The 40,911-nt window shown below is 65.2% G+C and carries 39 protein-coding genes; 23 read left to right on the top strand and 16 right to left on the bottom strand.

Annotated features, from left to right (window positions below; all coding sequences use genetic code 11):
• Window positions 1–987, top strand: a 987-nt coding sequence (locus tag B3T59_RS04030; protein ID WP_287001551.1) for a glycosyltransferase family 2 protein, incomplete at its 5' end; no start/stop codon positions are given.
• A gap of 38 nt (window positions 988–1,025) precedes the next feature.
• Window positions 1,026–1,955, top strand: coding sequence for an STAS domain-containing protein (locus B3T59_RS04025; protein ID WP_251721792.1), 930 nt, complete (start codon window positions 1,026–1,028; stop codon window positions 1,953–1,955).
• On the opposite strand, the gene B3T59_RS04020 is transcribed toward B3T59_RS04025, so the two are convergent.
• Window positions 1,891–2,880 carry a glycoside hydrolase family 26 protein gene (locus B3T59_RS04020; protein WP_251721793.1) on the bottom strand — a complete coding sequence of 330 codons (990 nt, stop codon included), beginning with the start codon at window positions 2,878–2,880 and terminating at the stop codon, window positions 1,891–1,893. The genes B3T59_RS04025 and B3T59_RS04020 overlap by 65 nt on opposite strands.
• A gap of 49 nt (window positions 2,881–2,929) precedes the next feature.
• Here B3T59_RS04020 and B3T59_RS04015 point away from each other — a divergent pair, with 49 nt between their 5' ends.
• On the top strand, window positions 2,930–4,189 hold the full coding sequence (locus tag B3T59_RS04015; RefSeq protein WP_231894922.1) for a glycoside hydrolase family 26 protein: 1,260 nt from the start codon (window positions 2,930–2,932) through the stop codon (window positions 4,187–4,189).
• Between the two features lie 34 nt (window positions 4,190–4,223).
• Here the strand turns inward: B3T59_RS04015 and B3T59_RS04010 are convergent, their stop codons facing one another.
• Complete coding sequence (locus tag B3T59_RS04010; protein WP_064861595.1) at window positions 4,224–5,618, bottom strand: WS/DGAT/MGAT family O-acyltransferase; 1,395 nt, start codon at window positions 5,616–5,618, stop codon at window positions 4,224–4,226.
• A 217-nt stretch (window positions 5,619–5,835) separates the two neighbouring features.
• On the opposite strand from B3T59_RS04010, the gene B3T59_RS04005 reads away from it, so the two are divergent.
• Window positions 5,836–6,408 (top strand): SanA/YdcF family protein, encoded by a 573-nt coding sequence (locus B3T59_RS04005; protein WP_251722795.1) that lies wholly within the window; start codon window positions 5,836–5,838, stop codon window positions 6,406–6,408.
• Window positions 6,409–6,515: 107 nt separating this feature from the next.
• On the opposite strand, the gene B3T59_RS04000 is transcribed toward B3T59_RS04005, so the two are convergent.
• The gene (locus tag B3T59_RS04000) at window positions 6,516–7,757 is read right to left on the bottom strand and encodes an acyltransferase (protein ID WP_287001550.1); all 1,242 of its coding nucleotides are present in this window, start codon (window positions 7,755–7,757) and stop codon (window positions 6,516–6,518) included.
• Between the two features lie 234 nt (window positions 7,758–7,991).
• Window positions 7,992–10,160, bottom strand: coding sequence for an acyltransferase family protein (locus B3T59_RS03995; protein ID WP_287001549.1), 2,169 nt, complete (start codon window positions 10,158–10,160; stop codon window positions 7,992–7,994).
• Window positions 10,161–10,310: 150 nt separating this feature from the next.
• On the opposite strand from B3T59_RS03995, the gene B3T59_RS03990 reads away from it, so the two are divergent.
• Together B3T59_RS03990 and B3T59_RS03985 are read left to right on the top strand one after the other, a co-directional pair.
• Window positions 10,311–11,681 carry a styrene monooxygenase/indole monooxygenase family protein gene (locus tag B3T59_RS03990; RefSeq protein WP_251722682.1) on the top strand — a complete coding sequence of 457 codons (1,371 nt, stop codon included), beginning with the start codon at window positions 10,311–10,313 and terminating at the stop codon, window positions 11,679–11,681.
• Between the two features lie 84 nt (window positions 11,682–11,765).
• Window positions 11,766–12,812, top strand: coding sequence for an iron-containing redox enzyme family protein (locus tag B3T59_RS03985; protein ID WP_287001548.1), 1,047 nt, complete (start codon window positions 11,766–11,768; stop codon window positions 12,810–12,812).
• Window positions 12,813–12,832: 20 nt separating this feature from the next.
• Here B3T59_RS03985 and B3T59_RS03980 read toward each other — a convergent pair whose 3' ends face one another.
• Entirely contained in the window at window positions 12,833–13,054 is a 222-nt protein-coding gene (locus B3T59_RS03980) for a CDGSH iron-sulfur domain-containing protein (protein ID WP_287001546.1), read from the bottom strand.
• Window positions 13,051–13,827, bottom strand: a complete 777-nt coding sequence (locus B3T59_RS03975; RefSeq protein WP_287001545.1) for a methyltransferase — start codon at window positions 13,825–13,827, stop codon at window positions 13,051–13,053. Before B3T59_RS03975 ends, B3T59_RS03980 begins: the two co-directional genes overlap by 4 nt.
• A 255-nt stretch (window positions 13,828–14,082) precedes the next feature.
• On the opposite strand from B3T59_RS03975, the gene B3T59_RS03970 reads away from it, so the two are divergent.
• The gene (locus tag B3T59_RS03970) at window positions 14,083–14,574 is read left to right on the top strand and encodes an anti-sigma factor (protein ID WP_287001544.1); all 492 of its coding nucleotides are present in this window, start codon (window positions 14,083–14,085) and stop codon (window positions 14,572–14,574) included.
• 68 nt (window positions 14,575–14,642) lie between these two features.
• On the opposite strand, the gene B3T59_RS03965 is transcribed toward B3T59_RS03970, so the two are convergent.
• Window positions 14,643–15,071, bottom strand: coding sequence for an STAS domain-containing protein (locus B3T59_RS03965; protein WP_287001543.1), 429 nt, complete (start codon window positions 15,069–15,071; stop codon window positions 14,643–14,645).
• 237 nt (window positions 15,072–15,308) lie between these two features.
• On the opposite strand from B3T59_RS03965, the gene B3T59_RS03960 reads away from it, so the two are divergent.
• Window positions 15,309–16,031: a SigB/SigF/SigG family RNA polymerase sigma factor gene (locus B3T59_RS03960; RefSeq protein WP_285897599.1), complete on the top strand. Its 723-nt coding sequence runs from the start codon at window positions 15,309–15,311 to the stop codon at window positions 16,029–16,031.
• A 51-nt stretch (window positions 16,032–16,082) separates the two neighbouring features.
• Here the strand turns inward: B3T59_RS03960 and B3T59_RS03955 are convergent, their stop codons facing one another.
• The 3 genes from B3T59_RS03955 to B3T59_RS03945 all read right to left on the bottom strand — a co-directional run bounded on the left by B3T59_RS03955 (window position 16,083) and on the right by B3T59_RS03945 (window position 19,167).
• On the bottom strand, window positions 16,083–17,261 hold the full coding sequence (locus tag B3T59_RS03955; RefSeq protein ID WP_251722689.1) for a zinc-dependent alcohol dehydrogenase: 1,179 nt from the start codon (window positions 17,259–17,261) through the stop codon (window positions 16,083–16,085).
• A 79-nt stretch (window positions 17,262–17,340) separates the two neighbouring features.
• Window positions 17,341–18,000 (bottom strand): PAS and ANTAR domain-containing protein, encoded by a 660-nt coding sequence (locus B3T59_RS03950; protein ID WP_287001542.1) that lies wholly within the window; start codon window positions 17,998–18,000, stop codon window positions 17,341–17,343.
• A gap of 138 nt (window positions 18,001–18,138) precedes the next feature.
• Window positions 18,139–19,167, bottom strand: coding sequence for an alpha/beta hydrolase family protein (locus B3T59_RS03945; protein WP_287001541.1), 1,029 nt, complete (start codon window positions 19,165–19,167; stop codon window positions 18,139–18,141).
• Window positions 19,168–19,336: 169 nt separating this feature from the next.
• Here B3T59_RS03945 and B3T59_RS03940 point away from each other — a divergent pair, with 169 nt between their 5' ends.
• On the top strand, window positions 19,337–20,329 hold the full coding sequence (locus B3T59_RS03940; RefSeq protein ID WP_287001540.1) for an oxidoreductase: 993 nt from the start codon (window positions 19,337–19,339) through the stop codon (window positions 20,327–20,329).
• Here B3T59_RS03940 and B3T59_RS03935 read toward each other — a convergent pair.
• Together B3T59_RS03935 and B3T59_RS03930 are read right to left on the bottom strand one after the other, a co-directional pair.
• A complete protein-coding gene (locus B3T59_RS03935) occupies window positions 20,305–21,123 on the bottom strand; it encodes an esterase/lipase family protein (protein WP_251722693.1) in 819 nt (272 codons plus the stop codon). The two genes, B3T59_RS03940 and B3T59_RS03935, sit on opposite strands and share 25 nt — an antisense overlap.
• 218 nt (window positions 21,124–21,341) lie before the next feature.
• Window positions 21,342–22,808, bottom strand: a complete 1,467-nt coding sequence (locus B3T59_RS03930; RefSeq protein WP_251722694.1) for an amidase — start codon at window positions 22,806–22,808, stop codon at window positions 21,342–21,344.
• 529 nt (window positions 22,809–23,337) lie between these two features.
• On the opposite strand from B3T59_RS03930, the gene B3T59_RS03925 reads away from it, so the two are divergent.
• The 3 genes from B3T59_RS03925 to B3T59_RS03915 all read left to right on the top strand — a co-directional run bounded on the left by B3T59_RS03925 (window position 23,338) and on the right by B3T59_RS03915 (window position 27,230).
• Window positions 23,338–24,792 (top strand): APC family permease, encoded by a 1,455-nt coding sequence (locus B3T59_RS03925; protein ID WP_251722695.1) that lies wholly within the window; start codon window positions 23,338–23,340, stop codon window positions 24,790–24,792.
• Window positions 24,793–24,797: 5 nt separating this feature from the next.
• Complete coding sequence (locus B3T59_RS03920; RefSeq protein WP_251722696.1) at window positions 24,798–25,529, top strand: IclR family transcriptional regulator; 732 nt, start codon at window positions 24,798–24,800, stop codon at window positions 25,527–25,529.
• A 180-nt stretch (window positions 25,530–25,709) separates the two neighbouring features.
• Window positions 25,710–27,230: a catalase gene (locus B3T59_RS03915; protein ID WP_251722697.1), complete on the top strand. Its 1,521-nt coding sequence runs from the start codon at window positions 25,710–25,712 to the stop codon at window positions 27,228–27,230.
• Window positions 27,231–27,355: 125 nt separating this feature from the next.
• Here B3T59_RS03915 and B3T59_RS03910 read toward each other — a convergent pair whose 3' ends face one another.
• The gene (locus tag B3T59_RS03910; RefSeq protein WP_287001539.1) at window positions 27,356–28,402 is read right to left on the bottom strand and encodes a lipase family protein; all 1,047 of its coding nucleotides are present in this window, start codon (window positions 28,400–28,402) and stop codon (window positions 27,356–27,358) included.
• A 185-nt stretch (window positions 28,403–28,587) separates the two neighbouring features.
• Between B3T59_RS03910 and B3T59_RS03905 the strand changes: the two genes are divergently transcribed.
• Genes B3T59_RS03905 through B3T59_RS03895 form a run of 3 tightly spaced genes read left to right on the top strand, consistent with a single transcriptional unit; the run spans window position 28,588 to window position 30,106 of the window.
• A complete protein-coding gene (locus B3T59_RS03905; protein WP_251722796.1) occupies window positions 28,588–29,244 on the top strand; it encodes a nitroreductase family protein in 657 nt (218 codons plus the stop codon).
• 29 nt (window positions 29,245–29,273) lie between these two features.
• A complete protein-coding gene (locus B3T59_RS03900; RefSeq protein ID WP_251722699.1) occupies window positions 29,274–29,654 on the top strand; it encodes a DUF427 domain-containing protein in 381 nt (126 codons plus the stop codon).
• A gap of 17 nt (window positions 29,655–29,671) precedes the next feature.
• A complete protein-coding gene (locus tag B3T59_RS03895; RefSeq protein WP_251722700.1) occupies window positions 29,672–30,106 on the top strand; it encodes a nuclear transport factor 2 family protein in 435 nt (144 codons plus the stop codon).
• A 45-nt stretch (window positions 30,107–30,151) separates the two neighbouring features.
• Here the strand turns inward: B3T59_RS03895 and B3T59_RS03890 are convergent, their stop codons facing one another.
• Window positions 30,152–31,930: a glycoside hydrolase family 15 protein gene (locus B3T59_RS03890; protein WP_287001538.1), complete on the bottom strand. Its 1,779-nt coding sequence runs from the start codon at window positions 31,928–31,930 to the stop codon at window positions 30,152–30,154.
• Window positions 31,931–32,035: 105 nt separating this feature from the next.
• Between B3T59_RS03890 and B3T59_RS03885 the strand changes: the two genes are divergently transcribed.
• From B3T59_RS03885 to B3T59_RS03875, 3 genes are all read left to right on the top strand, one after another.
• Window positions 32,036–33,454, top strand: a complete 1,419-nt coding sequence (locus B3T59_RS03885) for a glucose-6-phosphate dehydrogenase (RefSeq protein ID WP_287001537.1) — start codon at window positions 32,036–32,038, stop codon at window positions 33,452–33,454.
• A 43-nt stretch (window positions 33,455–33,497) separates the two neighbouring features.
• A complete protein-coding gene (locus B3T59_RS03880; protein WP_251722797.1) occupies window positions 33,498–33,881 on the top strand; it encodes a nuclear transport factor 2 family protein in 384 nt (127 codons plus the stop codon).
• Between the two features lie 64 nt (window positions 33,882–33,945).
• Window positions 33,946–34,449 carry an SRPBCC family protein gene (locus B3T59_RS03875; protein ID WP_287001536.1) on the top strand — a complete coding sequence of 168 codons (504 nt, stop codon included), beginning with the start codon at window positions 33,946–33,948 and terminating at the stop codon, window positions 34,447–34,449.
• On the opposite strand, the gene B3T59_RS03870 is transcribed toward B3T59_RS03875, so the two are convergent.
• On the bottom strand, window positions 34,437–34,979 hold the full coding sequence (locus tag B3T59_RS03870) for a hypothetical protein (RefSeq protein ID WP_287001535.1): 543 nt from the start codon (window positions 34,977–34,979) through the stop codon (window positions 34,437–34,439). The genes B3T59_RS03875 and B3T59_RS03870 overlap by 13 nt on opposite strands.
• Before the next feature lie 141 nt (window positions 34,980–35,120).
• Between B3T59_RS03870 and B3T59_RS03865 the strand changes: the two genes are divergently transcribed.
• Together B3T59_RS03865 and B3T59_RS03860 are read left to right on the top strand one after the other, a co-directional pair.
• The gene (locus B3T59_RS03865; protein ID WP_287001534.1) at window positions 35,121–36,605 is read left to right on the top strand and encodes an MFS transporter; all 1,485 of its coding nucleotides are present in this window, start codon (window positions 35,121–35,123) and stop codon (window positions 36,603–36,605) included.
• A 208-nt stretch (window positions 36,606–36,813) separates the two neighbouring features.
• Window positions 36,814–37,644: a hypothetical protein gene (locus B3T59_RS03860; RefSeq protein WP_287001533.1), complete on the top strand. Its 831-nt coding sequence runs from the start codon at window positions 36,814–36,816 to the stop codon at window positions 37,642–37,644.
• 43 nt (window positions 37,645–37,687) lie between these two features.
• Here B3T59_RS03860 and B3T59_RS03855 read toward each other — a convergent pair whose 3' ends face one another.
• A complete protein-coding gene (locus tag B3T59_RS03855) occupies window positions 37,688–38,035 on the bottom strand; it encodes a DoxX family protein (protein WP_287001532.1) in 348 nt (115 codons plus the stop codon).
• A 104-nt stretch (window positions 38,036–38,139) separates the two neighbouring features.
• On the opposite strand from B3T59_RS03855, the gene B3T59_RS03850 reads away from it, so the two are divergent.
• From B3T59_RS03850 to B3T59_RS03840, 3 genes are all read left to right on the top strand, one after another.
• Window positions 38,140–38,625, top strand: a complete 486-nt coding sequence (locus tag B3T59_RS03850; RefSeq protein ID WP_287001531.1) for a MarR family winged helix-turn-helix transcriptional regulator — start codon at window positions 38,140–38,142, stop codon at window positions 38,623–38,625.
• Window positions 38,626–38,694: 69 nt separating this feature from the next.
• Entirely contained in the window at window positions 38,695–39,525 is an 831-nt protein-coding gene (locus B3T59_RS03845; RefSeq protein ID WP_064861577.1) for an SDR family NAD(P)-dependent oxidoreductase, read from the top strand.
• A 654-nt stretch (window positions 39,526–40,179) separates the two neighbouring features.
• On the top strand, window positions 40,180–40,911 hold a 732-nt coding region (locus B3T59_RS03840; RefSeq protein ID WP_287001530.1), incomplete at its 3' end, for a DUF222 domain-containing protein.

The following is a 40,911-nucleotide window of genomic DNA, read 5'->3' as shown; positions in this document are numbered from 1 at the left end:
CGCAGTTTGCGGCGTGGCGCCCCGGTCGGCGAGGTCGCCTTCGAGCTGCGTGCCGGTATTCACGACATCCTTGATTCACCCCCGTGGGTACCGGAAGAGGTCGTCGACGAACTGCACAAGACAATGTACTCGGTGGAAGTGTCCCGAATCGACCAGGCATTGGCGATCCAGCCGATCAACACCGCCACGGTGACCGAGGACATGGCGACCGCGATGCACCTGCACGCCATGGGCTGGGAGAGCGTCTACCACCACGAGGTCTTGGTGGAAGGTCTCGCACCCGACGACCTCGCGACAATGCTCGGCCAGCGTCAGCGATGGGCCACCGGGTCGATGCAGGTCTTCTTCGCCGACAACCCACTCTTCCAATCCGGGCTGACGCTCGCGCAGCGGTTGATGTACCTGGCCACCATGACCTCGTACCTCAACGGTTTTGCGGCGGTGGTCTACATCGCCGCGCCGATCATTTACTTCACGCTCGGTGTGTTCCCCATGAACGCCTACCCCTTGGACTTCTTCGCCAGGTTCATCCCCTTCTTCGTCTGCTGTCAGTTGCTGTTCCAAGTGGCCGGGTACCGGTCCGGTGGCCTGTGGCGTGGGCAGCAGATGTCGTTCGCACTGTTCCCGATCTGGATATCGGCCACCCTCTCGGCCGCCGCGGCGGTCTTCTTCCGACGCCACATCTCCTTCTCGGTGACCTCGAAGGAGCAGGTCGACGCCCGGATCGACTACCGACCGATCATCCCGCAGGTCGTCGCCATGTGTGCACTCGTCGCGTCGTCTGTCGTCGGCATCCTGCGCTGGAGCCACGGCGACGCCGAGACATTCCCGACCTTCCTGTCGCTCGGATGGGTCGGACTGGATCTCCTCCTACTTTCGTCCGTGGTCCGTGCCGCCCACTATCGCCCGACGCCCACCGACCCGATCGACCAGTGTGTCGATGGTTCTGTGTTGACCAAAAGCCCTGCGTCACAACGTTCCACCTGACTGACGGCCTCCCAGCCCCCTGAATCCTGGAGAAAAACATGTCACTGGCCCACGAAGCATTCGCAGAGTTCGCCGATCAAACCGCCGATGTCCGGGTGTCTGGCCGGCTCGACGTGAAGTCGCGTCTGGGTGACGACGTTGCCCGCGCATGTGCGGGCGGCGCCCGTCTGGTGCTGGTCGACGTCGGCAAGGTCACCACGGTGACACCGTCCGGGATGGCCGAACTCATGCACGCTGTACGTTGGGCACGGTCGCGACAGGCCGATTTGCGTATCTACGGAACATCGGTGGCGATACTGGATGCACTCGACGCACTCGATCTCAATAGGGTCATGGTCCTCTACACCGACCGTGCCGCAGCGGCTGACCGCGATCAGGGGCGAATCCAAACAGTGACGCGCAGTGCGCGATTCGCACGTCGTAGGCGCCTCTTCTCGGCCACTCGCGAGGTGCAGGATGCGTCGGAATCGACCAACAGCGGTCTGGAGGCAACGCTCCCTGAGTCATTTGAGATGGTGACGAACAACGGCGCGGATGACGCGGCTCGGTCCGATCAGTCCGCCGGGGTGGATGCCACGACGGGTTCATCCGACATCGCCGATGTCGCCGTGATCGTTGTGTGGGACGTGTCCTCGAGCGTCCACAACGATGTGGGCCAGCTGTGTGCGGACGGTGTCACGCTGGTGCTCGTCGACGTCAGCGGTGTCTCCCGTGTGACGCCGTCGGGTATGGCTGATCTCATGAATGCGGTTCGGTCGGCACGGAGGCACCGCGCGGATCTGCGGATCTTCGGGCATTCGCCCGCTGTCGCCGACGCGCTCGACGCACTCGGGTTGGGCGAAATACTAGTGCTCTACCCGGATAGAAACGCGGCGCTGATCCGTGAACGGCGCGTACTCGACGCTAGGTCGCGGGGACCGCGTCCAATGCGGACCGAAATGCGTCCTCGCTCTGTGGGGTCGAATTGAAGCGCCAGTCTCGCTCCTTGTTCGCCTGGAACCATACGAAGCCGTCGACGTTTGGCTCGCGACTGACGAGCGAGACAAAATCGTGGATCCATGTGGCTTTTCGTGCTGGATCTGTGTCTTCGGCGGATGCCACCTCGGTGACCAGGATGGGCTTGGCGCCGAGTCGGCGGAGGCTGACAAATGCATCCGAGAAGATGAATTCCGGTGAGGCCCAACCGTGTTTTCCATCGTTGCCCCAGTTGTAGCCATCGATCCCCAGGTAGTCGACCTCGCCGTCGCCGGGGTAGACGGCGTCGAACCCAGGGATGCCCGAAATCGCAGCCATCGGCGCCCAAACCATCGAGATATTGTGCGGATCAATCGAAGTCAGGATCGATCGGACGTGACGCCAGGCGTCGATGTAGGACTGTGGAGTGTTGCCGTTCACGTGCATACCCCACGGGTACCAGTCGCCGTTCATTTCGTGGGCGAACCGGACGATCACCGGCCGACCGAAATCCTTCAGGCCCCTCGCCCACCGTCGAAGGTCGGAATCGAACGCGCCGTTGGCAATCCGCGACAGTCGGTAGTTCGATTGGTTGACACCGCCCGACGGGTTCCACGGTTCGATGCTCACGATCGGAACAGCACCTGTCTCGGCGATTCTAGCCAGATCCGCGTTCGGTACGGGCTCGCTGAGTCCGCTGAAGGTGAGGATCAGATCCAGTGGACGATCGGCACGGGTCGTCACCCCGACCACCCCGGCGTCGGAGTCGACGTCGCTCCCCTTCAAGTCGGGAAGATAAGCGCCCCAACGAATGTGGTGCGGAGCTGTGGAGTCGCCACCGTTGCTGCAAGCACCGAGCGCGAGCACCAGGATGAATGCGACGAGCGGCATGGCGATACGCGCGACGTCGACATTCTCTGTCCGTGTACGTGGTCTCACAACAGGTCCGTTCCGTTCGGTAGCACTGGTGAGGAAAGTGTGGCATGACATGACCAGCCCGCCAATCGATAGCGAGACAACGCCTCCAGATGGCCTGGCGGAGCAGGGCTTCGCGGAGCGGTGGTCGCGGCGCCGTCGGCGACGCCCATCCGCACTGATCCCGATCATCGCCATGGTGATCGGTGTCGGGGCCGCGGGTGCCCTGTTCACGCACTACCTGCCCAAGCCGACACCGCCCTGCGCTGTCACTGACTTCCATCGGGCGGTCCCGGCCTCGGGAGTCCTGTTCGGCGTCAATCTCGACTGGCAGTCCGAAAGCCTCCGAGAACATCAAGACAACCTTGGACACGCCCCCGCGGTGGCTGTGCAGTTTTCCGACATCCCGTACAACAACGAGACCTGGTCACATACTGTCGCCGCCGCCGCGCAGGTGCGTGACGAACGCGGCATCATGGTGCTGACCCTGGAGCCTCATGCCGGATTGGCGGCGATCACTGAGGGTGTCGTCGGTCGTCTGGGTGACGACTTGCGCAAGCTGAACGATTCGGGTGTTCCCGTCGTACTTCGATTCGCACACGAGATGAACGGTTCCTGGTACGCGTGGGGTCAGCAACCCAGGGCATACGTCGAGACATTCCGTCGGGTGGCCGAGATGGTCCATCGCAAAGCGCCGGGGACGGCGATGATGTGGGCGCCGAATTACGGTGGCGGGTATCCATTCGAAGGCGGAAAGTACATGGCGCGCATCGGAACAGACAGCTTCCGGTTGACCGACACCAATCGTGACGGGAAACTCACCGCATCCGACGATGCATATGCGCCGTACTATCCGGGCGACGACGCGGTCGACTGGGTGGGGATTTCGTTGTACCACTGGGGAAATCGCCGTCCGTGGGGCAACAATGACGTAAGCGAACCCGGAAAGTTCGCCGCCATGCTGGAGGGTCGCTACAACGGAAGCGCGGGTCACGACCTCACCGTGCCGAACTTCTATCGGATCTACGGCACGGAGCATCACAAGCCGGTGGCGATTGTCGAGACCGCCGCGATCTACACCCCGTCGCGTGCGGCTCGGGGTGCCTCGGAGCTCGCGGTGAAGTCGACGTGGTGGCGGCAGGTCTTCGCCGCCGACATACCGTCGCGTTATCCGATGCTCAAGATGATCAACTGGTTCGAGTGGCGCAAGTACGAGATCGAGATCAAAGATGTCGTTGACTGGCGTGCTGCCGGTTCACCCGACACCAGGAGCGCATTCGTCAGCAGCCTGCCGACGTGGCTCGACTATGCCGACTCGGTGCACCCGTGCTGAAACACGTTGCACTGCAATCAATCCGATGTCGGGATCATGCGCCCACGTCCGCGACCTTCTCCAACTCCTCCAACGAGGTGTCGAGGTGGGTGAGCAGCCGCTGCAGGCTGGGCACCTCCTTGCGGGCGCCGGTCAGCCCGAAGTTGATGTGGTCGGCGGTGGTGGCGACGGTGATGTTGATCGCCTGCCCGCCCAGCGGAATCGATGCCGGATAGACACCGTCGAGTTTGGCCCCGTTCCAATACATATCGGTCTTCGGGCCGGGAACGTTGCTGATGATCAGGTTGAACTGCGGAGGCGTGTACCGCACGAATCCCGGCACGGTGGCGAGAGCCAGTGGCGCAAAGTTGGCCGCGCCCAACGCCATTGACTGCACAGGAGACAGGCTCCGCACCACTTCCTTGCTCTTGCGGGTCGACGCGATGATCGTGGCCAGGCGTCGTTCCGGATCCGGCTGGTCGGTAGCGAGATTCACCATGATCGCGGTGATGTTGTTGCCGTCGGCGTCGTTGTCGGTGTGCAGTGAGACCGGCATCGCAGCGATGAGTGGTGCGTCGGGAAGGGCGTCCTGGTCGATCAGGTAGGCGCGCATCGCGCCCGAGCACATCGCGACCATGACGTCATTGATGGTGATGTCCATTTCGTCGGCGATCGCGCGCAGACGGGTGAGCTCCCACCGCTGTGCGGCGAACCGCCGGGCACTGCCGATGGGGACGTCGAGAATTGTCTTCGGTGCGGCATGCAGTGGCGGGACGAAGGCGTCATCGGTGAATGCGGTGTATGCGACCTTTGCCGCGGCCGCGCCCAGTCCGACGACTTCACCCGCGAGTCCCGTTGCGGTGCCTGCGATGTCGCCGATTCGCGACAGCAATCCCTTGGCGGGCGCCGTCGGTTTGGGGCGTCGTCGCATCAAGGACGGATTCCACGGCGCGGTACCCGACCGGTCGTCGGGGTCTTCGCTCAGTGTTCGTTCCAGTAGCCGCAGAGCCGATACGCCGTCGACGATCGAATGGTGGATCCTGGTGTACAGCGCGACGCGACCGTCTTCAAGACCGTCGATGACGTGGACCTCCCACATCGGACGGTTCCGGTCGAGCAGTGTGCCGTGATGGAGCGAGACATAGCGGAACAGTTCGCGGATGCGCCCGGGACGGGGCAGGACGGCACGGCGGACGTGATAGTCGAAGTCGATCTCGTCGTCGAACGACCACATCAACGACCCGACGAGGCTGACAGGTTGCGCCGGCCGCTTGCGGAACAGCGGATGCACGTCGGTGCAGGAGTAGAACGTCTCGAAGATCTCCTCGGCCAGTTCGGTGGACGACTGGCCCTCGCGAGGAATGAACAGTTGCAGTCCGCCGACGTGGATCGGTTGATCGCGGGTCTCTGCCAGCAGAAACATCGACGCGGTAACGGGCATGTATGACATGAGGCCCCCTGGGTTCTGTTCGACGACGACGGTGGTCACAACGATTGATGATGGTCACAACGATTGATGATGGTCACAACGACCAGAGCATCAGTGGTTGATCACACCAGTATCCACCGTGCCGCATGGACCACACGTCAGATCTCCCCGATCGCCGTTGATTAGCGTGTGAGCGGTGAACACCGGATCGCGGATCAGCAGCGTTGCGGGTCGATTGTTGCTTGTGCTCCTCGTGGTCGGCGAACTCGTCGTTACGATAGCTGCGACCTGGGTGTTCGTGGCGTCGTCGGGCCGAATCGTCGACGCGCAGCGCATCCCGAACCGGTCGACCCTGCTCGTCCTCGGCTCCCTGGTCTCCGACGGCGAGCCGGGTTCGTATGTGCGGGGACGCCTCGACACGGCGCTCGAGCTGTACCGGACGGGCGCCGTCGCGCGCGTCGTCGTCTCCGGCAACGGCGATGCGGATGCCGGCGACGAGCCTGCCGTGATGCGCGACTACCTCGAGGCGCACGGCGTGCCCGCGTCAGTGATCGTCGACGACCCCGCCGGGTACGACACCGAACGCAGTTGCAGACGGCTACCCGAGGTGATCGGCGAGGCGGCGTCGAATGCGGTGGTGATCGTCACGCAGGACTTTCACGTCTCGCGCGCCATCGCATTGTGTCGTGCACGTGGGATCGACGCGCTCGGCGTCGAGGCGCAGTGCCCGTGCTCGTGGTGGACGTTGGCGCGCAACCACATTCGGGAGACGTTCCTCGCTCGACCCCGAGCGTTGCTCAGTGTTCTCTGACGCCCGCGCCTGCCCGCCAAACGCCGCCCGATTCGGCAGACGCGTCTGGTGTACCGACCGCGTTCACCAGAACGAGCCGCGTCTACGAAACCCCTACGACGACGCCCCTACGACGACGCCCCTACGACGGCAGGTGCACTCGGCGCGGAGTCGGCGCGCGGGCTACGGAACGGAATCCGCGGGCGGCCGGTCAGGTACAGCGCGCCGGGGAGTCGGCGCAGAATCTCGACGAGCAGCAGCGACCCGGCCAGTGTGCCCAGGTAGACGACGATGGTCGACCACGGCTGACCCATGGCGTCACGCACCCACGACGTGCCGTTGCGCTGCGGGTACATGATCATCGTCAGCACCAGCACATGGACGAGGAACACCGGGAACGAGCGATTGGACGCGTACTTCACGGCCCGCGCGAACCGCGGGGTGAACTCACGTCGGTTCTCGGCCCAGTGCAGGGCAACCGCGTACAGGCAGGTCATCGCGACGACCAGGAACGGAACCAAGGCGGGGTAGAACGCGGAGTTGTTGTCGTGCACCGGTTTGCCCGCGAACCAGACGCCCCCGATGTACGAGCCGACGGCGATCGCCGCGGTCACGAGCAGCGCGCCGAACAACCACCAGCCCTTGCCCTGCAGCCATGCGCCGATCTGCTTGCGGTGCACCGCGGCGACAGCGCCGTACAGGATGAAGAACTGATAGGGGACGAACGTGGCGTAGTTGTGCCACCAGTGGGCCGCGACGGTCGCGGGCGGATTCCAATGCGTGATGGTCGCGGCGACGACGAACTGCAGCACCAGGCTGACACCCAGTAGCGCCAGGTGATGCCCGGTGGTTGCGCGCAGCAGCCAGACCACCAGCGGGAAGATCAGATAGACCTGCAGCATCACGAACAGGAAGTACATCTGGAACCCGGAGAGGCCCCAACTGAGCTGGTAGAAGAAGTTGGTCAGGCTCGTCGGGATCTCGGTGAGCTTGCCCGCCAGCCACATGTTGACCACCCAGTAGACGGCCGACCAGATCACGTACGGATAGATCACCAGCTTGATTCGACGCTTCCAGAACGTCGGTGCACTGAAGTCTTGCTTGTCGAAGTTCTGGTACATCAGCACAAAGCCGGTGAGTGCGAAGAACGTGTTGCGCGTGAAGTGCAGCAGCAGCGACGTGGTGTTGACCGGCATGCTGGTGAACTCGTTGGTGGTCTGCGTGAGGCAGTGCACGAAGATGACCAGTGAGAACGTCACCGTTCGGATCAGGTCGACCTGGTGCAGATAGGGGCGGCGAGTCGGTCGCGTAACCGAGGCGTCGGCGACGGCCGTCGACTCGTTTGCACGCGAAACCAACGTCGTCGACATACTCAGACTCAGCCCCTGACAGTTCTCGTGGACGGTGTTCGTGGCCGGATCTCGTCAGTCGACCGGGTACCCGAGCCTCGATGCCCGCCCCTTGCGTCAACGTTGCGGCACCATCGCGTTGATGGGCCGTGATCCTCCCGTTATCGACTATGAGCTTATCAGTGCAGTCTGGACGCTCCCTGAGACGTAGCTGTCAGCGAGTCTCACCGCCGATGCTGATCGAGCCTGTCGAGATCACCACCACCGCAGCGCACGGCCCAGATCGGCGTCGACCGCGGGGATAAGGCTGCGCACGAACGTCGCCGACAGGTGGTGGTAGTCGTGCCAGACCAGGATGTTGCCGACGACGGCCGGGCAGTAGGTCGGGCTGCACATCGCGTCGGTGTAGTCGAGAAATGACATGTTCGGATACTGCGATGCGATGGCCTGCGCGGGGTCTGCCTCCGCCATCGCCACATCCCGGTCGACGCCGCAGACCTGCGGTTTCTTGCCCTGTGCGAGGCATTCCGGCGGCTTGAGTTTGCCGTGCGCCCAGGGGTTGTCGCGCACCGCGACGACCCGCTGTCCCCGGTCACGGAACTGCGTGAAGATGTCGGTGTAGTCCTTGGGAACGGTGTCGCCGGGACCGTTCTCGACGGGCCGTGTGCTGTTGGTGAACACGACGTCGGGTTTGTCGACGGCCAACCGGCCCATCACACGTCGTGACCAGTCGTTGCACTGGTAGTACTTCTGCCCGAACCAGGTGAAGACGTGGGAGGTGGTCAACGCGCAGCCGACCTTCAGGTAGGTGGTGACCCGGAATCCGCGCTGCTTGCCGACGGCGTCGAGCGCGGTGATCCACTGTTCCGCGTGCGATCCGCCGACCAGCGCGACGGTGCGTGTGGCGGCGGGATCGCCGTAGACGCCGACCTTGATCGTCGGGTCCTTCCAGCCGCTGATCATCGAGTCGTACGAGGTGATCGGCCAGTCCTTGTCGACGACCTCCGGGGTGGGCTGCGGGTCGACGCGGGGCGTCGGCGCGCCGTCGAGGTACGCGCGCGCACCGGGGTAGAGCCGGGGGTCGAGGTTGTCGGTGTTGACCGTCGCGTTCGCTGCGTTCCGCTGCCAGACGACGGCCGTCGTGCCTGCGATGATCGTCGCGATTACGAGCAGGGCGGTGAGCGCGACACGATACGAGCGGCCGAAACCGGTGTTCCGTCCGGATCGCAGCGGAGCCTCGATGTACCGGGTCGTCAGCCACGCGAGCAGCAGCGATACGGCGAGAATCGCAGTGCCCTCGTACCAGCTCACGTCGTCCTGGAAGCGCCACGCGAGGTAGAAGATGAGCAGCGGCCAATGCCACAGGTAGAGCGCGTAGGCCACCGAACCGAGCCACACCAGACGCGGGTGCGCGAGCGCTCGGCTGATCAGTCCTGCGTCGTTCGACGCCGCGTCGCGGGCGGCGGGTGAACCCGTCCAGATCAGCGCGAGCGTTGCGCCGACGGGAATCCACGTCCAGACGCCCGGATACTCCGACACCCCGCTGATCCACCAGCCGCAGCTCACGATGAGCGCGAGGGCCCCAACACCGACGACGTCGCGCAGCCAACCGGGCACCGCCAGTCGGTTGCGATGTACCTGCGTGAGTCGTTGAGGGATGGCGACGGCCAACAGCCCGCCTGCGAGCGGCTCCCACAGCCTCGCGACCGTGTCGTAGTAGTTGAACGGCTGATTGACGCCGTGGCGGTACACCGCCCAGGCGAACGAGACGACTGCGACGGCCAGCAATGCGACGCCGACGATGCCACGAATGACGCGGGCCTCGCCGAACACCGAGGTGCGACGCGCGAGCAACTTCAGGACGCCGCCGAGCGCGAGCATGCACACGAGCGTGAGCACGAAGAACTGGCCCTGCATCGACATCGACCACAGATGCTGCATCGGACTGTTCGCCGAATCCGCGGCGGCGTAGTCCTGTGAGTCGAACGCGAGGTGCCAGTTCTGGTAATAGAGCGCACTCGCCTGGATTTCCGAACCCAAAGGGCCCCAACGGGTTCTGGGCATGATCAGTGCGATCAGGGCGGTGATGACAGCCAGTACGACGAGCAGCGCGGGCAAGAGGCGACGTACCAGCCGCCAGAAGCGGGGCCACGGATTCACCGCCCGTCGCCACGACACGTTCGGCGGGTTGGTCGCGATGACGTGCTTGAGCAATGAGGCGATGAAGAAGTAGCCGGACAGGGTGAGGAACACGTCGACGCCGCCGGACACCCGTCCGAACCACACGTGGAAGATCGCGACCAGCGCGATCGCGATACCCCGCAGACCATCGAGGTCGAGGCGGTACCCCGAGGTGTTGCCGGTCGCGGCGTCCTCGTTCGGGGTGCCGGCGGCGATCCCGGCGTCGGAAAGCGTGGAACTCACAGGCAGCGATGGTAGCGCGGCGAACGACCCGGTCTGCGGACCCCGTCGGCGCGGGAGGTTTGCGCCTTCATGCTTCTAAGTCTTTTCCCGCCACAGTGCATCGCGCACGCTGTGTCCATCGTCGAAAAGTCCAGACCCAAAGGAGCACACATGGCAGACCAGAAACGTCGATCCGTTGCGATCGTCGGCGCGGGAGTAACCGGCACGAGCGCTGCGCTCGGCTTCCTCGACGCGGGATTCGACGTCACTCTCTACAGCGACCGCGATCGAGAGTCGTTGCGAGACAAGGTCCCACCGACCGGCGTCGGCGTGCTGTTCGGCAGCTCACGCGACTGGGACGCACAGATCATCGACGACCTCTACGAGGTGGGCAACACCACCGGCATCAGCGTTCGGCTCTCCTCGGGCGAGGGCACCGACCGCGTCGACGTCCTCGAATTCAACCCCGACTACGGATACGTCGCGCAGGCCGTCGACCTGCGCTTACGCGCCGATGACCGGCTCGGTCGTTTCCTCGAGCGCGGCGGCCGCTTCGAGGTCGAGGCCGTCGACCCCGACCGTCTCGACGAGATCGCGGCCGACAACGACCTGACCCTCGTCGCCACGGGCAAGGGCGGGCTCGCCTCGTTCTTCCCCGTCGACGACGAGCGCACCCACTACCGTGAGCCGCAACGTCGGCTGCTGCAGGTCACGCTGACCGGGCTCGACCACGGGCCCGACACGTTCGCCTACCGCGCAGCCGACGGCGGACGTCAGTCGCTGTTCAACCTGGACAGCGAAAACGGCGAGATCTTCGTCGGTCCCTTCCTGCACAAGGACGCAGGTGCGACGTGGTCGTTCATCGTCTTCGCCAAGCCAGACGGCGCGTGGGCGCCCCTGATCGACAACGTCACCGACTCCGCGTCAGCGCGGCAGGCGATCGTCGACATCTTCGACGAATGGTTCCCCGCCGACGCCCCTGCGATTCACCAACTCCAGGTCATCGACGCCGATCCGTACTCGTGGTTGAAGGGTGGCGTCACCCCAACCGTCCGCAAGCCCGTTGGCACCACGAAGAGCGACCATGTCGTTGCGGCCATCGGCGACACCGCGATCGCCGTCGACCCCGTCGCAGGCCAGGGTGCACAGAACTCACTGATCCAGGTCGCCGAGTTGGTACGGGCCGCCAAGGCGCGGATCGATGACGATCCATCGGCGCAGTTCACGGCGCAATGGTTGACCGATGAGTTCGAGAAACATTGGGAGAGAAGAGGACACGCGTCTGTGGAGGTGACCCGGCTCTATCTCGGCGATCCCGACTACGCGACCCATCTCGAGTTGGCGTTCCCGGCCGCGGCCGTCAACACCGACGTCGCGTCGGCACTCTTCGGGCTGCTCTCCGATCCCAACCCCCTCCTGACCCTCGGCGACCGTGACGATGTCCTCGGTTTCATCACCGCGGTGTCCGGTGAATCGGCCGACGACGTACTGGGCAGGTTCGAGCCCGTCGGAAGCTTCGGCTCCAGGGCGGTACCCGCGTAGCGCTCGCGATGTTTGATCCTCCCGGCCGCGGGGTATGCCTGCTATGCAGGGCAGAACGCCGCTGCCCAGTGCCAGGAGGACGACGTGACCGATACCGCACAGCATGTCCATGGCTTCGATGCCCCAGCCCGCGGGCTCGATGGCTCAGGCAGGACCCCCACGCGGGCGCGGCTGCCGCGTCCGCGTGGGCCGCTGTCGGGACAACTCATCACCGCACTCGCCGAGGGAACCGAGATGTCGGCGACTGTGCGGGAGGGCCCGGACATCGATCCGTACGGTGACGACCTGCAGTTGGCGCTCTACGTCGCGTACGAGCTGCACTACTCGGGTTTCGACGGCGTCGACGATGACCGGGAATGGGACGTGTCGGTGCTGGCGTTCCGTCGCCACCTCGAGCAGTTGTTCCTCGGCGCGGTCCGGCGAGACGTCGGCGATCTCGGTGGTCTGACCGCGAATGACGAGATGGACGCGCTCAGCATCACTCCGCCCGAGGGCGACGGCGTCTCCTACCTTCTTCGCGATGAGCCCGACTGGAACAGGTTCCTGGACCTCTTCGCGTTGCGGTCCGTCTATCACCTGAAGGAAGCCGACCCCCACGCGTGGGCCATACCCCGACTGCGTCGCACGGCGAAGGCCGCCTTCGTTGCGGTGGAGTTCGACGAGTTCGGCGGTGGTCGCGGCGAGGCTGTGCACCAGGAACTCTTCGCCGACCTGATGGACGCCGCCGGATTGTGCACCGACCATCTGCACTACCTGGATCGGGCCCCGGGCTGGGCGATCGCACCGGTGAACCTCATGTCGATGTTCGGGCTGCACCGTGCGCTGCGGGCCGCTGCCGTCGGGCACCTGGCGGCAACCGAGATCACGTCGTCACCGGGTTCGGCGCGACTACTCGCGGGGCTGAGGAGCCTCGACGCACCCGCAGAGTGCCAATACTTCTACTCAGAACACGTGGAGGCCGACGCCGTGCACGAACAGGTTCTGCGCACGGACGTCGTCGGCGATCTCCTCGCGGCGGAGCCGCAACTCGAACCGGATGTGGTTCTCGGTATCCGCGGGTTCCTGCTGGTCGAAGACGCCTTCGACGCCGGGCTGAAACGGCTCTGGGTCGATGGCGGCAACGTGCGCTGAACCGTTGCCCTCGGATTCGGCTATGTCGAGGGCGACGCTCGACGTCGCCGATGACTGGTGTCGCACAGTGGGTAGGTGCGGCTTCGACCGCAGGCGCACACCGCGACGAGGAACCGGTCGGACTGCACGTGTGTGCCGTCGGGGAGCTCGATGTCGACGGGCCCGGGGATCATCACGGGCCCTCCGCGACTGACGCGTACGGGCACGGCGTCACGTCGCGCACCCGTCGACCGCTCGCTCATCGCGGTACACCGTCCGGCGACACCGCGCGGTGTGCGGCGATGACAGCGAGCTTCTCCGTTCGACGTCCCGGTTCGAGTAGGGCGCGCGCCTCGAGCCACGCGCTCTGCCGTCGCAGCACGGGCCCGAACGGAATGGACTTGGTCGCGATGATCTCGACGTTCAACCCGCTGAATCGCAGCGACTCCACCGTGGTGTCGATGTTCGCGAACTCCGACTGGACCACCAACAACGTTCCACCCGGAGCCAGTAGATGAGGGGCGATCGCGCACAGCGTGTTCAACACCCTGCGGCCGTCGGTCCCCGCGTCCCACGAATGTCGGGGCGCCATCTCGGGATCGAGGACGTCGGCGCCGGCGAGCGGTAGAGCGGGCACATACGGGGGATTGCACGTCACCAGGTCGAATCGACCGCGTCCGACCAGCGCCGAGACATCGCTGTGTTCCACAGTCACCGCACATGGGGCCTTCTCACACCGTTCCCGCGCGGCGTCAACCGCCGTTGCACAACTGTCGACGGCAAGCACCGACTGCGCGCCGAGTGCCGCGCACTGGTAGGCGATCACCCCGCTGCCGGTACACAGATCCGCCACTCGCGCACCGGACGCGAAACCGCCGAGACACAACTGCTCGATCAGCAGCCATGTGTCCTCCTGTGGCCGATACACATCGGTCAGATCGCGGTTGTCCGTCAGCCGATCTGTGAGGGTGGGATCGGCCGTCGGGGTCGGGATCGCCGTGATGGGTGTGGGAATCGCCGGGGTACCGGGCTTCATACGTCTCTACCTTTTCTGCAGGATCGAGTGACAATGGTCGTAATACCCGAGCGGCCGGAAACCAAACATCGCGACGGTGTTTGATGTGCGGTGAGGGTGGGTACGCCGCTGTATGACGGTGGCGCCACCGCGCCGGTCGGCTGGAGGCGAGCCCAGACGAGGCGAGCCCAGACGAGGCGAGCCCAGACGAGGCGAGCCCAGACGGTCGGGCCGCGACGGCATCGGACGGCAGGACGACGAGACGAGAGGACGACCGTGGGGGATCACGGAATCGCCGACGAACGAGCGACGATCGACGACCACGTCGGCATCGCCGAGGGCACGATCACGCTGTCGGTGCCCGCGACACCCACCAATCTGCCGATCATCCGGTCCGTGGTCGAGCACGCGCTGTTCGCCGCGGACTGGGTGTTCGACGACGTCGTCGACGTGAAGCTCGCCGTCGACGAGGTCTGCTCGCAGCTCATGGCGGGCGCGTCCGATCGGGCACCGCGTCTTGACCTGGCCATCGGCGTCGACGGAGCCGACTTCGTGTGCGACTTCGAGACCGTGGCCGACCCGCGATTCGACATAGACACAACAGGATTCGGGTGGCGTGTCCTCGAAACACTCACCGACGCGCGGTCGGTGAGTCTCTCCGACGACGAGACCCGGCAGCCGCTGGTCGGTGGTCGTCATGCCAGACCCGACGGAGCGGCCGGGCGAAAGGTGCGGGTGCGGATTTCCAAGCGCGGCACTGTCGAATGACCGTGCACGTCGGTTCTCAGATGACGACGCTGTCGTCGGTATTCACATGACGACGCTGTCGTCGGTAGTCACATGACGACTCTGTCGTCGGGGGCGTCGACGTCGAGCGCCTCGAGGAGAGCCGCGCACGACAATTCATCGGTGGGGATCGCAGAAGCGCACAGCGCGACGGCGCGGGATACACCTTTGTTCGCGGCGCACGTGATGACGATTCCTGCGTGCTTCGCGTCCTCGCAGAAGCGGGCGAGCAATGCCACCCCGGAGACGTTCACGAAGTCCACGGCGGTCATGTCGATGATCGCCCACCCCGGGACCTGCGCGAGAACGGCATCGAGTGCGGCGGCGACATCAGCAATGTTCCGGGCGTCGATGGAGCTGGAAAAGTGTTGCAGGGCAACAGTTTCAGGATATCTCGGAATGATCTCGGGCGTCGGCGTCACTGTGACCACGCGCGATCGGGTCGACGGTGGGGAGAGCTGAATGTGGTGCAAGCTCATACGCGCGTGTCCGTCCATTCGGTTGCATGGGGCGCGGGTGCATACCCGCTCTGCAGCTGTTGGCTGAACCGCTTCTTCCGACGGTACGGTGCAGAGTGCGGGTCTTCAAGGAAAGCCGAAAAGTGAACGTGCCAGAAGTCGGTGATCGAGACGGGTGATCGGGAAGAGGATTCGGTGACTCCTACTCCGCCCGTCGAGTCGGGTGATCACCCGGACGACTACTCCGAAGTCGTCGACATGCTCGGTGAGATGCGGGCGCTTCGTGACCCGGTCCGGCGCGCGGTGATCCGCGACGAGGTCGTCTCGCGGTGTCTGCCTCTCGCCGAGCACATCGCTCGCCGATTCGCCGATCGTGGAGAGAGCTTCGACGACCTCCTCCAGGTCGCTAGGCTGGGACTTCTCAACGCCGTCGACCGTTTCGATCCCGCGCTGGGGACGAGTTTTCTGGCTTTCGCGGTGCCGACGATGATGGGTGAGGTGAAGCGGCACTTCCGTGACGTGATGTGGTCGATCAGGGTGCCGCGGCGGGCCAAGGACGCCTCGCTCGACATCACGAGAGCCGCCGACGACCTGGTGCAGCGGCTCGGCCGCTCACCGCGTCCGAGTGAACTGGCCGAGTTCCTCGACCTGCCCGTCTCCGACGTCATCGACGGATTGTTGGCGCGGTCGGCCTACGCCTCGGTGTCGATCGACGCCGAAACCGGTCAGACATCGCCGCTTGCGGATCGACTCGGCCACGACGATCCCGAACTGACGCGCGTCGACGACTCCGTGACGCTTGGGCCCGCGCTGGAGCGACTGCCCGAGCGGGAGCGCCGCATCCTCTCGTTACGATTCGTCAGGTCGATGTCGCAGAGCGAGATCGCCGCGGAGATCGGGATCTCCCAGATGCATGTCTCCCGGCTACTGACGAAGGCTCTCGGGACGCTGCGAACATCACTCTCCGAGACCGACAACTGACGGACGCTTCGACGTGCAGAGCACGGCAGGGAGCCACGGTCGTCGGCCGGCTCACGGCTTCAGCACGATCTTGACCGCGCCCTGTGCCTTGCGTTGGAAGATGTCGTAGCCGTGCGCGGCGTCGTCGAGAGGAAGCTCATGTGTCGCAAAGGAATCGACGCCGAGGGGGTCGTCGTCTCCGAGGAGGGGCATGATGTCGTTGACCCACTTCTTCACATTCGCCTGGCCCATCCGCAGCTGGATCTGTTTGTCGAACATCGTCAGCATGGGTAGCGGATCGGCGCTGCCCCCGTACACGCCGATCAATGACAGCGTTCCGCCGCGGCGAACGATGTCGATTCCCGAATAGAGGGCAGCGAGCCGATCGACTCCCGCGTGCTCCATGACGGGCTTGGCGGCGGCGTCGGGAAGTAGTCCCACCGCCCGCTGTAGGAATCGGGCCCCGGGTGAGCCATGTGCCTCCATGCCGACTGCATCGATGACCGCGTCGGTCCCTCTGCCGTCGGTACGGTCGCGGATCTCGTCGCCGATATCGTCGACCGCTCGCAGATCGATGGTCTCGATGCCGCGCTGCTCGAGCCTGGCGAGCCGCTCGGGCACGAGATCGACACCGATGACACGTGCTCCGCGATGGGCAGCGATGCGCGCCGCCATGTCACCGATCGGGCCGAGCCCGAGGACGGTCACCGACCCGCCGGACGGGATGTCCGCGTACTCCACTGCCTGCCAGGCCGTCGGGAGAACATCCGAAAGGTAGACGTAGCGAGAATCCGGGGCGTCGTCGGGCACCTTGATGTGTGTGAACTGGGCCTGGGGCACCCGCAGGTACTCGGCTTGCCCGCCGGGTACCGAGCCGTAGAGCTCCGAATACCCGAACAGTGCAGCTCCCATGTGCTGCGCGCGTACCTGCGTGGTCTCACACTGCGTGTACAGCTCATCCGAACACATGTGGCAGGTTCCGCACGATATCTGGAACGGGATGACCACGCGGTCTCCGACAGCCAGGTCGCCCGCGTCGGCACCCACCTCTTCCACGATTCCCATCGGCTCGTGGCCGAGGATGTCGCCGGGGTTCATGAATGCCCCGAGCACTTCGTAGAGATGCAGGTCCGAACCGCAGATGTTGGTCGACGTCACCCTGATGATCGCGTCGGTCGGTTCTTCGATGACGGGGTCGGGCACGTTTTCGACGCGGACGTCTCGTCGGCCCTGCCAGGTCGCTGCTCGCATCAGTCCTCCGTTTCGGTGTCGGGTCCTTCACTTCCAGCGTGCCCACATCGAACGGCTTTGAAACATGGCCGATTCGAGCTCAGTTCGTGTCGGCCACCTCGTCGAGCGGTAAGTGCGAACACAGTAGGAGCTGATCGAACTGTTGTCGGGTCGGACCGGACATCGTCAGTCCGCTGCTCGCGCTGACGATGTTCGAGCAGATCACGTGGAGCTTGGTGTTCGACGTCTGCGACCTCCACCGCAGAACCTCGAACGCGCGGTCGTCGCTCACGCTGTAGACGAGCATGATCATCCCCTTGGCCTGCTCGATCACCGACTGCGTCTTCCGGAACTGGTCGATATGGCGGTCGACCTCGCGCAGCGCTTCGGTGTGCATCTCGGTCATGTCGAGATAGAACCCCTCGGTGCCGATGGCGCGCCCGTCGCTGTCGAGCATCGGCTGGGCGACAACAGTGACATGTCGCGTCCGTCCCGCCTTGTCGACGATCCGATGCCTGCTCGAGAACGGTGTGCGGTGAACGAGCATGTCGCGCACCATCGTCTCGAACGCACCGCGATCGTCGGGGTGCTTGTGCGTGGCCAACAGCGCGGTCGTCGGAGTGACCTCCCCGGGCCGGTAGCCGTGCAACCGTGCGACCTCGTCCGACCACTCCCAGGTCTGGCTCTCGAAGAAGAAGCGGAAACTACCCACGTGCTGGGCGTCGTCCGCCCCTGCATTCTGACGGGATTCGTCAAGCACTCTGACCCCTACATACGTCGACGAACACTGCATGCCACGGGCTCGGGCAGAAGAGTATTTTACTCCGACGACGTCGGTATCGACGCGGTGGCCGACGCCGATCCGCGAGCGGTCAGGGGCGTTAGCGGGACCCGCGTGTCACGAGCCGTTCGCGTGGATGTCGTTGGTGATGCGTGTGATCAGCTCGAGTATCTGCGCGAACGCCTTCGACTTGGGATCCACGAGCGACGAGTGTGTCTGTCCCGGCATAATGATCGCCTGCGCGCGCCCACCCGCCTTCGCATCCGCCGCGACGTAATCCTGCGAGAGCACGTGCGGCACCACATGATCCGACGTTCCGGCGATCGCGATGACCGGTGTCTGCGGATCGAGATTCTGGATCGGGTCGACCGACGCGTAACGGTCGGGAACCTGGGCAGGCGTGCCGCCGAGTACGCGCACGATGCGCTTGTCGCCCATGGCGACGGCTCGACGCATGTCGAGAGGGCCGGCCAGCGAGATGACGGTCGTCGGACGGAACGTCGGGGATGCGCCGACCTCGCCTTGACGCAGGTCCTGTCGCGTACTCGCCCACACCGCGAGCTGCGCACCTGCCGAGTGTCCGACGGCGACGGCGTTGCGGAGGTTGAGCTGGGGATAGGCCTTCGCGAGGTCGGGGATGGCGTCCATTGCCGACGCGACGTCGACGAAGGTCGTCGGCCAGCCGCCGCCATTGCCGACCCGGCGGTACTCGACGTTGACCACGGCCAGTCCGCGTTCGGCCAGGCGTCGCGCGAAGGTGGCGAACGTGCCCGCCCCGATCTTGGCCTGCCATGCCCCGCCGTGGATGAGCACGACCAGCGGGACCTTGCCCTGCCGAGGCGGAAGGTAGAGGTCCATCCAGTTCTGTCGAGGATCGGCCTGCCCGGTCGATACCGCGTAGAAGTAGCGATGCAGCGCGATCTTCGACTCGGCCGCCTGATTGTCTATGTCCTTGGCTGCTGCGCCTCGGGGAACAGCGGCCGACACCTTGGCGGTCGCGGGTACGGCACCTGAGGGAGAAGGAGTCGAGGCACCCACCGACTCGTGCGACGGCGTCGAGCACGCCGCAGCCACCGTGCACGCGAAAGCCAGCGCGGCGATCGTCAGGGCGCGGCGGGGCGACGGCACAGTGCGGGGAGTGGCCACGTGAGACAAGGTCCTCGGCATTGGTGTCGGGTTGGGGGTGTCGGGTCAGGGGCGGGCGGACACATGGTTCGGCGAAGAGTTCGCATGTCCATTGTGCCCGCGGGACTGCGCCCGATCCTTGCCTGAGCGTGTGAGATCGTACGAATATCCGACGTGGGAGGAGTCAGCGATGGGTGAATCGCGGTGGTCGCTGTCCGATGCGCCGGATCTGTCCGGACGTACCGCTGTGGTCACGGGCGCGAATTCGGGCGTTGGTCTGGCGACAGCGGGCCACCTCGCAGGTCTCGGAGCGAGGGTCGTACTGGCGTGCCGCAACGTCGAGGCCGCGGAATGCGCGCGGGATGCGATCGTCGCGGAGGGCGGTTCCGGTGGCCCGATCGCTCCTGACAACCACATCGCTCACAACGTCGAGATCGTCCAGGTCGACCTGAGTGAGCTGGCTTCGGTGCGCCGCGCTGCCGACGAGTTGGTCGAGCGTTTTCCGGCGATCGACATTCTCGTCAACAACGCCGGGGTGATGCGCGCGGAGCGTGAACTGACGAAAGAGGGCGTGGAGATGGACTTCGCCACCAACTTCCTCGGACACTTCGCGCTCACCGGGCTGCTGCTCGGCCCGCTGCGTTCAGCGCGTAACGCCCGCATCGTGTCGGTGTGCTCGAAGTTGTCGTCGGTGGGGCGACTCGACCCCGACGACCTCGCGATGGACGTCGGCTACAGCGCCGCGGCCGCGTACTCGCGGTCGAAACTGGCGCAGGCGATCTTCGCTATTGCGCTGCAGCGTCGGCTCGCGTTGCTCGGCGACGGTGCGCCGTCGTCGGTCCTGGCGCATCCAGGTGCCACCCATAGCGGCGTGATGCGCGATCAGGGCATATTGAGCTGGCTGTTCACTACACCGACCCTGCGGTGGGTTCGACGCACGTTCATCATGGACCCCTCCGAGGGCGCGTTGTCGTCTGTGCGTGCCGCGACTGATCCCGGATTGCTCGGCGGCCAGTACATCGGCCCGGGAGGATTCCTGGAACTGTCTGGTGCGCCGGTAGTGGTCGCGCCACCGGAGGAAACCGACGACCTCCGCCTCGCTCGCGCACTCTGGGAAGCTGCGGAGAAGGCGACGGGCGTCGGTTTCGACCTACCGGGCTATCCGGTCAACCCCCAGTCCTGATTCCACGGATGGACGGTGCAGACGAGCGGCGTCGAGACTCCCAGTGCGCGCAGCGTCAGGGAGATCGCCCGCGGTGAGTACGTCATCACGGAGTGCCCCGAGACGTCGACCGGACAGCCATCCTGGAGCAGGACGTTGTTGACCCTCGCGCCGGGACCGGCAGTCAGGAACGTGGCGGAATACGGAGTCGAGAACTGGTCGAAGCGGGTGCCGATCACCGTGTAGTCGACACCTGCGAAAGTCTCACCGCCACGGTTGAGTTCGGTGATCATCGACGATCCGACGAGCTGCTCGTACCCCGCGCTTCCCGCAATGGCTGTGATGGATGGTTGAACGTTGACGCCTGCGTCGCGCAGTACCGCGGCGAGCGCGCCCGGGCCACTCAGTGTTGTCCCGTGATTGGTGGCGCCGAGTGTCACCAAGTGCGCGATCACGGTGTGCGCGGGGTCGGCCGGATCGGCACCGCCCTTGTACTTGAGGTAACGCCGGATGAGCACGCCGCCCTGCGAATGGCCGATGGCGTCGACTTGGCTCGCTCCCGTTGTCTGTCGTACGCGCTGCACGAACTGTGCGAGCTGCTGAGTCGAGTCTTCGACGGGGCCGGTCCCGTATAGCCCCGGAATCACCGACAGTGCGCCGCCCTCCGCGATGCCGCCACGGCCGTAATTCTGTGTGAAGACGCAGAATCCGGCGCGCTTGAGGGCAGGGGACAGACGGGCGAACGTGCTGAACGCGCCCTCCCAGGTGCCATGGACCAAAACAACCGGTCGAGGATGGGCGGCGTCGGACGACACGCCCAGTCGTTGGCGCCCGCGGGCGCGGCCTCCGGGAATGGGTAGGCGAAAGCAGCTTGAAACCCTCTGATCTCCGGTCCGACGCCACGGGTGTCGGAGGCATAGCTCGTGGACGCTGCGGCGGTGGGTGTCGCGCCGACCGTCGCTGCCAGCGCGGCGACGGTCGCGATCGCGACGGTGAACAGCGTTGTGAGATAACGACGCATGGAGTCCCGGCCTCAGCTGTTCGGCGGCGTCTGGTCCGGCCAGCGCCGAGCCTTTTGGAGCTGCGCCGCGACCTGACAGATCAGGGGTTCGCTGTTGTTGGGGCCGACGAGCTGCACGCTCAACGGCAGGCCTCCGGAGAAGCCGGCGGGTACCGCCGCTGCCGGGTTGCCCACGACGTTCCACACGGAGGTGTACGCCGCGACCGGTGACGCCTTGGACGATGCCTCGACGAACCCCGCACCGTCGAGTTGTCCTATGGGATAAGCCTTTCCGGGCGTCGTCGGACAGATCAGCAGATCGTAAGCAGGAAACACCGACGCCAGGATCTGCTTTCCGACGGTCTTGCTGAGTTCGATGGCCTTGGCCACTGCGATATCCGACGACAGGCCGGTGCTGCGCCCGATGTCGACGCCTTCGCGGGTGCGTCGCTCGAGCAGCTCGTAGTGGTCGGCGCGGCGGGCTTCGGTACTGAATCCGCCGAGAACCTGCGGTTGGAACGCTGCGGTGAGTGTCGCAGGGTAGACCGGATCGTGTGCGACGACGCGGTGGCCCAACTTGCCGAGCATGGCGCCGGTCTGCAGCACGGCGCGACGTGTGTCGTCGTCGAGGTGCGTGCCGGCGGGCTGCGCGGTGGAGATCGCGATCCGTAGTGACCGAACAGGTTTCGTCAAGGCCTCGGTGAGTGTGTACGGCCACGGATCGGCCTTGTAGAGGTCCACCCCGGCGACCCTGCCGTGGATGCAGTCGAGGATCAGCGCGGTGTCTTCGACCTTCCGGCACAGCGGGCCGATCACGCCGAGAGACTTCCACAGGTCGACGTTGGGTGCTGCCGACGCTCGGCCACGCTGGAGTTTCAGCCCGTACAAGCCGCACCAGGACGACGGCAGGCGAATCGATCCGCCACCGTCACCACCGATCGCTGCGGGAACCATGCCCGACGCCACTGCCGACGCGGTCCCTCCCGACGACCCTGCGGTGGAGTGCAGGATGTTCCACGGGTTTCGGGTGTATCCATGTGCCGACGTCTCGGTGAACGGCCAGATGCCGAACTCCGGCATGGCCGTGATCCCGAGGATGACCGCACCCGCCGCGCGCAGGCGCTTCACCACCTCGGCGTCGTCGGTCGAAGGTGTGGTGAATGCCGCGCCGCCGTAGGTCGTCGGGACGCCTTTGACGTGATTTTCGGCTTTGATCCCGATCGGCACGCCGTGCAGTGGACCGAGGCGTGCGCCGCTGGCCTTCTTCGCGTCGAGAGCGTCGGCCTCGGCGCGGGCGCGCTCGTGAAGCGGAATTGTCCACGCGCGCAACGTCGGATTGAGCATGTCGATCCGAGCCAGGAAGAAGTCGGTGATCTGTCGTGCGGTGAACTCGCCTGCCGCAATGCGGTTGGCGATCTCGACGACACCTGCGAACGCGATGTCTTTGTCGTGTGGGTCGAGGTCGCGGCCCGCAGCGGCAGCGGGTGCGGCCCCCGTCACGCCTTGCAGCGCAACCGCACCCACCGCCGCCGCGGCAACTCCCCCGACGAGAACGGAACGTCTGCGGAAGCCTGAGCGCTGGACGCTCCCAGGTGTGTCCTGTGGTTCTGTCCCCGTTGAGTGCTCGTGTGAATGGGGCGCACTTCGCGCGCCCCGTACCGCCTGTGATGCCGACATGGTTCCCCTTTGCCCCGGCCGTCATATTGGTCACCGCCACCGCGATCCGGCGGCGATGGCATGACTCTAGGAGGCAGGTGTGACCTGCCGATCGCCTCAACGTTGCACTGGTTGCGAAGATCGTCAGCGGCCGCTCGCGAGTGGATTTACCTGTCTGTCACACTCGGGCCCGAGAGCGACGGCTGAGTGGCGTGGCTCTCGTGACCTGGATCTATTGCTCTTGCCCGGGGTAGTACGTATCTCACTCCGGTTAACGCGGCCGTGACGTCGAGTAGCCGCGACGCAACGTCGGGGGTCCACTGTGAACGCGATCATGACCTCGACTTCTTCCTCATCGGTTCCCTCGGCGCCCGTGCCTTCGGTACCACTGATCGCCGACGAGTCGCCGGTGCGCGGGCTCACCCGCAGGCAGCTCCCGTTCGTAGCGGTTGTCGCGCAGTCTGTCGCGGCGATCGCGCCTGCCGGTACGTCCGCCGTGACGCCACTCTTCGTGATCGTGGCGGCAGGTGGGGTGAGAAGCATCGCGGCATTCCTGACCGCGCTCGTGGTGATCATGTTCGTCTCACTCTGCATCCGGCCGATGGCGCAACGCGTCGCAGTGGTCGGTGGTCTCTATTCCTATGTGGCGCAGGCGTATGGCGCGCGGGCGGCGATGGTGACGGCATGGTCGGCGGTCGTCGGCTACACCGCCGTGAGTATCGCCGGTCTCATGGCCGTCGGCCTGTACACGAATCATCTCGCGATCAGTGTCGGTGTGACACAACAGGTATCGCACGTCACGATGAGCGTGATTGTTGTTCTCGCCGCCGTGGCCATGGCCTTCGTCATGATCAGAGGGGTGAAGGTCTCGGCGGTGGTGACCCTCTGCACCGAGCTGCTCGCGGTGGTCGTGATGGCCGGGCTGATGGTGTGGCTCGGTTACACCCATCGTGACCAACCCTGGCGGCTATCCAGCGCGCACCCGAACCCTGATGGCTCACTTGCACTGAGTGTGGTTGTGGCAGTAAGTGCATTCGTCGGATTCGAGAGTTCGACGACGCTGTCCGCCGAGGCGCGTCGACCCTTCCGATCGGTACCGCGTGCACTGCTGTGGACACCGTTGTTCGCAGGCGTGATCTATCTGCTTGCCGTGTCGAGTCAGTCGGCGGCGATGGCGGGAGCGCCGGATTCGGTACGTGAGAGCAGCACACCGCTCGCGGCGCTCTTCCTCGCGGACGGAAGTCCCTTCGCCGCAGTGATTCTCGACGTCGGTATCGCGACGTCATTCCTGGCGTGCGCGCTGGCGTCAGTGAATGCGCTTGTGCGCGTGCTGTTCACGCTGGGGCGGGAGCACATCATCCCGCGCCGGTTCGGCGACACGCATCGTCGACTTCACACCCCTGCGGTCGCCACCGCGATCGCGACCTCGGTGGTGGCTCTCGGCCCGCTGGTGTTCCTGTGGTGCGGTGGCGATCCCGAGGAAGGCGTCCGTGACTTCCTCACCCTGAGCGCACTGGGCTACATGGGCAGTTACGTTGCGGCATGCCTCGCGGCGCCACGATTGTTGCGACGCATGGGGGAGCCGACCCGGCCCCTGGTGGTGGCGAGTTGGGGAACGGCGTCGTGCCTGGTGATCCTTCTCGGTTTGGGCGCAACGATGTCGGACACCGGTGATCGCGTGATGTTCCTGTGCTTCTTCGGCTCGGTGGCGATGGTGGCCGTCGCGGTGGTCACGATCTTTGCGCGGTGGCCCGCGAGGTTTGCGCGGGTCGGGGTGTTCGACGAGACGAGCCGCGACGACGTGCTGGCGTTACCTGGGATGCGCTGATGGGGATGGGACGTCCCGGCGCCGGGGAGTCGATAGCGCGGGCGATGCAGATCATCGAGGCGGTCGGCGATCTCGGGCCGGGAGCAACGAGCCGCGAGATCGCGGACCGCCTGGATCTGCCGCCCGCCAACATCTATCGCCTGTTGAACACGTTGGCCGTCGAGGAGTACCTCGTGCGGACCGCGGATCTGCGCGGTTTCGCGCTGGGCAACAGATTGAACACCATGGTGCACTCCGCGGTTACCCCGTACATGTCCAGTCGCGCACAAGAACTCTGCGAGAAGTTCCGGGCATCAGTGCGTTTCGGTGTGTACGTCATGCACTTTCGGCCCGCGACCCTTCGGATCGTCGACATGGACCCCGACCATCCGTTGGTCGCCGAGCACGAGATGATCCGGTCGCTACACGCATCGGCCGCGGGAAAGCTTCTGCTCGCAGCGGATTCGCAGTGGCGCGAGTTGCTGCCACCAACGCTTCCCGCGCTGACACAGTCGACCGTCGTCGATATGCGCGAACTCGCAGCACAAGTCGAGGAGACACGCCAACGCGGCTACGCCGTCTCGGTCGACGAGATGCTCGACGGCGAGGCGTCGATCGCCGTGCCGATCCTCGACGTCGAGGGCGTGGTCCGCGGCGCGGTCACGGTGAAAGGGTTCTCCGCGCGTCTGGATGCCATCACCTCCCTCGTGCCCCGCTGTCGTGAACTCGCCGCCGAACTCGGCCCCCTGCTGTACTGACTCCTGCTGTACTGATTGTGCAGTCCGGCCCCTTCTTGCTGGTCAGTGAAAGTTTCTGCGCGATATCGGCCCGACGTCTAGTGTCGAGGACACGGCGTTGAAACAGCCCGACGCCTCATTGACAACTTTCGCCCGCACCAGCCCTTGGAGGCGAGCCGACCCCAGCCCATTGGAGGCGATATGTCGGATCAGAACGATTTCTACACAACCAGAGACTCCGGAGCTCCTGCCGGAAGCGATGAGCATTCACTCACCGTCGGTGCCGGTGGTCCCATCGTCCTGCACGATCACTACCTGATCGAGCAGATGGCCCAATTCAACCGCGAACGCATTCCCGAGCGTCAGCCCCACGCCAAGGGGAGCGGTGCATTCGGCACGTTCGAGACAACCGAAGACGTCTCGGCATACACCTGCGCGGCACTGTTTCAGCCGGGCGTGAAGACGGAGATGGTCGCGAGATTCTCGACCGTCGCCGGGGAGCGGGGAAGCCCGGACACCTGGCGCGACCCGCGCGGCTTCGCGTTGAAGTTCTATACCTCAGAGGGCATCTACGACATGGTCGGCAACAACACGCCGGTCTTCTTCATCAAGGATCCGCTGAAGTTCCAGCACTTCATCCGGTCGCAGAAGCGCCGCGCCGACAACAACCTCCGCGACCACGACATGCAGTGGGACTTCTGGACGTTGTCCCCGGAGTCGGCGCACCAGGTCACCTGGCTCATGGGCGACCGCGGTATCCCAAAGACCTGGCGTCACATGAACGGCTACAGCTCCCACACCTACCTGTGGGTGAATTCCCAGGGCGTCAAGCACTGGGTGAGGTATCACTTCATCTCCGATCAGGGCGTCGAGTTCTTCACGCAGGACGAAGCCGACCAAATGGCTTCTGCCGACACCGATTTCCACACCCGCGACCTCTTCGAGAACATCGCGGGCGGAGGTCGGCCGAGCTGGACGCTCAAGGTGCAACTGATGCCATACGACGACGCGGTCTCGTATCGGTTCAATCCCTTTGACCTGACCAAGGTGTGGCCGCACGGCGACTACCCGCTGCACGAGGTCGGGAAGATGACGTTGCATACCAACCCGACCGACAACCATGCACAGATCGAGCAGGCGGCGTTCGAGCCGAACAACGTAGTGCCCGGTATCGGATTCAGCCCCGACCGCATGCTACTCGGCCGCGTGTTCGCCTACGCCGACGCGCACCGTGCCCGACTCGGCGTGAACTACAAGCAGATCCCGGTCAACGCGCCTCGTAACGACGTTCACACCTACTCCAAAGACGGTGCGATGCGGATCAATCCGGTGACTGATCCGGTCTATGCACCGAACTCGAAAGGTGGTCCCGCCGCGACGTTCTCGGGTCAGCCGGAGCCTCAGTGGGCCGCAGACGGCGAGATCATCCGCAGCGCCTATGTCGACCATCCCTCCGACGACGACTGGAGCCAGGCGGGCACCCTGGTCCGTGAGGTACTCGACGACGCCGCGCGAGATCGATTGGTGGACAACGTCGTCGGCCATCTGCTCAACGGAGTGACCGAGCCGGTGCTGGCCCGAGCGTTCGACTACTGGAGCCGCGTCGACACCGACCTCGGCGCCAAGATCAAGAAGGGCGTCACGGAGAAGGCCGACGAGTCCGACCCCAAGGCCGCCGACCAGGGCAACCCTGCCCGCTCGTCGATGCAGCAGAAGGTCTGACGCGCACGGTCGCCTGCCTCGAGCGCACCAGTGGGCCGAATACGGCGCACAGTCGATGGGAACTCCCGCCGACTGTGCGCCTTATTTCGTCGAGTGGGCGCTCTATCCGCTGACTGTGCGTCCGCTCAGCCCTGCGCGGGCAGGATGCGGTGGAGGAACGCCAGGAGGTACATGAGGCCGGCGCCGTCGCGGACGTCGTCGTGGCCCGCGTTGACGGCGTGGAACTCGCAGCGCGTGCCCGCTCGCCGGAACTGTCGGAGCAGGCGCAGCGTCAGCGGTAGCGGTACGCGAGAGTCCTTCCAGCCGTGCACGATCAACACCGGAGCGCCGTAGCCGCCGGTGGGCACGGCCATGTACTCGGCCAGGGAGCGTCGAAAATCGCTGTCGCCCAGAGGTTTCGCCACTACCGAACCCGTGGACACCCCCGCAACCAGTTGCGGCCACGCGGCGCTGCACACACCGGTCATCTCGTCGGAGATTCGCTGGCCGGCAGGGGTGAGGTAGGACCGGACTTCCACCGTGGTCGGCGTCGCCGTCATCCCGGTCAGCACCGCGAGCAGGCTGCCCACGGGAAAGCCGGGAATCGACGGCATCCCCGGTCGGGCCATCGCGAAGACGTGCTCGATGTTCGACGCCGGGGCCAGGGCCGCGGTGCCGTGGAAGATCAGGTCGGGTGCATACGTCGCAGCTCGATGCCCCGCCGCGAGTGCCGCGTGACCGCCCTGCGACTGACCGGCGACGGCCCAGTGCCGCGATAGCTCATGGATGCCCGCGCGTGCTGCGGCTACTGCGTCGATTGTCGCGGTCGATTCGGTGTCGGTGTGCAGATACGGATGCGGACCGATGGTGCCAGGCCCGAGGCCGAGGTAATCCGGGGCGACGACGGCGTACCCGGCGGCGTTGAGACGGCCGATCACCTCGCCGGTCCCTGCCTCGAGATCCGGCGAGCCGGTGAGTCCACAATGCTCCGACAACCCAGACGTCCCGTGCGTCCACGCGACCACCCGCCATCCCTGCGCGGGGGCCGGACCATCTGGGAGGCACACCAATCCTGTTGCGGTGACCGACGTTCCTTCCGGTCCAGGAGTGGTGTAGACGAGCCGACTCACGGTGTGCAGCCCGCCCCACGAACCGATCGGGTCGAGTCGCTGCAGCGTCGAACGTCGGCTCACGCCTCACCCCCGTGATCTGTCCGTATCGCCCGCCGATCGGCGGTCTCGTCTCGACAGCCATTCAATCAGCACGGGCGCGTGAGTGCGCCGGATCGTCGAGTGCCGCTCCCGCAGGTTGACCGGATTGGCATAGTGAAGAGGTGGACTCCGACACGAGCACGAGCGGCTTCGACCTGAGTGAGGCGATGCGCACGACGTTCGCGGCGCGGCGCTACACCGACGACCCACTTCCCGATGACGTGCTCTTCGACATCCTCGATGTCGCGCGTTTCGCCCCGAGTGGCGGTAACCGCCAGGGCGCGCACGTGACCGTGGTCCGCGAGGCCGCGACGAAACGTCGGATCGCTGACCTCAGCAAACCGGCGGCCCGGCGCTATCTCGCACAAAAGGCGGCAGGCGAGAGCCCGTGGAATCCGGTCAACCCGACGTCGGTCACCGAGGCCGACCTCGAAGCCGTTGACGGTGTCGACGCATTCGTCTCGCCACTCATCAACGCTCCGGTGGTGCTCGTCGTGTCGGTCGACCTCGCCGTCGTCGCGGCGACCGACCAGGATCTCGACCGTATCGGCGTCATCAGCGGCGCGTCGATCTATCCGCTGGTGTGGAACATCCTGCTGCAGGCTCGTGCGCACGGCTTCGGCGGCACGGTCACGACGATGGCCGCAGCGAGCGAGCCTGCCGTCCAAGAACTTCTCGGGTTGCCGACGACGCACGCGGTCGCCGCAGTGCTGCCCATCGGCAAGCCGGTCAAACAGCTCACGAAGCTGCGCAGGCAACCCGTCGACGAGTTCGTCACGATCGAGAGATTCGACGGTCCGCCGCTGCGGCCCACACAGGACTGACACATAAGCAGGACCGACACAGGAGACTCATGAGCGAACGCCAGGTGCTATTGCCGACCGAAGACCACCCGATCACCGTCGAACCCGCCGCAGAGCATGTGCGAGTACGCGTCGGCGATCGCGTCATTGCCGAGACCGACGCCGCGCTCATTCTGCGCGAGGCGTCGTACCCGCCGGTCTACTACATACCGCGCAACGACCTCGACGCCGACGTCTTCACTCCGAGTACGCATCAGACGTACTGTCCCTACAAGGGTGAGGCCGGATACCACGGGATAGTCGGTGCCGACGGTGCGACTCTCGCCGACAAGGTGTGGTTCTACGACCAGCCGTACCCCGCGGTCGGCGAGATCGCAGGCCACGTCGCGTTCTATCCCGACGCGGTGACCATCGAGATCACACCGAATTGAACAGGGGGAGAAGCGAAGTGGACGTCCAGACCATCGGGGACACGCTGGAGATCCGGCAGTTGCTGACTCGGTACGCAACCGCGGTCGACGCAAGGGATTGGTCGCTGTACCGCACGGTTTTCACCGACGACGCCGAAATCGACTACACGGCGTCGCCGTTCGGAATTGTCGGCAGCATCGGCGACGTTGTCGATTGGCTCGAGCGGGGGCTGTCGTCGCTGGAGATGACGATGCACTACGTGATGAACATCGACACCGAGATCAGCGGCGACAGGGCAACCGTCCGCGCACAGTTCTTCAACCCCATGCAGATACCGGGGCTCGGCGAGCAGAGTTCGTGTGGCGGCTACTACCACCATGAACTCGTCCGCACTGAAGATGGCTGGCGCAGCCGATCGATGCGCGAAGAGATCGTGTGGTTTGTGAACTCCCCGTTGGGGTCTCACCGCTGAGGCTGCTCGCGGGGCGGCGGGGCCAGGTGTCCGGTCAGGACGGGGTCAGTTGTCCGGATAGTCCGCCAGGGCGTCAGCAGCGCGTACGAACGCCAGATGCGACAGCGCCTGCGGCATGTTGCCGACCTGTCGGCGGGCGTCGACGTCGTACTCCTCGGAGAACAGCCCGACGTCACTGGCCGTCGCCAGCCCCTGAGCCATCACCTTTTCCGCGTCCGCACGACGCCCGCTGCGCGCGTACTGCTCGGCGAGCCAGAAGGTACACGCCATGAAGGGGTGTTCGGTGCCGTCGAGCCCGTCGACGTGCGACGACGTCCGATAGCGCAACACCAGACCGCCATGCATGAGGGTGTTCTCGATGGCCTCGACCGTGGCAAGCATCCGCGGATCGTCGAAGTCGCAGAACCCGACCTGCGGCAATTGCAGTAGCGAGGCGTCGACCTCGGTGGTTCCCGGATACTGCACGAAGCGGCCGGTCTCCTCATCGACCATGGTCTCCTCTATCTCGGCACGCACCTTGTCGCGCAACGCTTTCCAGTGGTTGGCCGGACCCTTCAGGCCGTGGTCCTCGACGGCACGCACACCGCGGTCGAATGCTGCCCACACCATCGCCCGCGAATGTGTGAACTTGCGCAACGGTCCTCGTATCTCCCAGATGCCGTTGTCCGGCTCGTCGATGTGCTCCTCGGCACGCTTGAGCAGCTCACGCTGCAGCGACCACGAGATCTTGTTCTCCGGTAGACCCGCGGCGCGCGCCGCGTCGAGCGCGACGAGTACCTCGCCGATCGTGTCGGCCTGGAACTGGTCGACGGCCCCGTTGCCGACCCGCACGGGTCTCGAACCCTCGTAGCCGGGGAACTGGGGCATCTCGAGTTCCGGGAGTTCGCGTTCGCCTGCGATGCCGTACATGATCTGCAGCTGTTTCGGATCCCCTGCGATGGCGCGTAGCAACCACATGCGCCAATGTTCGGCGACACGCACGAATCCATGGCAGACGAGGACGTCGAGAGTCAACGCCGCATCACGCAGCCATACGTATCGATAGTCCCAATTGCGTGATCCGCCAATGGATTCGGGAAGCGAGGTGGTCGCTGCCGCCACGATCCCACCCGTGTCGAGATTACTCAACGCGCGCAACGTGATAAGCGATCGCACGATCGCCGCGTCGCGCGATCCGGTGTGATCGATCCGCCCGGCCCACTCGGTCCACCAGTCGTGGGTTTCGCGCAGTGCGAGGTCGACGTCAAGCGGCCCGGGTTCTTCGCGATATGAGTGATACCAGGTGAGCACCAGGTCGACGGTGTCGCCCTCGCGCACGGTCGTCGCCGCGCGGTGCACGTGATCGGTGGCCTCCAGGGCGATACCGCAGACGATCACGGCATCGGGCCCTGCGACCGCCCGCAGTGCGGGATTGTGCTCGTCGCCGTGTTGCAACACCCACGGGACCACCCGGGCATAGTCGAACCGCATGCGCAGTTCCGTCTCCATCTCGACGCTGCCGCTGATCCCGACGATCCGACGGACGAGGTCGACACGTCCGCCGTCGATCGGCATGAACTCGTGCACCTCGACGACGCCGTCTGCCGTCTCCCAGCGTGTCACCAGGATCAGCGTCTCGTCGTCGTAGCGTCGGCTCACCGTCGCGTCGAGGTCCGTTGGTGCGAGATGCCACGATCCGTGGTCGGGTTTGCCCAGGAGGCTGCCGAAGATGGAGGCGCTGTCGAAGCGCGGAACGCACAACCAGTCGACGTCACCGGTGCGGGAGATCAGCGCTCCGGTGCGGCAATCCCCGACAAGTGCGTAGTCTTCGATATAGGCGGCCATGCACTCGATTCTGCCTGTGATCTCAGTTGTCCGACGAAACTTCACGAGTCGGACACACGCCACACGGGCCCATACACCAACGGGCTCATCGTCGAGGAGGACTACGTGACCGGACCGGCGTCGGACAACACCTCGAGCTCTGGAGAGCAGACGTCGTCGCAGGTGACGACGTTGATCATCTTCGGCGCGACGGGCGACCTGACCAAGCGGCTGCTCCTGCCGGCGCTCGGCCAGTTACTCGGTCTCGAACCCGATCTCAATGTGCGTCTGATCGGCGTCGGCCGACACGACCTGACCGACGATCAGTGGCGGGACAAGGTTCGCGAGGCCTTTGCGGATGAGCGGTCGGACGCAGGCGACCGGGTGGCCGAGCAGACCGTGTACCGCCGGGGCGACCCGACTGACGCCGACGATCTCAGAAGTGTTCTCAGCGATATCGACGGTCGTCCCGTGCTGTACTTCGCGGTGCCGCCGTCGGTGACGCGCAAGGCGTGCGAGGCGCTGCGCGACGTCGACCTTCCGCCCGGCACCACTCTTGCCCCCGAGAAGCCGTTCGGGAGCGACCAGAAGTCGGCTCGCGAACTCAACGAGCTCCTGCTGGAGCTGGTACCCGAGAACCAGATCTACCGCGTCGATCACTTCCTCGGCCAGTCGGTGTTGCTCGACCTCCTCGGTGTGCGCCTGGCCAACCGCGTCTTCGAGCCGGTGTGGTCGGGAACGCATATCGAGTCGGTCGTCATCCGATACGACGAGAGCCTTGGATTGGAAGGCCGCGCAGGCTATTACGACGGGGTCGGCGCGCTGCAGGACATGATCCAGAGTCACCTGCTGCAACTGGTTGCCGTGGTCGCGATGGAACCGCCCGCGACACTTGGCGAACGTGATCTGCGTGATGCGATCGGTGCTGCCCTGCGTGCGGTGCGCATCTGGGACGACGACGCCGTGGCATCGTCGCGGCGAGCCCGCTATACAGCGGGCGAAGCGGGCGGCGAGCAGTTGCCCAACTACGTCGACGAAGACGGCGTCGACGCGTCGAACAACACCGAGACCCTGGCAGAAGCCACATTCGAGGTGCGCACCAACAGATGGCAGGGGGTGCCGTTCACGCTGCGCTCGGGCAAGGCGCTCGACCCAGAGGCGAAGGAGATTGTGCTGACCTTCCGTCCGCTGCGACACGTCCCCGAGCAGTTCGAGGACCAGGTCGAGCCCAACGTCCTGCGTTTCACGTTCGGTCATGACGCGATGTCGGTGCAGCTCAACGTCCACCGTGGCTCACATCCCTTCGCGCTCAAGACCGTTGACCTCGATGCCGATTTCGGCAACGCGTCGATGCGCGCATACGCCGAGGTGCTGTCGGGGATCATCAAAGGTGATGAGACACTTGCCGTTCGCGGCGACGCCGCCGAAGAGTGTTGGCGCATCGTCGATCCCATCGTCGACGCGTGGCGTGCCAACAAGGTGCCGATCGACGACTACGCCGCGGGCAGTGCCGGACCCGACGCCTGGCCGACGCTGCCGTTGTGACCTTCTCGAACGAATGAGTCGCGTTGTGGCAGAAGGGCACCCCATGTTGCAGCAACTGATGCGTGACATGTTCAGCTCGATGGTCGAGGCCAAGGACATCACCAAGGTCGAGGAGTACTACGACCCCGACTTCGAGCTGTACACCAATGGGCAGACACAGGATTTCGAGGCCTTCCGTGCCGGGCACGAGAGGGTTTATCCCACCGATATCTCGTATTCGGTCAGGTACGACGACGACACATGGGTGGAGAGCGGCGACCGCCTCGCGGCACGTGTCTGGATCACCACGGTGCGCCCGGGGGAACAGCCGATGGAGATCGAGGTCGTGCTCATCGCGCTGTATCGCGACCGTCGAATTCTGCGAATGTGGGAACTGACCTGGCCGGACTGGTCGAAGATGCAGGCGTTCGAGACCTACGGCGGGTGATGCGTGAGGCATGATGATGTCGCTGCGCCCCACCCTGCGTCGTTGACGCGTTAGCCTCGACGACGTGCCCCTCCCTCACTTTCCGTCGACCGTTCGGCGCGCTGTCGCAGATGTCAGCGTCTCGATCGACGCGTCGCCCGACGACGTCTTCGACTATCTCGCCGATCCGCGCAACAGACCGGAGTGGCAGGCGAGTCTGCGTGCGATCGCCGATCTGATGCCGCTCGGCGATCACCCCGGCGACGAGGGAACCTCGTGGACAGATGTGACTGTCGTGCCAGGTGTCCGGCCACGGATGGAGGTGGTGCGCAGTGCGCGTCCCCGTCGGTGGGTCGAGATCGGGCAGTGGAGATTCGTCGACGCCGCGCTGGTCTTGACGATCGAGCGAGCATCCAACGGTTCGACAACAGTCAGCGCGCGGGCCGTCCTCACGCTCCCACTCGTGCTTGCTGCGGCCTTCGTGCCGCTGGCTGTCGTCGTGCCCCACGCTGTCCTTGCCGATCTACGTGCGGCAGCGAATGCGATTCCTGAGCACCGCGACAAGCAGCTCGATGCTCACGGAAGCTGAATGGCGTTGAGTCCCGGGATCACACTGATGACCTGAGGCGCCGCCGTCCACTGCTCGCGCAGAACGCTGATAGTCGCGACGACGGGTCCCGACCCGGTCACAGCGACCGCCGACGTCTTGAGCGTCGACGGGTAGCCGCTCACCGGATGACTCGGCAGTTGCCAGTGACGCAGAGACACCACGCCGTGCTTGCCGGTCCGCAGGTTGGTCCACGAGATCGACAGGTACCGATACGAGTACTGGTAGTGATACTGCGCCGGCGAGGGTACCGAGAAGGTGACTGCGGCAGGAGGTGGCGGGAACTGCAGGGTGCGCGGCGCCGGTTGCGCAACGACAGTGACCGGACGGAGCGATCCGCCGGGCACGCTGGCCGGACCGGCCTCGACGCCGCCGATCGCGGGGATCGAGAATGTCAGCACATCTGATCGCGTGGGAGCCGATGGCGCGGCATTCGCCCAAGCCGGTCCGCTGACCAGGGTCAACGCGACGAGAACGAACGCGGTCAGTAAGCGTCTAGCGGCGGTGGTCATCGTCGGCTCCTTTGGTGTTCAACACTGGCTGATTGGCGTTCATTGGCGAGTTGCGCGCATTCGGAGCATCGTGGAGACAACGAGCGGCTCCGAATGTCAACCGACACCACTGCACCACGACTGTGAGAGACGGGCAACGATATGCACGCGTCTGCGCCGAACGATGGCATGCCGGGAGTCAGCGCGTCGTCGGCGAAGGGGCGATGGCTGATCGCGTCGGCTGTGCTCGGTTCGGGGGTCGCCTTCCTGGACGGCACCGTCGTGAATGTCGCGTTGCCGACCATCGCTCGTGACCTCGATACCGGGCTCGCCGGACAGCAGTGGGTTGTCGACGGCTACATGCTCACGCTGAGTGCGCTGCTGCTGACCGGCGGTGTCGCGGGGGATCGGTACGGCCGCAGAGCCGTATTTGTCGGCGGACTGATCGTGTTCGCCATCGCCTCGATCGCGTGTGGTCTCGCACCGACCATCGAGTGGTTGGTGGTGGCGCGTCTCGTGCAGGGCGTCGCGGCGGCGGCGCTCGTGCCGGGCAGCCTTGCGCTGGTGAATGCCGGTATCCGTGAAGAGGAGCGAGGACAGGCAGTCGGGCTGTGGGCGGGGATGTCCGGGGCGACCAGCGCACTCGGGCCGTTCGTCGGCGGATGGCTTGTCGACGCCGCGTCGTGGCGATGGGTCTTCTTCCTCAGCGTTCCGCTCGCCCTCGTCGCGGTGGCAATCACTCTGCGGCACATAGACGAATCGAAGGAGCCCGACGTCGTCGGCCGTCCCGACATACCCGGTGCCGTCACCATCACGCTGGGACTTGCGGGGGTGATCGTTGCGCTGATCGAGGGACCGTCGCGCGGGTGGACGCCGTGGATCATCGCCATAGGAATCGCAGGGGTTGTGCTTCTGGTGGTGTTCGTGCTGATCGAACTACGCACGCCTGCACCGCTTCTCGAGTTGTCGATGTTCCGCTCGGCACAGTTCACCGGAGCAAATGCGACGACCCTGCTCGTCTACGCCGCGCTCGGAGGAGCGCTGTTTCTTGTTGCGCTGCAACTACAGCAAAGCCTGGGGTACTCGGCGCTCGAAGCCGGCGCTGCGATGGTGCCGAGCACCGTCGTGATGCTCTTCGGGTCGTCCCTGTCGGGGCGGGTTGCACAGAAGACTGGTCCTCGCATTCCGATGACCGTGGGTCCGGTCATCGCGGGCATCGGGCTGGCGTTGATGGCGCGGATCGTCCCGGGGGCAAGCTATCTCGGCGCGGTGTTCCCCGCGGTGATCCTGTTCGGTGTGGGTATGACCATCACGGTCGCGCCGCTGACCGCCGCGGCGCTCGCCGCCGTCGACGATGCGCACGCAGGCGCGGCGTCGGGTGTCAACAACGCCGTGTCGAGGATTGCGGGACTGCTTGCCGTCGCGGTTCTCCCGGCTGTGGCGGGAATCAGCGCGGGACCGGGCCAGCCGCTCGGTCCCGGATTCACCACGGCCATGCTCATCTCCGCGGCCTTCTGCGCCCTCGGAGGAGTGGTCGCGGCCTTCACGATCCGATCGGGTACCGGCTTCCGACCACAGGTGACGCCCACGGTGAACGCCGCGTGTCAGGACCCCGCGACGCGGGTGCGTTCGTCGACGTCGGGCTGACTGGTCAGGAAAGCGCCGATCTCGTGGGCGGGATCGGCGAGCAACCTGCCACCTGAATATGTGTCGTATCGAAGGATGTGGGTGCTGCAGCACCCACATCCTTCGATTGCACACACATTCAGGGCGTGGCACGTATGTCGAGGTCTAGCGATCCGCTCATCTCGTCGGGCAAGGCCATGGCCGCGTACGCGGCACTACTGTCGATCGGGTGACGTCAACATCACCGGGTAAGTGGGCCGGAACGTATGCGGGGATGCTCGCGGTGCTCGGCATCGCCTTCGTGTTCGCGCCCGCCTATCTCGCGGGCGGCCACTACGGCGGATACGGCGACAACGCGCGCCTTGTGCAGTCGATGCGCAACGCATTCATCGACTATTCGAGCTCGGGGAGCGCAGCTCTGCCGGACAACCTCGAGACCGTCGTCGACTACTGGGCGCGCTATCACGTCGCGAAAGCGGTGATCGCCGCCTTGGCGCTGCTGGTGTTGTGCTTGGTGTGCCGACGGCTCTGGGCGTCGTATCAGGGGCGCCAGGCTGATGGCCGCGGGCGGACGGCGGCGTATGTGGTCGCAGGCCTGGCTGCTTCGCTCGGAACGATCGCTGCCGCTGCGCTGCTGATGGCCAATATCCAGGGCGCGATTGCGCCGCTGTCGTCGGCGGTGTCATTGCTCCCCGCTCAACGTGATTCGTCCCTGGAGGCGGCAGTTGACGCTGTGCGTCACGGGATCGCCACGCCGGGTGCGTCGCCGGTTGCCGATCACCTCGTCGCCGACTTCGCGCGCTACCACCTCGTGGTGGCGGTGTTGTCCGCGCTGTTCGCGGCGCTGCTCGGCGTGCTCGCGGTTCGACTGTGGCGCGGCCGTCGTCTTGGTTTGAATGGCGTTGGCGCACTGAGCTATTCGGTGCGTAGCCATTCGGCGACGGCAACCGCCGCAGCCACGTTGACGGTGGCCGCGGCGGTGCTGGTGCTCTGCGTCGCCAACATATCGAGCGCACTGGAGCCAGGGCGGGCGCTGAGTCTGTTCTTCGCAGGCGGCTGAGGAGCGTTCGCTGCGGTCAGGCGCCCGCGTGTGGGGGTAGCTCTCAGATGCTCAGCACCCGCAGGACGATGTAGGCGATCGAGACGAGCATCAGCACGACGACGGGCGCGATGTTCTTGTCGCCTGCGCGCAGGTGGAAGATCGCTGCGCCCAGGAAGTAGAGGAAGGTTCCGATCGCTGCTGCGACACCGATCGGCCACCAGAACAGGCCGAGGATGAGGCCGATCGCGCCCGCGAACTCGGCGAGCGCGAGCAGGCCGACCTTGTCCTCGGGGAATCCGACCTCGGTCATCACACCCATCTGCTTGGGGTCGTGGCGCAGTTTGCCCACTCCTGAGAACACGAGCATCAGTGCGAACACGATGGCGATGACGACGGTGGCGATGAACATGGCGGCTCCTGGGTAAACCGCTGCGGTGGCAGACGGGTTGTTGAATGTTCAACTAAAGCTACACTCGGTTACTTGAATGTTCAAGTCGGCGTATGCTGAGCGTCATGTCTGAAGCACCATGGCTCGACGATGCGCAGCTCAGGGAGTGGAAATCGGTGATGGCGCTCCTGACGACGCTGCCTGCCGCGCTCGACTCCCAGCTCAAGCGCGACGCCGGACTGAACATGTTCGAGTACCACGTCCTGGTCCGTTTGGAGTCGGCGCCCGACCGCACCCGCCCGCTGTCCGACCTCGCTTTGCTGACGCAGAGCTCACTGTCGCGGCTGTCGCATGCGATGACGAGACTCGAACGTTCGGGTTGGGTGGCGCGCATTGCCAACCCCGACGGCGGGAGGCACACGCTGGCGCAGATCACCGATGACGGCGTGCGCAAGCTGACCGAGTGCGCCCCCGGCCATGCGGCCGAGGTGCGCCGGGCGGTCGTCGACCCGCTCAGTCCCGACGACCTGGCCGCACTCGGGAGGTCTGCGCGCTGCATCCTCCGCGAGATCGCCCCGGATGTCGCCGACGTTCTCGAGCGCGAAGGCTAGGTTTCAGGGGTAGGCACGAGGACGATGTGCACGTCGCGCACGCAGATGTGCCGCCTGATAGGGGAATCGATGTCCATTCAGCGCAGGGTTCAGGCTCTGGTCCAACGTCGTAGCTTCGTCCCGGGATTCGTCGACGCCGCACTGGCGGGGCGCGGCCGCGACGTCGCAGGCCTCACCGTCGTGATCACCGGGGCGTCGGCGGGGATCGGTCGGGAGTCGGCGCGCCAGCTCGCCGCGCGTGGAGCACGTGTGATCGGTGTGGCGCGCGGCGAGGAGAGGCTGCGTGAGCTGGCTGCCGAGACCGGCTGCGAGTACCGGGTGTGCGATCTCTCCGACGAGGCGTCCACCGACCAACTCATCGCCGACCTCATCGACGAATCCGTCGACGTTCTGGTCAACAACGCGGGCCACTCGATTCGACGCACCATCGTCGACTCGACCGAACGATTCCACGACTACCAACGCACAGCACGACTCAACTACCTTGCCGCCGTGCAGCTCTCACTCGGGCTGTTGCCGGGCATGGTCGAACGCGGCGAGGGGCAGCTCGTCAATGTGTGCACCTGGGCGCTGCACGCCAACACATTTCCGCGGTTCTCGGCCTACGCGGGGTCGAAGAGTGCACTCGCCATCTTCGGTCGCAGTCTGAACGCCGAACAGCCAGAAGGAGTAACGGCGACCAACGTGTACTTCCCGCTGGTGCGTACCGAGATGATCGCTCCCACAGCCGAATACGACGACGTCGGCGCGTTGGAGGTCGACGAGGCGGCGCGCTGGATCGTTCGCGCGATCACCCACCGACCCGAAGAGGTGTCGCCGGCCGTCGTGCGCTACCTGCTGCCCGCGATCGACTTCGTGTCACCACGGATGTCGGATAGAACCATTGCTGCGATCACGTGAGGTAGTCAATCGGCCAGTTCGGTTGGTCATGGCGTGCTCGTCTCCACCTTCGGAGCTCGGGTCACCGCGTGGTTCGCTTGCTACCAGCGCCAGCGCAGTCCGCGCGGCGACTGATGGCACGTAGCGACGCCATCTGTTCTCTTGACGTACGCGCGGGCGCCTAGTTGTGGACAGGGCGTGCCCAACTCCACCTTCGGAGCTCGGGCCACCGCCTGGCTCTTCCATGTTTCGGTCTCCGCGGAGCAGTACAGAGTTCCGTCACTGGAGGGCATGCCGAACTCGTGCGTATAACAAGGGCCGCCATCGCGCTGGACTGAAGCCGGTGTTGCTGATGCGATTCCAGTACCGAGAAACAGTGCTGCGAAAGCGGAGAAGGCGACGACACAGGCGGACAACTTCAATGTGCACTCCAGTGGTGAGGTGACGCGGCAGCCTGACGTGACTGCTCAGTGCATCGTGGATTCTGCTTTTGGTGACTCTGCGCAGTGATTATGTAGCACGACTCTGACATTTGCGGCGAAGTGCCCAGCGACATTTGAACTGACGGCACCCCGGCGTGTCGGAATGGCCGGACCCATGTCGAGACCTCTTGTCGGTGGTGAGTCGTACTATGGGTACACATGTTCGATCAGGGTGTCGAGAGGGGGTGTTCAGGTGTCGATCGAGTCGGTGGATTCGGGTGCGGAGTCTGTTGCGGGCGAGGAGGATTCAGACAGTGATGGGGTGGGATCGGGTTTGCCTGCTGATGACGGGGCGACCCCCGGCAGCACTGTGTTGGACTGGTCGACCGACCTACCGATGGGTTTGCTGGGTGGTGTCGATCCGATGGTGCCCAGTGAGTCCGAGACGGTCGATGTGCTCGACGGGTTGACCCGAATTGGAAGTGGCGAAGCATTTCTGGGGTGGGCGCGATTTCAGTCGATAGGGGTGATTTACGACCGGTTGGTGGTCCAGCCCGGACCCTCGGGCGGGTCGATTGTCGACGGTTTCGCTGATGCGGCGGCGCGGGTGTCGGGCGTGTTCGCGGTGTCGCGTCCACAGGCGGAACGAATGATTGACGAAGCGATCGTGTTGCGTGATGACCTGCCGCAGGTGTTCGGGTGCTTGCGAGAGGGGATTCTGTCAGTCGAGCAGGCGCGGCTGATCATCTCTCGCACCGATCTGGTGCGCGGTCCGGGTACTGCGTCGGAGGTGGTGGCGGCTGTCGATTCGCAGATCGCCGAGACGTTGCATACACGACGGGGGTCGTGGAAGCGGCCGCGGTTGCGGGACATGGTGGATCGCATTGTGTTTCGCCAGGATCCGGATGCGGTGCGGGAACGACGTGAGCGTGCGTTGGATAGACGGGGTGTGTTCACCGATAACTGTGGTGACGGGGTCGGCGAG

Origin of the sequence: Gordonia sp. UBA7860 (assembly GCF_002500165.1) — a bacterium.
Lineage (GTDB): Bacteria > Actinomycetota > Actinomycetes > Mycobacteriales > Mycobacteriaceae > Gordonia > Gordonia sputi.
The sequence above is the reverse complement of the archived record's forward strand: the minus strand, read 5'-3'. Positions and strand labels throughout refer to the sequence as shown.

Bases quoted from the DNA above. Each gene is read 5' to 3' on its own strand.
- B3T59_RS04025 (WP_251721792.1), top strand. From the start codon at position 1,026: ATGTCACTGGCCCACGAAGCATTCGCAGAGTTCGCCGATCAAACCGCC.
- B3T59_RS04015 (WP_231894922.1), top strand. From the start codon at position 2,930: ATGACCAGCCCGCCAATCGATAGCGAGACAACGCCTCCAGATGGCCTG.
- B3T59_RS04010 (WP_064861595.1), bottom strand. From the start codon at position 5,618: ATGTCATACATGCCCGTTACCGCGTCGATGTTTCTGCTGGCAGAGACC.
- B3T59_RS04000 (WP_287001550.1), bottom strand. From the start codon at position 7,757: ATGTCGACGACGTTGGTTTCGCGTGCAAACGAGTCGACGGCCGTCGCC.
- B3T59_RS03990 (WP_251722682.1), top strand. From the start codon at position 10,311: ATGGCAGACCAGAAACGTCGATCCGTTGCGATCGTCGGCGCGGGAGTA.
- B3T59_RS03980 (WP_287001546.1), bottom strand. From the start codon at position 13,054: ATGAGCGAGCGGTCGACGGGTGCGCGACGTGACGCCGTGCCCGTACGC.
- B3T59_RS03975 (WP_287001545.1), bottom strand. From the start codon at position 13,827: ATGAAGCCCGGTACCCCGGCGATTCCCACACCCATCACGGCGATCCCG.
- B3T59_RS03965 (WP_287001543.1), bottom strand. From the start codon at position 15,071: ATGAGCTTGCACCACATTCAGCTCTCCCCACCGTCGACCCGATCGCGC.
- B3T59_RS03960 (WP_285897599.1), top strand. From the start codon at position 15,309: ATGCTCGGTGAGATGCGGGCGCTTCGTGACCCGGTCCGGCGCGCGGTG.
- B3T59_RS03955 (WP_251722689.1), bottom strand. From the start codon at position 17,261: ATGCGAGCAGCGACCTGGCAGGGCCGACGAGACGTCCGCGTCGAAAAC.
- B3T59_RS03940 (WP_287001540.1), top strand. From the start codon at position 19,337: ATGGGTGAATCGCGGTGGTCGCTGTCCGATGCGCCGGATCTGTCCGGA.
- B3T59_RS03920 (WP_251722696.1), top strand. From the start codon at position 24,798: ATGGGACGTCCCGGCGCCGGGGAGTCGATAGCGCGGGCGATGCAGATC.
- B3T59_RS03915 (WP_251722697.1), top strand. From the start codon at position 25,710: ATGTCGGATCAGAACGATTTCTACACAACCAGAGACTCCGGAGCTCCT.
- B3T59_RS03905 (WP_251722796.1), top strand. From the start codon at position 28,588: ATGCGCACGACGTTCGCGGCGCGGCGCTACACCGACGACCCACTTCCC.
- B3T59_RS03900 (WP_251722699.1), top strand. From the start codon at position 29,274: ATGAGCGAACGCCAGGTGCTATTGCCGACCGAAGACCACCCGATCACC.
- B3T59_RS03890 (WP_287001538.1), bottom strand. From the start codon at position 31,930: ATGGCCGCCTATATCGAAGACTACGCACTTGTCGGGGATTGCCGCACC.
- B3T59_RS03880 (WP_251722797.1), top strand. From the start codon at position 33,498: ATGTTGCAGCAACTGATGCGTGACATGTTCAGCTCGATGGTCGAGGCC.
- B3T59_RS03870 (WP_287001535.1), bottom strand. From the start codon at position 34,979: ATGACCACCGCCGCTAGACGCTTACTGACCGCGTTCGTTCTCGTCGCG.
- B3T59_RS03865 (WP_287001534.1), top strand. From the start codon at position 35,121: ATGCACGCGTCTGCGCCGAACGATGGCATGCCGGGAGTCAGCGCGTCG.
- B3T59_RS03855 (WP_287001532.1), bottom strand. From the start codon at position 38,035: ATGTTCATCGCCACCGTCGTCATCGCCATCGTGTTCGCACTGATGCTC.
- B3T59_RS03850 (WP_287001531.1), top strand. From the start codon at position 38,140: ATGTCTGAAGCACCATGGCTCGACGATGCGCAGCTCAGGGAGTGGAAA.
- B3T59_RS03845 (WP_064861577.1), top strand. From the start codon at position 38,695: ATGTCCATTCAGCGCAGGGTTCAGGCTCTGGTCCAACGTCGTAGCTTC.